The 53,273-nt window shown below is 32.2% G+C and carries 56 protein-coding genes, 1 tRNA gene, 1 rRNA gene and 3 pseudogenes; 19 read left to right on the top strand and 42 right to left on the bottom strand.

What is annotated here, in order from left to right; translation table 11 throughout:
* Positions 1–748 precede the first annotated feature (748 nt).
* Positions 749–913: a hypothetical protein gene (locus tag JCM14822_RS20210; protein ID WP_157047699.1), complete on the top strand. Its 165-nt coding sequence runs from the start codon at positions 749–751 to the stop codon at positions 911–913.
* Positions 914–979: 66 nt separating this feature from the next.
* On the opposite strand, the gene JCM14822_RS09075 is transcribed toward JCM14822_RS20210, so the two are convergent.
* Positions 980–1,052: transfer RNA gene (locus tag JCM14822_RS09075), tRNA-Gly, on the bottom strand.
* 4 nt (positions 1,053–1,056) lie between these two features.
* Positions 1,057–1,174 (bottom strand): 5S ribosomal RNA (rrf, locus tag JCM14822_RS09080).
* A gap of 189 nt (positions 1,175–1,363) precedes the next feature.
* Between rrf and JCM14822_RS09085 the strand changes: the two genes are divergently transcribed.
* Positions 1,364–1,708 carry a phenylpyruvate tautomerase MIF-related protein gene (locus JCM14822_RS09085; RefSeq protein ID WP_054741684.1) on the top strand — a complete coding sequence of 115 codons (345 nt, stop codon included), beginning with the start codon at positions 1,364–1,366 and terminating at the stop codon, positions 1,706–1,708.
* A 79-nt stretch (positions 1,709–1,787) separates the two neighbouring features.
* On the opposite strand, the gene JCM14822_RS09090 is transcribed toward JCM14822_RS09085, so the two are convergent.
* From JCM14822_RS09090 to JCM14822_RS20215, 3 genes are all read right to left on the bottom strand, one after another.
* Positions 1,788–2,606, bottom strand: coding sequence for an Mrp/NBP35 family ATP-binding protein (locus tag JCM14822_RS09090; RefSeq protein WP_054741686.1), 819 nt, complete (start codon positions 2,604–2,606; stop codon positions 1,788–1,790).
* Positions 2,607–2,890: 284 nt separating this feature from the next.
* Positions 2,891–3,229, bottom strand: a complete 339-nt coding sequence (locus JCM14822_RS09095) for a DUF134 domain-containing protein (RefSeq protein ID WP_054741687.1) — start codon at positions 3,227–3,229, stop codon at positions 2,891–2,893.
* A gap of 86 nt (positions 3,230–3,315) precedes the next feature.
* Positions 3,316–3,477: a hypothetical protein gene (locus JCM14822_RS20215; RefSeq protein WP_157047700.1), complete on the bottom strand. Its 162-nt coding sequence runs from the start codon at positions 3,475–3,477 to the stop codon at positions 3,316–3,318.
* A 224-nt stretch (positions 3,478–3,701) separates the two neighbouring features.
* Here JCM14822_RS20215 and JCM14822_RS09100 point away from each other — a divergent pair, with 224 nt between their 5' ends.
* From JCM14822_RS09100 to JCM14822_RS09115, 4 genes are all read left to right on the top strand, one after another.
* Positions 3,702–4,151, top strand: coding sequence for a MarR family winged helix-turn-helix transcriptional regulator (locus tag JCM14822_RS09100; RefSeq protein ID WP_054741688.1), 450 nt, complete (start codon positions 3,702–3,704; stop codon positions 4,149–4,151).
* Positions 4,152–4,239: 88 nt separating this feature from the next.
* Positions 4,240–5,493: an efflux RND transporter periplasmic adaptor subunit gene (locus JCM14822_RS09105; RefSeq protein ID WP_054741689.1), complete on the top strand. Its 1,254-nt coding sequence runs from the start codon at positions 4,240–4,242 to the stop codon at positions 5,491–5,493.
* Between the two features lie 3 nt (positions 5,494–5,496).
* The gene (locus JCM14822_RS09110; protein WP_083461354.1) at positions 5,497–8,535 is read left to right on the top strand and encodes an efflux RND transporter permease subunit; all 3,039 of its coding nucleotides are present in this window, start codon (positions 5,497–5,499) and stop codon (positions 8,533–8,535) included.
* A gap of 74 nt (positions 8,536–8,609) precedes the next feature.
* Positions 8,610–9,716: a TolC family protein gene (locus JCM14822_RS09115; RefSeq protein WP_054741691.1), complete on the top strand. Its 1,107-nt coding sequence runs from the start codon at positions 8,610–8,612 to the stop codon at positions 9,714–9,716.
* 227 nt (positions 9,717–9,943) lie between these two features.
* Here JCM14822_RS09115 and JCM14822_RS09120 read toward each other — a convergent pair whose 3' ends face one another.
* On the bottom strand, positions 9,944–10,654 hold the full coding sequence (locus JCM14822_RS09120) for a PTS sugar transporter subunit IIA (RefSeq protein ID WP_054741693.1): 711 nt from the start codon (positions 10,652–10,654) through the stop codon (positions 9,944–9,946).
* A 142-nt stretch (positions 10,655–10,796) separates the two neighbouring features.
* On the opposite strand from JCM14822_RS09120, the gene JCM14822_RS09125 reads away from it, so the two are divergent.
* On the top strand, positions 10,797–11,420 hold the full coding sequence (locus JCM14822_RS09125; protein ID WP_054741695.1) for a hypothetical protein: 624 nt from the start codon (positions 10,797–10,799) through the stop codon (positions 11,418–11,420).
* Between the two features lie 70 nt (positions 11,421–11,490).
* On the opposite strand, the gene JCM14822_RS09130 is transcribed toward JCM14822_RS09125, so the two are convergent.
* Together JCM14822_RS09130 and JCM14822_RS09135 are read right to left on the bottom strand one after the other, a co-directional pair.
* The gene (locus JCM14822_RS09130; protein ID WP_054741697.1) at positions 11,491–13,287 is read right to left on the bottom strand and encodes a YhgE/Pip domain-containing protein; all 1,797 of its coding nucleotides are present in this window, start codon (positions 13,285–13,287) and stop codon (positions 11,491–11,493) included.
* A gap of 80 nt (positions 13,288–13,367) precedes the next feature.
* On the bottom strand, positions 13,368–13,928 hold the full coding sequence (locus JCM14822_RS09135; protein WP_054741699.1) for a VanZ family protein: 561 nt from the start codon (positions 13,926–13,928) through the stop codon (positions 13,368–13,370).
* Between the two features lie 828 nt (positions 13,929–14,756).
* On the opposite strand from JCM14822_RS09135, the gene JCM14822_RS09140 reads away from it, so the two are divergent.
* Positions 14,757–15,794 (top strand): CshA/CshB family fibrillar adhesin-related protein, encoded by a 1,038-nt coding sequence (locus tag JCM14822_RS09140; RefSeq protein WP_054741701.1) that lies wholly within the window; start codon positions 14,757–14,759, stop codon positions 15,792–15,794.
* A gap of 85 nt (positions 15,795–15,879) precedes the next feature.
* Here the strand turns inward: JCM14822_RS09140 and JCM14822_RS09145 are convergent, their stop codons facing one another.
* A complete protein-coding gene (locus tag JCM14822_RS09145) occupies positions 15,880–16,275 on the bottom strand; it encodes a PaaI family thioesterase (protein ID WP_054741703.1) in 396 nt (131 codons plus the stop codon).
* A gap of 199 nt (positions 16,276–16,474) precedes the next feature.
* On the opposite strand from JCM14822_RS09145, the gene JCM14822_RS09150 reads away from it, so the two are divergent.
* Together JCM14822_RS09150 and JCM14822_RS09155 are read left to right on the top strand one after the other, a co-directional pair.
* On the top strand, positions 16,475–16,966 hold the full coding sequence (locus JCM14822_RS09150) for a hypothetical protein (RefSeq protein WP_054741705.1): 492 nt from the start codon (positions 16,475–16,477) through the stop codon (positions 16,964–16,966).
* 5 nt (positions 16,967–16,971) lie between these two features.
* Entirely contained in the window at positions 16,972–17,469 is a 498-nt protein-coding gene (locus tag JCM14822_RS09155) for a hypothetical protein (RefSeq protein ID WP_054741707.1), read from the top strand.
* Positions 17,470–17,524: 55 nt separating this feature from the next.
* On the opposite strand, the gene JCM14822_RS09160 is transcribed toward JCM14822_RS09155, so the two are convergent.
* The 3 genes from JCM14822_RS09160 to JCM14822_RS09170 all read right to left on the bottom strand — a co-directional run bounded on the left by JCM14822_RS09160 (position 17,525) and on the right by JCM14822_RS09170 (position 20,157).
* Positions 17,525–18,100 carry a class I SAM-dependent methyltransferase gene (locus JCM14822_RS09160; protein ID WP_054741709.1) on the bottom strand — a complete coding sequence of 192 codons (576 nt, stop codon included), beginning with the start codon at positions 18,098–18,100 and terminating at the stop codon, positions 17,525–17,527.
* A gap of 195 nt (positions 18,101–18,295) precedes the next feature.
* Positions 18,296–19,528, bottom strand: a complete 1,233-nt coding sequence (locus tag JCM14822_RS09165; protein ID WP_054741711.1) for a ComEC/Rec2 family competence protein — start codon at positions 19,526–19,528, stop codon at positions 18,296–18,298.
* Positions 19,529–19,656: 128 nt separating this feature from the next.
* The gene (locus tag JCM14822_RS09170) at positions 19,657–20,157 is read right to left on the bottom strand and encodes a hypothetical protein (RefSeq protein WP_054741714.1); all 501 of its coding nucleotides are present in this window, start codon (positions 20,155–20,157) and stop codon (positions 19,657–19,659) included.
* Between the two features lie 89 nt (positions 20,158–20,246).
* Between JCM14822_RS09170 and JCM14822_RS09175 the strand changes: the two genes are divergently transcribed.
* Entirely contained in the window at positions 20,247–20,447 is a 201-nt protein-coding gene (locus tag JCM14822_RS09175) for a hypothetical protein (RefSeq protein WP_054741716.1), read from the top strand.
* A gap of 114 nt (positions 20,448–20,561) precedes the next feature.
* On the opposite strand, the gene JCM14822_RS09180 is transcribed toward JCM14822_RS09175, so the two are convergent.
* The 13 genes and pseudogenes from JCM14822_RS09180 to JCM14822_RS09235 form a co-directional block, all read right to left on the bottom strand.
* Entirely contained in the window at positions 20,562–21,806 is a 1,245-nt protein-coding gene (locus JCM14822_RS09180; RefSeq protein ID WP_054741718.1) for a hypothetical protein, read from the bottom strand.
* On the bottom strand, positions 21,748–22,029 hold the full coding sequence (locus tag JCM14822_RS09185; protein ID WP_054741720.1) for a nuclease domain-containing protein: 282 nt from the start codon (positions 22,027–22,029) through the stop codon (positions 21,748–21,750). Before JCM14822_RS09185 ends, JCM14822_RS09180 begins: the two co-directional genes overlap by 59 nt.
* Positions 22,013–22,356: pseudogene (locus JCM14822_RS24970) on the bottom strand (nuclease domain-containing protein). Before JCM14822_RS24970 ends, JCM14822_RS09185 begins: the two are co-directional and overlap by 17 nt.
* 368 nt (positions 22,357–22,724) lie before the next feature.
* A complete protein-coding gene (locus JCM14822_RS09195; RefSeq protein ID WP_054741724.1) occupies positions 22,725–23,060 on the bottom strand; it encodes a hypothetical protein in 336 nt (111 codons plus the stop codon).
* A gap of 33 nt (positions 23,061–23,093) precedes the next feature.
* A complete protein-coding gene (locus JCM14822_RS09200; RefSeq protein ID WP_054741726.1) occupies positions 23,094–23,339 on the bottom strand; it encodes a hypothetical protein in 246 nt (81 codons plus the stop codon).
* A gap of 107 nt (positions 23,340–23,446) precedes the next feature.
* A complete protein-coding gene (locus JCM14822_RS09205; protein ID WP_054741728.1) occupies positions 23,447–23,767 on the bottom strand; it encodes a hypothetical protein in 321 nt (106 codons plus the stop codon).
* Positions 23,768–24,187: 420 nt separating this feature from the next.
* Positions 24,188–24,760 (bottom strand): class I SAM-dependent methyltransferase, encoded by a 573-nt coding sequence (locus tag JCM14822_RS09210; RefSeq protein ID WP_054741730.1) that lies wholly within the window; start codon positions 24,758–24,760, stop codon positions 24,188–24,190.
* Positions 24,761–25,987, bottom strand: coding sequence for an HNH endonuclease domain-containing protein (locus JCM14822_RS09215; protein WP_054741732.1), 1,227 nt, complete (start codon positions 25,985–25,987; stop codon positions 24,761–24,763).
* Between the two features lie 55 nt (positions 25,988–26,042).
* Positions 26,043–26,669 carry a transposase gene (locus JCM14822_RS09220; protein WP_054741734.1) on the bottom strand — a complete coding sequence of 209 codons (627 nt, stop codon included), beginning with the start codon at positions 26,667–26,669 and terminating at the stop codon, positions 26,043–26,045.
* Positions 26,650–27,063, bottom strand: coding sequence for a transposase (locus JCM14822_RS09225; protein ID WP_054741736.1), 414 nt, complete (start codon positions 27,061–27,063; stop codon positions 26,650–26,652). Before JCM14822_RS09225 ends, JCM14822_RS09220 begins: the two co-directional genes overlap by 20 nt.
* A 457-nt stretch (positions 27,064–27,520) precedes the next feature.
* The gene (locus tag JCM14822_RS22535; RefSeq protein ID WP_278287196.1) at positions 27,521–27,655 is read right to left on the bottom strand and encodes a hypothetical protein; all 135 of its coding nucleotides are present in this window, start codon (positions 27,653–27,655) and stop codon (positions 27,521–27,523) included.
* 188 nt (positions 27,656–27,843) lie between these two features.
* On the bottom strand, positions 27,844–29,064 hold the full coding sequence (locus JCM14822_RS09230; RefSeq protein ID WP_054741738.1) for a DNA cytosine methyltransferase: 1,221 nt from the start codon (positions 29,062–29,064) through the stop codon (positions 27,844–27,846).
* 165 nt (positions 29,065–29,229) lie between these two features.
* A pseudogene (locus tag JCM14822_RS09235) lies at positions 29,230–30,776 on the bottom strand (Sau3AI family type II restriction endonuclease).
* Positions 30,777–31,153: 377 nt separating this feature from the next.
* Here JCM14822_RS09235 and JCM14822_RS09240 point away from each other — a divergent pair.
* Together JCM14822_RS09240 and JCM14822_RS09245 are read left to right on the top strand one after the other, a co-directional pair.
* Positions 31,154–31,351 (top strand): DUF4372 domain-containing protein, encoded by a 198-nt coding sequence (locus JCM14822_RS09240; protein ID WP_054741740.1) that lies wholly within the window; start codon positions 31,154–31,156, stop codon positions 31,349–31,351.
* A 122-nt stretch (positions 31,352–31,473) separates the two neighbouring features.
* The gene (locus tag JCM14822_RS09245; RefSeq protein ID WP_054741741.1) at positions 31,474–31,683 is read left to right on the top strand and encodes a hypothetical protein; all 210 of its coding nucleotides are present in this window, start codon (positions 31,474–31,476) and stop codon (positions 31,681–31,683) included.
* Between the two features lie 181 nt (positions 31,684–31,864).
* On the opposite strand, the gene JCM14822_RS09250 is transcribed toward JCM14822_RS09245, so the two are convergent.
* The 9 genes from JCM14822_RS09250 to JCM14822_RS09280 all read right to left on the bottom strand — a co-directional run bounded on the left by JCM14822_RS09250 (position 31,865) and on the right by JCM14822_RS09280 (position 39,964).
* Entirely contained in the window at positions 31,865–33,217 is a 1,353-nt protein-coding gene (locus tag JCM14822_RS09250) for a hypothetical protein (protein WP_054741743.1), read from the bottom strand.
* A 142-nt stretch (positions 33,218–33,359) separates the two neighbouring features.
* Positions 33,360–34,178, bottom strand: coding sequence for a DUF5050 domain-containing protein (locus JCM14822_RS09255; RefSeq protein ID WP_054741745.1), 819 nt, complete (start codon positions 34,176–34,178; stop codon positions 33,360–33,362).
* Between the two features lie 2 nt (positions 34,179–34,180).
* On the bottom strand, positions 34,181–35,155 hold the full coding sequence (locus JCM14822_RS09260; protein ID WP_054741747.1) for a stalk domain-containing protein: 975 nt from the start codon (positions 35,153–35,155) through the stop codon (positions 34,181–34,183).
* A gap of 206 nt (positions 35,156–35,361) precedes the next feature.
* On the bottom strand, positions 35,362–35,484 hold the full coding sequence (locus JCM14822_RS24975) for a sigma factor-like helix-turn-helix DNA-binding protein (RefSeq protein ID WP_083461357.1): 123 nt from the start codon (positions 35,482–35,484) through the stop codon (positions 35,362–35,364).
* 20 nt (positions 35,485–35,504) lie between these two features.
* On the bottom strand, positions 35,505–35,855 hold the full coding sequence (locus JCM14822_RS09265) for a hypothetical protein (protein ID WP_054741749.1): 351 nt from the start codon (positions 35,853–35,855) through the stop codon (positions 35,505–35,507).
* A 215-nt stretch (positions 35,856–36,070) separates the two neighbouring features.
* Positions 36,071–36,322 (bottom strand): glycosyl hydrolase 53 family protein, encoded by a 252-nt coding sequence (locus JCM14822_RS21815; protein ID WP_242861466.1) that lies wholly within the window; start codon positions 36,320–36,322, stop codon positions 36,071–36,073.
* Positions 36,255–36,728 carry a glycosyl hydrolase 53 family protein gene (locus tag JCM14822_RS21820; protein WP_054741752.1) on the bottom strand — a complete coding sequence of 158 codons (474 nt, stop codon included), beginning with the start codon at positions 36,726–36,728 and terminating at the stop codon, positions 36,255–36,257. The genes JCM14822_RS21815 and JCM14822_RS21820 overlap by 68 nt, the downstream gene beginning before the upstream one ends.
* Before the next feature lie 118 nt (positions 36,729–36,846).
* Positions 36,847–37,449, bottom strand: a complete 603-nt coding sequence (locus JCM14822_RS09275) for a hypothetical protein (protein WP_054741753.1) — start codon at positions 37,447–37,449, stop codon at positions 36,847–36,849.
* Positions 37,442–39,964 carry a UvrD-helicase domain-containing protein gene (locus JCM14822_RS09280; RefSeq protein WP_054741755.1) on the bottom strand — a complete coding sequence of 841 codons (2,523 nt, stop codon included), beginning with the start codon at positions 39,962–39,964 and terminating at the stop codon, positions 37,442–37,444. The genes JCM14822_RS09275 and JCM14822_RS09280 overlap by 8 nt, the downstream gene beginning before the upstream one ends.
* A gap of 285 nt (positions 39,965–40,249) precedes the next feature.
* Here JCM14822_RS09280 and JCM14822_RS21825 point away from each other — a divergent pair, with 285 nt between their 5' ends.
* Together JCM14822_RS21825 and JCM14822_RS19295 are read left to right on the top strand one after the other, a co-directional pair.
* Positions 40,250–40,582: a hypothetical protein gene (locus tag JCM14822_RS21825; protein WP_242861467.1), complete on the top strand. Its 333-nt coding sequence runs from the start codon at positions 40,250–40,252 to the stop codon at positions 40,580–40,582.
* A 13-nt stretch (positions 40,583–40,595) separates the two neighbouring features.
* The gene (locus JCM14822_RS19295; RefSeq protein WP_242861468.1) at positions 40,596–42,002 is read left to right on the top strand and encodes a glycoside hydrolase family 2 TIM barrel-domain containing protein; all 1,407 of its coding nucleotides are present in this window, start codon (positions 40,596–40,598) and stop codon (positions 42,000–42,002) included.
* A 181-nt stretch (positions 42,003–42,183) separates the two neighbouring features.
* Here JCM14822_RS19295 and JCM14822_RS09295 read toward each other — a convergent pair whose 3' ends face one another.
* The 5 genes from JCM14822_RS09295 to JCM14822_RS09310 form a co-directional block, all read right to left on the bottom strand.
* Positions 42,184–42,492: a NifB/NifX family molybdenum-iron cluster-binding protein gene (locus JCM14822_RS09295; protein WP_054741760.1), complete on the bottom strand. Its 309-nt coding sequence runs from the start codon at positions 42,490–42,492 to the stop codon at positions 42,184–42,186.
* Positions 42,493–42,554: 62 nt separating this feature from the next.
* On the bottom strand, positions 42,555–43,157 hold the full coding sequence (locus JCM14822_RS09300) for a nucleotidyltransferase family protein (RefSeq protein ID WP_330377444.1): 603 nt from the start codon (positions 43,155–43,157) through the stop codon (positions 42,555–42,557).
* Positions 43,097–43,360: a hypothetical protein gene (locus tag JCM14822_RS23845; protein WP_330377440.1), complete on the bottom strand. Its 264-nt coding sequence runs from the start codon at positions 43,358–43,360 to the stop codon at positions 43,097–43,099. The genes JCM14822_RS09300 and JCM14822_RS23845 overlap by 61 nt, the downstream gene beginning before the upstream one ends.
* Positions 43,361–43,571: 211 nt before the next feature.
* Positions 43,572–45,296 carry a hypothetical protein gene (locus JCM14822_RS09305; RefSeq protein WP_054741763.1) on the bottom strand — a complete coding sequence of 575 codons (1,725 nt, stop codon included), beginning with the start codon at positions 45,294–45,296 and terminating at the stop codon, positions 43,572–43,574.
* Between the two features lie 132 nt (positions 45,297–45,428).
* Entirely contained in the window at positions 45,429–47,792 is a 2,364-nt protein-coding gene (locus tag JCM14822_RS09310) for an RNA polymerase sigma factor sigma-70 region 4 domain-containing protein (protein ID WP_054741765.1), read from the bottom strand.
* A 156-nt stretch (positions 47,793–47,948) separates the two neighbouring features.
* Here JCM14822_RS09310 and JCM14822_RS09315 point away from each other — a divergent pair, with 156 nt between their 5' ends.
* Positions 47,949–48,410 carry a metal-dependent hydrolase gene (locus JCM14822_RS09315; protein ID WP_054741767.1) on the top strand — a complete coding sequence of 154 codons (462 nt, stop codon included), beginning with the start codon at positions 47,949–47,951 and terminating at the stop codon, positions 48,408–48,410.
* Positions 48,411–48,417: 7 nt separating this feature from the next.
* On the opposite strand, the gene JCM14822_RS09320 is transcribed toward JCM14822_RS09315, so the two are convergent.
* Both JCM14822_RS09320 and JCM14822_RS09325 read right to left on the bottom strand, forming a co-directional pair.
* Positions 48,418–49,299, bottom strand: a complete 882-nt coding sequence (locus JCM14822_RS09320) for an SPL family radical SAM protein (protein ID WP_054741769.1) — start codon at positions 49,297–49,299, stop codon at positions 48,418–48,420.
* A 164-nt stretch (positions 49,300–49,463) separates the two neighbouring features.
* Positions 49,464–50,651 (bottom strand): hypothetical protein, encoded by a 1,188-nt coding sequence (locus JCM14822_RS09325; RefSeq protein ID WP_054741772.1) that lies wholly within the window; start codon positions 50,649–50,651, stop codon positions 49,464–49,466.
* A gap of 731 nt (positions 50,652–51,382) precedes the next feature.
* Between JCM14822_RS09325 and JCM14822_RS23850 the strand changes: the two genes are divergently transcribed.
* The 3 genes and pseudogenes from JCM14822_RS23850 (at position 51,383) to JCM14822_RS23855 (ending at position 52,341) form a co-directional block, all read left to right on the top strand.
* Entirely contained in the window at positions 51,383–51,688 is a 306-nt protein-coding gene (locus JCM14822_RS23850; RefSeq protein ID WP_330377441.1) for a hypothetical protein, read from the top strand.
* Positions 51,640–51,786, top strand: a pseudogene (locus tag JCM14822_RS24510) (EamA/RhaT family transporter); the annotation flags it as partial. The gene JCM14822_RS23850 and the pseudogene JCM14822_RS24510, both read left to right, overlap by 49 nt.
* Before the next feature lie 39 nt (positions 51,787–51,825).
* Positions 51,826–52,341 (top strand): DMT family transporter, encoded by a 516-nt coding sequence (locus JCM14822_RS23855; RefSeq protein WP_330377442.1) that lies wholly within the window; start codon positions 51,826–51,828, stop codon positions 52,339–52,341.
* Positions 52,342–52,754: 413 nt separating this feature from the next.
* Here JCM14822_RS23855 and JCM14822_RS09335 read toward each other — a convergent pair whose 3' ends face one another.
* Positions 52,755–53,129 carry a PH domain-containing protein gene (locus tag JCM14822_RS09335; protein WP_054741774.1) on the bottom strand — a complete coding sequence of 125 codons (375 nt, stop codon included), beginning with the start codon at positions 53,127–53,129 and terminating at the stop codon, positions 52,755–52,757.
* Positions 53,130–53,273 lie beyond the last annotated feature (144 nt).

Genomic DNA, 53,273 nt, shown 5'->3' on the forward strand with positions numbered 1-53,273 from the left:
CTTATCACTTAAAGTGATTTAATGAATCGACTGGTTTATATGATTACTATTTTGTTTTCAAAGTTCATTTATTTTTGTTAGCTACGTTGTCCGCCGCTGACTTGTATAATATTACACCATTCTCTTACACTCGTCAACACTTTTTATCGACTTTTTTCATTTTATTCTTCCATTATATACTACTTATAGCTTACACCCCTTCTCCTACTTACCTTTCAGCTTATTATGTTAATTATTTTATAGATACATATTTAAGATAATATAAGTCATTATCATACTAAATATGCCTTTTCCATTCAAAAGAGCATAGTAATACATACTTTTCAACGCATTACATCTACTATACTCCTCTATCTTTCTTATTACTTTTTATTTTCTTGTACCTTAATTACTTTCTTCTTATATTAAAATGTTATACTTCTCTATTATTTCTTTTCCTTTTTAGTAGAATTAGATTTACTATTACCTTTATCTGGCATACTACTTCCCCTATTCATAAAATAGATTAGCCATTTATGGCTAATCTATTTTATGAATCATTTTATTTTTTTATGCTTTCCTTAATCACTTCATTTTTCATATGTGCAAGAAAACACATTTATTTTTCTAGAATGTGTAAAATGGTGCTACAACTTATTCGGCTGCTCACTTAGAAAATGAAAGTTTAGAAGTTATTAAACCTTTTAGCAAAAAAGGCTTAAACGTCAAATATATTTACTCCTTCTTATCTCATGTTCCTCTAAATAAAATGGCTCAGCCAAAAGATATTGCAAATGCTGTATTATACTTTGCCAGCGATGAATCTTTTTTTGCAACAGGTCTTATTCATAACATGGCAGGTGGTCACGGTTTTGGAACACCTCAATACAGTGACTTCATAAGAGCTAATGCTGATAAAACTAAAATCGAATAATAATAAATAATATATGCAAAAAACCTCAAGTTCTAAATAAAGAACTTAAGGTTTTCTAAATAAAAGAGCGCGAGACGGGACTCGAACCCGCGACCCTCTCCTTGGCAAGGAGATGCTCTACCAACTGAGCCACTCGCGCATAAATCTGGCAACCACTTACTTTCCCAGGCCGTCTCCAGCCAAGTATCATCAGCCGCTTAGGTCTTAACCGACGTGTTCGGGATGGGAACGGGTGTGTCCCCTAAGCGCATCATCACCAGAAAATATTCCGTTGTTTTAACGACATGTTTTATTTTACACTAGCTTCTTACCTATGTCAACATATTTTTAAATTTCAATATTAAATCAAGAACTTCATTACTAACTTATTCTACTTACTGATTAATATCGTTTACTTTGTGTTATACTAAAATTGTATTAATATTCTATTAGAAGAAAGGGGTATTACATATGCCATTTATTAATTCAAAAATCAGTTGTCAGGTTACTCCTGAAAAACAAGAAGTATTAAAAACCGCTTTAGGTCAAATCATCTCTACTATTCCTGGGAAGTCTGAAACTTTTCTTATGGTAGGTTTTGAGGATAATTATGATTTATTCTTCGGTGGTAACAAACTTGACAAAGGTGCTTTTGTAGAAGTCAAGATCTTCGGTTCTACTACTGATGACGTCCTTAGCAAACTTACTCAACAAATCTGTAGTTTATATGAAAAAGAATTAGGACTTGCACCAAATAAAGTTTATATAACTTATGACTTCCTAAATCACTGGGGTTGGAATGGAGCTAATTTTTAGTTTCTTCTATATAAATATAAAAATAAAAAGAACCATTGGTGTATTGATTGTACTCACTAATGGTTCTTTTATATATACTCTATAATTTTAAGGTTACCTGTTCCATTATGTCTGTATTGACATCTTCAACCATTCCACTGTCACAAGCTTTAGCAATGGCTGGATCAATTGGTAATTTGGCTAGTACTTCGAGGCCATATTGTTTAGCAGTCTCTTCAATATGACTCTCACCAAAAATCTTATGTTCTTTATCACAGTCTGGACATTTAAAGTAGCTATAGTTTTCAATCAATCCAAGAATAGGTACATTTAACATGTTCGCCATCTTAACGGCTTTTCCAACAATCATTGAAACTAAATCTTGAGGTGAAGTTACAATTACAATGCCATCCAATGGGATAGATTGAAATACAGTAAGTGGTACATCTCCTGTACCTGGAGGCATATCTACAAACATGTAGTCTACATCTTTCCAAATAACCTCTTGCCAAAATTGTTTAACAGTACCCGCAATAACAGGTCCACGCCACACAACTGGGTCTGTTGGATTTTCTAAAAGAAGGTTAATAGACATAATATCAATACCCGTCTTTGTTGTAACTGGTAATAAGCCTTGTTCATTGGCATAAGCCTTTTCTGTAATTCCAAATGCTTTTGGAATAGATGGCCCTGTAATATCTGCATCTAATACTGCTGTATGATAACCCTTTTTATTCATTACTACTGCAAGTATTGATGTAACACTTGATTTACCAACGCCACCTTTTCCACTTACGACACCTATTACCTTTTTAATAGAACTAAGTGCATGTGGTTGTATTAAAAGACTTTTTGGATCCTTTCTTGAAGAACAATCTTTACTACAACTCCCACAACTGCTTTGACAATTTTCACTCATCTCTTTCTCTCCTCTGACGAATATTTTATTCGTACCGTTTATTTGTAATGAAGTATAAATCTAAGATTTTAAAATTACGTGCTGTATATTCTTATCATCAGGGGGTCTTTCTACTAAGATCTGTAGTATTTAAAACTCTTCTTTAAAATAATCATCTGTCTAAGCTCTGAACTGATATAGATTTGTTATAGTGTAATCGTTAATTGGTTGGGCTTTTAATAGTGCTCTTATCTTAAACTATGTTTATCTTTACTAAGTTCTTAAACAACATCTCTTAGTTGGTTTTAATTATCCTTAAATTTACACTCACTACAAACTTTGTCCTGGCCACATCTTGTATGAGAAATCTCGTAGTTTCCACCCTCTATGACCAAACATTTGCCTTGAACTAATGCTTCTGCCACCTTATGTCTTGCTGCATATAAGATACGCTGAAATGTACCTCTAGATACTGACATACGTTTTGCAGCTGCATCTTGATCTAAACTTTCAAAATCAATAAGCCTTAGACTCTCTAATTCTTCCACTTGTAAAATAATGCGCTCATCAGAAGAACATTCCGGATTAAACACTTTATTGATTGGTTCAACACAAACTCTTCTATTTTTAGTTATGCGAGGCATTTACTGCCACCTCCTACACCCACGAAACAGGCATATGCACATTACATTTAGCAGTATAATGTGCATATGCCCATTTGTCAACTATGTTATTTACACTCTATTATATCTCTTTTCTCCTCCTTTAATACACCGATTTTCACTTTATGGTCAATCACATTTCCTATTCCCTGTAATTGATTCTGCACTGTAAATTCATCTTTAATCTCTTCATAAATTAATATAATGAATGCTATCTTCTTACCTAGCATTTTTTCACCTCTCAAAAATATATACTAGATTTTTATAAAGTACCCTATATTGTTGAAGATAAGTTTAAAATAGCTTGATACTATTTGAAGGCGTAACTAATTTAGCAATTCTCACTAAATATGGAGAGATAACGGAAAATATTGACTTGTTTATTTCTTCGTGATAAAATACCTAACAGTATTAGATATAAACACTATTACATATTTAGGAAAGGAGATTACGAATGGATTATGAAAAATATTTCGATGAAATTTTAAAACTCCTATATGACCTTCATTCGCATCATCAAGCTAATGATATACCTATAAGTGCAAAAGGAGAGGTCTTTTTACTTTTAACCTTAGCGCATCGTGGAGGTTATGCTCTTCCTGGAGAATTAGCTAAAGATATTAATGTAAGCACAGCGCGAATCGCTGCTATCTTAAAAAGTATAGAGAAAAAGGGATTAATCAAACGTGAAATAGATGCAAATGATCGTCGTAAAATTCTTGTAACAATTACTCCAGCGGGGCAATCCTTTGCTGATGCAAGAAAAGAGGATATCTTCATCTTTTGGAAAAAGTTTATGGATTTTATAGGTGAAGAAGATGTTTTACATAGTATCCGTATCTTAAAAAAAGTCCATTCTTTCGTTCATACTACAGATATTTGTCCTATTAAATTTAATGCATAGGCCTTATAACTTCGTAAAATAAGCTATTAATTAAGCTTTTGCTTATTAACTTTTTATATACAGATTATTGATTACATAGGAGGAAACAATGAAAAAATTAGCACCAGCCTTATTTATATGCATGGCAATTATTTTAAGTAGTTGTGGCGCTAGCAATACGGAGACTTCTTCAAATACTGAAACAGTTGCCACAACAGAAGATAGACCTATTGCTGTAAGTGTACAAAACGTAAAATCAGGAAATATCGTTAAAGCAAATACCTTTAGTGGCCGTACTAAATCTTCTGGAGATACCTCTGTTACTGCAGAAACTGTAGGTAAAATCCAAAAGGTTCATGTCTCTACTGGACAAAGAGTTCAAAAAGGTGATGTCCTACTCACAATTGATGCTACAGATTTAAACAAAAGCATCGAACAAGCTAAAGTGTCTTTAGAAACTGCACAGCGTTCTTATGAAAGTGCTATCGGTGGTAGTGTTTCAAGTCAAATTAATCAACTTGAAAACGCTGTAACAAATGCACAGATTGGTTATGATGAAGCAAAACGTAATTATGATATGTACAAAGAATTATATGATGCTGAAACAATTACAGAAGATCAGTTCAAAAAAATCGAACTTGCACTCCTTCAATCTGAACAAGGTTTACAAGCAGCACAAAGTACTTTAGACATTACAAAAAATCAAGTAATTCCAGAATCACAAAAGCTTGCAAAACAAAATGTCTCTCAAGCACAAGTAGCTTATGATACAGCCAAAAGCAACTTAAGCAAACTTATAATCACTGCTCCTGTAAGTGGAACAATTACAACTTCTAACTTTAAAGACGGAGAAATGATTGCTCAAAGTGCACCTGCCTTCGTTATTTCTAACTTAGGAACTTTAAAAGTTGAATTACAAGTTACAGAAACTGATGTCATTAAATTCAAAGTAGGCAACTCATTAGCTGTCACAATCTCAGATACAGATGTTAAAGGAACTGTAGCTGAGGTAAGCAAAGTTCCAAATACTCAAACAGGACTTTATACTGTTGATATTACTGTTGATAATAGCAACAATAAATTTTTAGCAGGTATGGCTGCTGAAGCTAAACTTATAGATAAACAAAGTAATGAAACTTTAATTATTGCTAGAAATGCAATCTTCGAAGAAGATGGTCAAAAATACGTTTATGTATGTAAAGATAATCACGCTGTAAAAACAGCTGTAGAAACTGGACTTACTAATGTTGATACAGTAGAAATCACAAGTGGTATTAATTCTGGTGACAGTGTTGTTATTGAAGGGCTCTCTCTTATTGAAGATGGTACTTTCTTATATCCTGTAGAAAAAAAGGAGGCTTAATTTATGAATTTAACTAAAGTCTCTGTAAAACGCCCACTTACAATGATTATGGTATTTTGTATTATCGTTGTATTTGGGACTCTGGGATATCTTAAAATGCCAGTTAACCTCATGCCAGATATTGATATGCCAGTAGCCACAATTATGACTACTTGGAGTGGTGCTGGACCTTCAGATATCGAAGAGCAAGTAACTGATGTCATTGCTGAATCCGTATCTGCTATCGGTGGGGTGGATACCGTTATTTCTATTTCAACGGAAAGTATGTCGGCAGTTATGATGCAATTTGATTTCGGTACAGAAATGTCTGAAATCATGAGTACAATTCGTGACAAAGTAGACAGCGTACAAAGCAGATTACCAGACGACGCGAAACGCCCTACTATTTCTCAAGTAGATATTAACGCTGCTGCTATCGGTACTTTAGTACTTACAAGTAAATTAGATAGCAATAGTACTATGACTTATGCTGAAGACACTGTACAAGCTCGCCTAGAACAAATTTCAGGGGTAACATCTGCTGATATTCGTGGGGGACAGGTTTATAAAGTGACTGTAGATGTAGACCCTACATTATTAACTCGTTACGGAGTGACAATGGATACAGTGGCAACTGTTCTTAGTAGTGCCAATATGACTTATCCATTTGGTACATTATCTGAAGGGCAAGATCAATTTACAATTCGTAGCTTCGAAGAGTTAACTTCTGTAGATGAAATCGAAACACTTCAAATCGTTACAAACACAGGTAAAACAATTAACTTAAGCGAAGTTGCCAAAGTTACATATGACGTAGCCAAATCAGAATCCCTTTATCGTTACAATGGCGAAAGCAGTTTACTTATTGATATTAATAAACAACAATCATCAAATACTGTACAACTTATGAAAAAGGTTTATAAAGTAATTGATGAATTAAACGAACAAAATCCTGAATACCAATTAGTCCTTTCTTATGATGAAAGTGATTATATTAATGAATCTATGAATAGTGTATGGTCAACTTTATTCTTAAGTGCTGGCATCGCTTTCTTAGTTATATTAGTATTTCTTAGAAGTTTCAAAGCTTCTTTCATCGTTGCTTTAGCTATTCCACTTTCAATCATTGGTGCTATTGCAGCTATGTATTTCTCTGGTCAAACATTAAACCTTATCTCTGTAAGTGGCTTAATGCTGGGGGTAGGGATGGTAGTAGATAACTCCATTGTAGTTATTGAAAACATCTTTAAGAAACGTGAAGAAAATATTGATCTTGAAACAGCTTCTATTATAGGAACAACAAGTGTATCAGGAGCGATTATCGCTTCTACACTTACAACAGTGGCTGTATTCTTACCTATGATTTTCACAGATGGTATGATTCGTATGATGTTCACATCACTTTCACTATCTATCATCTACTCGCTCCTCTTCTCTGTATTTGTAGCAATCACACTTGTACCAGCTATCTTTAATAAAATGAAAGTAGGTGGCAGTGGAATTTCTAAGCCTTCATTTATCTTTAGTAAATTCCAAAATGCTTATGAAAGACTTTTAAGACTAGCTCTTAATCATAGATTTATAACTATTTTATTAGCTATCGTTCTTTTAGCTTCTTCATTTGGTTTGGTAGGACAAATCGGAACAGATCTTATGCCAAGTGCAGATAAAGGGGTTATGACTGTAAGCATCGAACTTCCTAAAGGCTTAGATGTGCAATCCAGTGATTACTACATCGCCATGGCTGAAGAGAAATTATTAGATATAAAAGAAATCACTTCTATGACAACATCATTTACAAAAGAAGTGTCTCTTATGGGTAATCCAAACACAGCAACTATTGCTTTAAAACTTACTTCAAAAAAGGAACGTGAAGAAGGCATTAAACAAATCGCTGATAGAGTTCGTGACATTCTTGCTACTGTACCTGACTGCACAATCTCTATTTCTATCGATGATAGTATGATGATGTCTAGTAGTGGATTCTCTGTAGAAGTTTCTGGTCCTGACCTTGATGTATTAGAGACCATTTCTATAGATGTAGCCAATGCACTTAAACCTATTGAAAGCTTCTTGGATGTTACAACAAGTATTGCTGATACATCTGAAGAAATCAGATTACATATTGATCAAAAACGTGCTACTGAATGGGGCGTAAGTGTAGCAAGCGTTAATTCTCTTGTACGTATGGCTCTTGAAGGAAGTGATGTTACAACTGCCCGAATCGACAGTTCTACAGTTGACGTTCATTTACAACTTAAAGATGGCACAGTAAATGGGTTAGATGATTTAGAAAGACTTACAGTGAAATCTTCTAAAACAGGCCAAGAGATTCCTCTTAGCGCGTTTACAACATTTGAAAAACATATTGCAGCTAAGACACTTAGAAAAACTGATGGACAGTACATCGTAACAGTTTCTGCCACTCTCGCTGATGGTGTAGATTCTGGTACTGCTCAAAAACTTGCAAATGAAGCCATTGCAAAACTTACACTTCCTAGAGATTATGAAGTAGGTCAAGGTGCACAAACAGAAATGATGATGGAATCATTCCAAAGTTTAGCCCTCGCTCTCGTTATGGCGATTTTACTTGTTTACATGGTTATGGTTGCTCAATTTGAATCATTCAAGAAACCATTTATCATCATGTTCTCTCTACCATTTGGATTTGTAGGGGTTGTGGTTTCATTATTAGCATTTGGCTGTTCACTTAGTATCCCTTCATTCATCGGTGTAATCTTACTTGTAGGTATTGTAGTAAATAATGGTATCGTACTTATTGACTACATTGAACAACTTCGCAAAGAAACAGATATGTCACTTATGGAATGTATCGCAAAAGGTGCTGCCAGCCGTTTAAGACCAGTACTTATGACAACACTCACTACAGTACTTGCTATGCTTCCTATGGCCCTTGGTATCGGAGAAGGTGCTGAAACAATGCAGCCTATGGGAGTTGTAGTAGCTGGTGGTTTAACAATCAGTACACTCGTTACATTAGTTTTAATTCCTACAATCTACTTAATATTTGAAAGACGTGGGGATTTAAAAGCTCAAAAATAATCTATACTATAAACAAAAATAACTTAGGTAATATATTCTCCATATGTATTGCTTAAATCTAATCGAGGTGACTTATGAAACTCCTAACTAAATTAATAACTGCAATCAGTTTAAGTACATTAGTATGTACGCCTTTATTCGCAAGTACAAATATTACTATAACGCCAGCTCCTAACACTTCTGTTGCCACTAGTGTTGCTACTATAGATGAAACAACTGGATTACCTATCTTAACTTTAGAAGAATCTATTAAAGGTGCACTTTCTAAAAACAATAGCTTAGCTCTTAATTCACAACAACATACACTTCTCCAAGAACAAATGAATTCTATGGATGATATTGGAGCTTATAAATACCAACAAATTTATATCTCTTATAATCAAAACGTTCAACAACGTGAATTCTTAAAAGATAAAGTTACTGCAGATATTACAAAACGCTATAATTCTATCATTTTAATTGGTGAAGAAATCAAAAACATTGAAGCTAATATTGCTCTAAAAAAAGAAGCAATTAAAGTTTTAGAAATACAAAAGAAAGCAGGAATGGCAATATCACTTCAAATCGATGCAGCCAACCTAGAGCTCAAAAATTTAGAAGCTAATAAACTAGCTAAAGAAGAAACACTTAAAAGTGAAAAAGAAGCCTTCTTAATGCTTACAAATAAAGATTTAAATAAATATGCTTTAGAAAACAGCATAAGTTTCGAACCTTTTAGACTTGAAAATCCAAAAGCTTACTTCCAAACAAATGCAGACAAATATCTTAAGTATCAAAATGAATTAGCTGTTCTTCAAAGCGATAATATCTTTGAAAACTTCATAAACCCAGTGACAGGTTCAGCTTATGCTCCAACTTATGCAGAATACTTAAGCGCAAAATACTCTGCAAGCTCTGCTACACTTAATGTAAAAGACAGCAAAGATACATTAGTGCAAAATCTATTATCAAGCTATGCTAGTCTTCTTAATATGGAAGAACAAATCAATACACTTGAATCACAAAAAGCTTTAATAGAAAAACAATTAGCCACTGCTGCTGTTCAACGTAAAGTTGGTATGATGACTAAACTTGAGTATGAACAACAAGCCATTAAACTTGATGACCTGTCCTTCAACTTGGTTTCGCTTATAAATAGTTATAACTTATTGGTTCAAACTTTACAGAAACCTTGGAGCTAGTCGGTATATAAGGTGAAAGTGCTATCACTCACTTTTTCAAAACATTACTTATATAAAAAAGGAAGGTTTACAACACTTTTGTAAATCTTCCTTTTTCTCTTTATCTAAAGAATCCGCTACTCCTCTAAGTATGCTTTTCGGCCCCTTGTAATACTTTTTAAAATAAATGAATTTTTTATTATTTTATATACCTACTAAGTTAGTAGTAAACAAGGTTTTTATAACTTTCAACATTTTTCTTCAATAGCAACAAGTCCTACTTCTCCTGCTTTGACATATCCTGTGTCTTTAACAATAACCTTTTCATAATCTTTAAGGTTGGTAAATACTACAGAAGTCACTACAGAGGGAATTTTAGTTTTAACCTTTGGTAAGTCTATAGTAAATAAGGCTTCTCCTATTTCTACGATTTGATCAACTTGTACATTACATATGAAACCTTCTCCTTTTAAAGTCGCCGCTTCTACACCAATGTGCACGAGAACTTTTCTTTGAGCGGGTGTTTCAATGGTTAAGGCATGCCTTGTAGGGGCAATTTCCATAATTCGCCCTTTAACAGGTGAATTTATGTTACCTTCATTAGGTTCTACGGCGAAGCCTTCTCCTTTGAGCTGTTCTGCATAAATAGGATCTGGTACATCTGATAAGTACATAAGTGTTCCTGAAACAGGCATAGCAATGACTTCATCCGCTTCTCTCTCTTCTTCTTTTGGCCCTAATGGTGTAATGCCCTCAGCAACCTCATCTTTTTTAATAGGTTCTGTCATTACTCTTGTAACATGTTTATCCTCTATCTTACCACTTCTTATAACTTTATAAATAAATATAATAGCTATAATCGCTATAATTGCTATAAATACTATAGTAATCCAACTTGTAGACGATACTATATCACTTGATGCCGCACCCATAACTATACTAGCACTTTTATTTAGCATCTCTTTTCTCCTTTCATACTTATATCCTAGTATTTTTTATTATCCTTACATATTTAAAATATTCTAATTTTCATTGTGCATCTTTTATTTTTAATATAAAATAATCTTAAGTTTATGCATTTTTTTTAGAAGGAGTCCTCAAATGAAAAAATTTAAGACATTATTATTTAGCTTACTTATAGGAACATTTGCAATTTCTATAATAGGATGCAGTCAACCATCTTCTAATCTAGCTACTTCCACTGAAAACACTACTGCTAAAAATACATTGGCAAACCTTCAAAAACTTGAATTGCCTACAGATGTTAACTTAAAAACCTTTACGATTAAAAACGGTTTATATTCTATAGATTTACCAGAAACCTGGGTCCAAGATACTGAAAACACGGATTTATTAATTGTAGATGATGCATCTGGACATTTAACTGCTATGGTAGATTACTATCCTATTTCTACTGTATCCAAAGAAATGCAAGGCAACAATCTAGATGCTTTCATTAAACTTTATGAAAAGAAAGGGATTCCAAAACTCCTTTCAATGGCAGATGCTAGTGAACTTATTACACTAGAAACTGATAACCTTCTAGAGGCTAAAGCCTATGAATTAACTGTGAATGTGGATGAAAATACAACCAATAAAGCTTACTTTGTTTATGCACAGACAAACGATTTCTTCTACTCTATTAGTATTAGTGGAGACGAATCAACTTATACAGAAAATATTGAAGCTCTTAAATATATTCCACTTACCTTAAAAGAATATTAATAAATTCAACAAAAAAGTATGGTAAAAATGACATTTTCACCATACTTTTTTAGTTTTATTATATTCATTTTTATCTATTCCATGATACAAATAAATCACTTTTTTGCAATAACTCATAGAACTTTTTGATATAAGGTGTTAAGTAGATTTTGCCTATAATCCCAAATACAATAGTATAAATTGTAAATATTAAAAGTATAATTACACTCTTATAAAGATTTACTGATACAAAATCTACCTGCAGCTCTCTAAAACTTCCTACCACATAAATAAATGGCATCACTGTATTAATTCTAAAAAATATATCTGGGATAATCTGCAATGGAAATACCCCACCTAATAAAAATAGCTGCAAAATAGATATAAAGTAAATACCCAATTTACCTATATATCTAAAAACACTCACTGCCGTATAAATCATTACTGAGAAAGTAATGCTTCCCACAAGCCCTATTCCTAAAAATAAAAAAGGATGAGTAGTCCCTACATTAAATACTAACCTAACTACACATATCATTAGGAAGTCTTGTATAATGCCTAATACAATAAAGAATAATCCTTTAGAAATATACTCCTGAATTAATATAAATTCTTCTTCCATTTGATTTTCTTTCTTACCGCTAGATAATTTACCTCTGAAATTAATAGATAGCAATGTTACAAGTATTACCTTACCAATCCACATAGCAACTCCTATATCAAATGGCGCTACAGTTATATTTTCATTAAATATATCTTCATTTTCAACTCTTTGAATAAACATTGGTGCCTCTAAATATTCACCCACTAACTCTGGATTATTTTTAAGGTTATAAATAAGCTTCTCAACATTATTACCCTGTGCTAAAAAGCCTAATTTAGATTCTGCACCATTTGTATGTTTTACTAGCTCTATAATAGCATCATATATTTGATCTACTATATTATAAAATCTTGCAGCTACTCGTCTTAATGTTTTTATATTATCTTGAAACTGTAGTCCTTCATCTTTAACATAGTCTAGGTTTTGTATTATATTTTCTAAAGTAACCGTTAATTTCTTATATCCTGCACCTAATTCATTTCCAGTTGTTCCTTCATATTCGTTTTCTAGTTCAATTGTATTATCTAGAAGTGATTGCAATTCCACTCGAAAACGCTCTATTTGCATTCTATCTATCTTAGAATTTATAATGCTATTATCAACATTAGAAAGTAAAACTATTATTTCTCCTGATAATTCCTTATATTCTTCAAGTCGCTTTAAATATAAATTCTTGTTCTCATTCAATAGTAGCATTGCTTCAGCTACTTGTCTCAACTTTAAATTATTATCTTCTATGCCTTCTAGCTTAACATCTCCTATAACACTCTTTATCACCTTATTAGTTTCATTAATAATACTTCGTTGAATACTTGCTTGCAAGCTAGCATTATTAACTGTGTTAAAAGTTGGTGCATAAATGTTTTCTTGAAAATTCATATCATATTGCACCTTAGGAAGTTCTTGCTGTGCTGTATCTAGTGTAGCAACTTTATTAGTAAAATCCTCTGGAATAATTATCTGTCCATAGTAACGTCCAATTAAGGTTTCCCTGAGTGCAGTTTCATAAGTAACTATCTGCCAGCTTATACCCTCAGCATTTTTAATATTTTCTACTATTTCCTGCCCTATATTTACTTCTATCCCATTAATAATGCCACCTTGATCTTTATTAACTAATGCCACTTTAATCTTCTCCAAATCACCCATTGGCTGTTGATTCGCTCCGATTATAAAACTTACAAATATAGTGGGCAAAATAAGTGTTAAAAGAATAAGAAGAAACACTCCTTCATTTACAAAAATACTTTTTAAATCATGCCTAAACATTTGCCGAATATTCATTATATTACCTACCTTATTTAACATCCATTGATTTATGATTTCCAAAAAAATAAGACTCATGCAATATATACACATGAGCCCTATTTTTTCTTAAACATATTATAAATTCTCTTCCAAATCCAATATCCTATAATTGTTCCTAATGTATTAAATATGACGTCATCTATATCAGTTACTCCCGTGCATAATACATACTGTAGTACTTCAATAGATATTGAAGTAATCATCCCTATTATCGTAACCTTCCAAAGGCTTCTTGTCTCTTTCCACAAAGTCGGTACCATAATCCCCAATGGCACAAACCATACACAGTTACCTACTACGTTATAAAAAAGATGCCACCAAATGCCTAAATGAAACCATTTTATCAAAACCTTCATTAGCTCTAGATTAACCCTCGTTTCGCGCATTATCATACTCTCCATACTTAATCCAAGTCCAAATCTAATGGCTGTGATTTCATAAAGACTAATTATATACATTATAAAAAAATGTACACCTAGCTCTCTGCTCCAAGTTAAATGATATGTTCTCTTCTTCTTTTCTAAACGAATTACACGTAAAATAGCCACACCTATAAATACTGGTAAAGCCACCATAAGTGTTGTATACATATATTGCATAATCATCTCAATTGACATGATGGCACCCCCTTGATTTTATGTTCCAACAAATCTACTTTATTAATGATACCATGTTCTCTCTGTTATGCAACTAAAACCATATTATTTTATAGTTAAGATTTAAACCAAAATAATTTATACCTATTTCTACTATTTATTTAAATTTTTACTTGTATATTCATTTTCTATACATTATAATTACAAATTTGGACACAATTAAAAGGGGAATTATATTCCACCTTTATTCGAGAGTATTTTTAACATTATCCACAACTAATAAAGTAACAAAACAAACTTATCCACAGTATACACAGTTATTCCACAAGAATATGTGTATAACTTTTGTGTGCATTTATTTTATATTTTATAGGTTATTCACATTTTTAAACAATTTTCGCAGAAGTTATCCATAGGCTGTGATTGTTAGTTTCTGTGTTTTCCACAGAAATCACAGAACTTATCCCAAGATTGTGTATAACTTTGAGGAAAATCCCAAAATTTAAAAGCCATTTGCGAAAATCCACAGATGGCTTTTAAATTTTGTGAGTTATTCTCTTTTTATCTTTTTACATTTAATATCATTCCTTTTAAAAAATCTAAGTTTTTCCACCATTTTCTCTTATCTTTCTCTCTTTGCACTAATCTTCTCTATACCTTGAAATTCATGACATAATATTAAATATGTACATGTTGTATATTATGTAAGTACTTCTTAAAATATACCTCATTAATACCTTTTATTTTATTAAAATTTTTTCCTTATCTAGTAATTCTTAAAAATCAAGGGACTGTTACACTAGCATTGAATATTATATAGTAGGTAACTTATATTCAAGGAGGTTCCTTATGTTACAAGTTCAATATGCTGCTTCTAATAGTAAAGGTATACTGGCATCTAACATTGGTTGGATTGATTTTGGTACCCTACTTTCCTTATCGCAACATTCCCCGACAGCAACTGTAACAAATGCTATTACAGGCGGCTATCTTATTTCTTTTGATTTATGCTTATCTACTCAAGGGAATACCACTTCTCTTAATCAAATAAAATTCGAAGGGACTACCATTCCAACTTCTACAGCATCCCCTTTTGGAAATACTGCATATACAGGTATTCCAGGTCATGTGGCACTTTATATGACTAACGCCTCTGTAAATGGCGATGAACTCAACGTCACACTTGCACTTCGCAATATTACCGTTACAGATACTTATGGTGATATTATAAATGATTATTTCATCATTGCAGCTGATGCCGCCATTACAAGACAACACTCTAACTTCTCCCCTGAAGTTTGGTCAGTCACAACAGATGGCTCACCTTGGGAATTAGTTGAAGAAATACCCTCTTTAAGTGGCTTCACTTCTGGCACACCTAGTATCAGCGGTTTAAATACGCGTACTGTTACAGAAGTAGGTAACACCTCTTCCAGAGAAAGCACTTCTGCTGGTGTTTTTATTACCCAATCTCCTTGCCAAGTCACTGCAAAGACTACCATTGTAGATAGCAGGCAAGGCTTCGCTTTCGGCGTTATTATTCCCCAGTGCAAAAACTGTACACCATTAGCAGCTATGCGATCAAATCATATTAACTATATTAATCCAACTCACTATGTCACTTCCGTACTTCCACTTAAATCCTGTGATAAATTAACATCAATTGATTACAATGGTAAAAACCATTCTTTCAATGGGACACCACTTTTAATCGCTGGCCAATTAGGTAATTATCTTTTCTTTGATAACTGCGTTTTATTTAGTGGTAGCTCTCGCACAGCCCGAATGAATTTCGATATCTTCCATCTTACCATTGCCCGTGGTAATGAGTGCATTCAAAAATTCATTGTCTTTTCTACTAAGCCTCGTAATAATCGTGATCACTAATTTTCCCCTTATGTTGACAAATTTAAAAAGCACAACCTCCTATTCTAGAAGTTGTGCTTATTTTATTGTCTTTAAATACATCTTTTTAATTTAAATGCATACCTGTAATAGCTACTTGAGCAACTTTAGTCCCTAATTCATCTGTAATATGTATGGTATAAGATGAAGTACGTTTACCAGCTTTTTCACAATTCGTTTCAGCAATTAATACTCTGCCTTTTGCAGTATTTAAATATGTAATTTGACTTGTCATAGACACCGTTAAACGTCCCATACTATTAGACGCTACTGCAAAAGCAAAGTCAGCTAATGTAAATATAGCACCACCCATGACTGCATGGGCTGCATTCATATGTTTATCTTCTATTACAAGCTGGCATTTCGCATAGTTTTCTGCCACAGCTTCAATTGTAATTCCTGTTACTTCTGTAGCAAAACGGTCTGCACTGAACTGAACTCTTGCTCTTTCTAATAATTCCATATCTCATAACCTCCTATTATATTTTTTTCCATTTTACTGCCCTATAACTTACATTTTTCATTGTACCATGGGGCAGTATTAAATATTATATTTTTTTATATAATTTTCAATTAATTGTATTGTAATCTTCTGTAAATTGCTATATACTTAGTTTATTAAATCGAACACGTGTTCTATTTTGTTATAAGGAGATGATATTATGAAATATTTTGAGATTGAAGCTTTCTTTCCTTGTCATAAGGATGATAGCAGTGCAAAAACATGTATTTTATTAAGTAATGGCACAAAACAATATTCGCCATATAATATGAGACAATTTGTGTCTCATTTATTATGTGATGTAGGCCTTGATTATCGGTCTATTCGTTTGTGGAGTTCGAAAGTAACTGGCATTAAACATCATATGCCTCTTATTATTGATAATCTCAACATCTTTTTACCTATTAAGTTTCAGACAGAAGATGCCGTTCATGAAATCAGCTACGGTTATGTTCATTTAGGTTCTATTGCAAGTTATACAGATTCGAAAATTGTTCTAAGAAGCCAAAATATATTACCGACACTTTCTTCATGTTCCTACATTGATAAAAAAATAGTAAGTGCCAAATTACTTACATATGCCTACTTAGATAATAAAAAAAATATGAATTTATGTGGAAAGAATAATATTTACACAACAATAAGGAGTTGATACAAGTGAATTATTTAGATATTGATGCATTCTTTCCTCACTATGATATGGACCAAAATTGTCGTACCTGCATTATCTATTCTGACACCACGAAAGAATTTGTACCTCTAAATGTTTCTCAATATGCACGCAGGCTTTACTTCCTTGCTAAACTTAACAAAGATGCCTTACATAATTGGAGCAAGCAAATCTTAAATACTGCTACTAACTTGCCACTTCTCATCACAGACAAGCTTATCTTCATACCAGTTAAATTCAAACCACATCCTTACACCCCTGGTCATGCTTTTACCTTCGGCTATATTAACTACAATGCAATTTCTTTTTACTCATCACACGAGGTCATCTTAAAAAATCAAATAATTTTAAATACTATTTCACCACATCCATTCATTGACAAGAAAATTCGAGATGCAACCTTACTTTCCTACGCGTATCGTGAAACGACTTCACAGACTCCCTCTAGATCTCCACTATCTCAGCTTAGTATTTGGACACCTTAGAGGAGATAGAAGGACTGTCTTAGAAAATGTTATTTTGTGACAGTCCTTTTATATTTTATTGATTTTGTATAAGTATATTGAGCCAGCTTTCAGCTGCATGTTTCTCTCGGAGATCCCCTGTTATCCATATTTTTAGGATTTTGAAACCTAGATTTGAAAATAATTCTTTTGCGCTTACCTTACTTAAATCATGATAATAACGACCATTTCTTTTTCCTTCAAAGTCACCATATTTAAATGAAGCATATAAAATACCTTGTGACGTTAGGGCTTTTTTTAGCTTCTTTAATATTTCTTCTAGCTCATAACTAGGGACATGCAATAATGAAGCTGATGCCCAAATCCCATCAAATATAGGGGTAAAATCTATTTCGCTAAACTGCATATGCACCACTTCTTGTCCAATGTACTGTCCTGCTAATTGGCACATTTCTATGGCACCATCTAAAGCTACTACTTCATATCCTCTATTCATGAAGATTAAACTATCTCGTCCTGAACCACAGCCCGCATCTAATATTTTGCTGCCTACTGGAAGCAAGTTTAAAAAATCCTCATACTGCTTACTCATATCCGCATTTACAGTATCATTAAAAAATGCCTGAGCATTCATATTATAATAATTCATCATTACTTTCCTATTCCCTCCATTGTTTTATTCTTATTCATATACCTCCTATTATATCCATCCCCACTACTTTTTCCCGTTATTTATAGAAAAATATTACGCTTATCTCATAGGTGCATGCCTATTTATAGCATGACAAAAGGCTATGTACTACTTTCTAGTACATAGCCTTTTGAGCGTATTTATTTTTAATAGTTTCTATTTGTAACACTGATCACAAGGGTCTATCTTTCCACTTTCACTAATTGTACCACTTAAAATCGTTTTACTTCTAGAAAGTGTAGAACACTCATCTGTTTTATGATAACTTTTGCCATTAGGTGTCCAGTATACTATTTCGCCTTTATCTGAAACGTTATCTTTAACCTCTGCTGATTCTTTTTTAGTTGCAGCTTCTTTTTTAGGTGCAACTTCTTCTTTAGGTGCAGTTTCTTCTCCATTGTTACTATCTTGTGAAGCTGGCTTTTCTACTGCTTCTTGCTTTTCACTCATATTAATCTCTGATTTCTTCTTTGTTCCTTCTGTACCTTGTTCACAGTCTGTTGTAATACCGTATCCTGTAGACTTAAACACAATACTACCACATTTATCTGTTCTATGTACTTCTATTCCTTGGAGCTTATCTAATGTTTCTTGATGTGGATGGCCATATTTATTCCCCTCTCCACAAGTAATAACGGCATATATTGGATTAACCTTTTCTAAAAACGCTTGTGAAGTACTTGTTCTAGAACCATGATGTCCTACTTTTAATAAATCTACTTGTTCTACTTTCGGTAAGATTTCTTTTTCTACTTCTTCTTCAGCATCCCCCATAAGAATGACTTTGTCCTCACCGTTAATATATTCAACAACAAGAGATTCATTGTTTGTATCGCTACCACCATCCGTATTCATTACCTTGAAATAACCTCCCCCTAATGGGAACTGACTATCCTCTAATGGTACACTTGGTGTTAACCCTTTATCCATAACTGCATTGATAAAATCTCTATATACCTTTGTATCCGCATCGCCGTTTGCTACAAATACCGTATTGATATGTATATTTTGTACGACAGTATCTAATCCCCCTACGTGATCCGCATGTGGATGGGTCGAAATAATGTATTCAAGTTCTGTAATACCATGACTTTTTAAGTAACTTACAATGAATTCGCCATCTTCATTATCTGCCCCATCTATTAACATGGCTTCACCATTGTTTTCGATAAGAATGGCATCTGAATTCCCTGTATCAATAAAGTGAATCTCACTTTCTCCCTGACTTACTATCTTGTCTTCAGTTACATTTTGACTTACTTGTACTGTATTATTGGATATTGTCTGTTCTTTGAAAGCTTGCGCCTCACCAGTACACCCTGGAAGAAAAGTTAAAGCTACTACTAAACCTAGTACACCTAATTTATTAAAAAACTTACTTATTTTCATTTTTCGCTCCCTTATTATATGGTTGTCTATTTTAAGTCGTATTATATGTTTTATATATCTTTATTATAAATGAATTTAATATAAACTTCCACTCATCATAAAAAACCATACAATAAGGTACTTATATACTATATATTATTATTACAATATTGGTTCATTAGCTGGTCGATTTCAAATTGAGCTATATTAGTATGTCGAATATTGGCATTCATTTGTTCTAGGTTCAACTTTCCTTTTTTATATTCATCTTCTGTAATCTTTTGGGTAGCTTCTACGGCGCAGCTTACCCATATAAATAAATTGTTCAGCATCTCATCTCTTGGCATAAGGCTACAGAAACTAGGTCTATATACAATGACCATCCATTCGTGATCTGTAAACATATTATAGGCTGTAGTACAATATTCTCCGCTCTTATAAGTTATAAACGTCTTAACACCATTGGCAAGCTTCCTTGCAAAGATTCCACGCCTTAGTTCATACTCCTCTTCATAAGGAGCATTTAAATCACATACTCCAAAATGGACAAAAGGCTCTTTCTTATAATCAATCTGGCAAATATAAACTTGATGATTTTGCTCAAAAAAGTATCTTAAACGCTTTTTAAGCGAAGTCATATAGTTCTTCATATGGCATTTTCTCCTATATCTATTAATCTCTATTTACACACTCTTATCTTTAAATTCTACTTGTCCTTATCTTTAAATATACCCAAAATATGTTATTTAAAATCACAAATAAATACAAAAGAGGTACTAAATTCGATACACTTCCTATAGAAACAATTGAATACAAGCTTTCAGAAAAAGAAAATGTATATGCTACTTGTGGCTCACCTTTAACAGAGATGAAAAAAGAAATCAGAAAAGAACTAGTAATCATCTGCGGAGGTAAAAATCCAGCTACGCCACAAAGCTAGTTAAAGTATACTAACAGTGGCGTATTTTTTGTAGGCGTGTTTGAATTGACGCTTACATATAAATAAATAGAGGGAATAGCTGTGACTCATCACACTAGCTACTCCCTCTATCTTTTAATAATTGCTCATATCAATACCAAACCATGGACTTTGGATTCCATTACCTTCCCCATAGTTTTGACTCTGTTCAGTATAATTAACATCTAAAAATTTATAATGATTTGAAAAATAAGCAATACAACTTTTTGTATCATATACCATTCTATCCATGCCATGTAAGGTATATTCTAAAAATCTATTTGGATTATTATCTCCATGAACAGCATCATTAGTTTGTATATTGTGGCTCCATATTTCCCAACTTCCTCCCCCTAAAATATGTACATTATTAGTATTTACTGGTAATACTTCTAATATATTTTGATGAATTGAACGCAGTGCGCCAAACTGATTCTCACTTTGGTCACCTTTTTGTTTCCTTGATGGCAATCTAGTATCTATTTCACGACCACCATATTTTACCCAACAAGTTACATCCTCTGCTAATGCAATTAAACTTTTTAATCTTTCATTTACATCCGGCATTTGAGCATATTGCTTAATACTCGCATAATCAAATATATTTGTACCTATTTGTCCCACAGAAGCACCTGTTGAATTTGTAGTTTTTGGATTTGTAATACTTTGATGTGCAATAAGTTGTGGATTTATATTGGCTACTCCATTTACTCTTTCATCTAACTGCCTACGAATTTTTGTTACTGCCTCTCCATCATAAATTCCATTAATAACGTTATATACTTTATTAGCTAATTTACGTTCTAAGGTACTTTCTACATAGTCGTTAAGCGTACTTTTATCCTTTCCTTTATATGTTCCTGCCGCCTTAAGAATTGCTATCCTATCTTCCTCTTTCGTTATTTTATACACCCGTTTTTTTACACTTTTTAATAAATCCAGTACTTTTGATATCTCTAATTTCTCATCCCTATTTAATTTGGAAATTTCACCTCTAATAGCTTCTATATCTTTGCTTAACACTCTATATCGAGCAACCTCACTATTTGTTGCCTCATTAGCTATTTTCCATATGGTTCCAATTCTATTTCTTTCAATATACGCCTTTATCTTAGGTATCATTGTGTCCTTATCTTCTCTATTAGGAATAGCTTCTAAATCAACAAGTCGTTGAATAGGATATTTTTGCATATTCCCTTTTGAATATGATAATGGATTGAATGTTTTTGGTACTTCATTTTCTGCATTAACTTTATAGCATTTATGACTGCTTAAATTAGAATTAGTTTGTGCTTCTTGTTTGGTCTTTGACTCTTGTAATTGCGTTGTATACATTCTCATAATGATTTCCCCTTGGTATATCTTTTTGATTTTGTATTTCTACGATTTGACCTATACTATCTACTAAGCTTTCTAAAAAATCTTCTACTAAACTTGTATTCGAAGGCAAAAACGGTACACCTACTACACTACGTTCATATTCGCCTAAGCTATTTTCATAAACTCTGGCATCTCGATAACAATGCATGGTGTTAATATCTTCTTCTCTAGGTACTTCTATCATTGTCTGCACTTTGTCTTTTTAAGCTCAATATATTATCCGGCTTTTGAGGTAATGTAGGTGTTTTATTCGCTTTGTTATAAGCTAGTGTAAATATTTCACCTGTTACACGATGTTTAAAACTTATAGTAGATTGTGCCCCTTTTTTAAGGGGGCGCTTAATCCATCTCTGTAATAACCACTTGCCTTAGTGTTAATGAGTTCATGCTTTTCTTTTAATATAGCACCTAACTTAATAAAGCACCAGTACTCATAAAACTCTGTAATATCTTTATTAGAGATTTGAGGATAAATTTCTAATGTCAACCTTAAATACACCTGATTATTCACTAAAACACGTAACTCCGTTAACCCAATCTCATTGTGAAAATTAATAATACCTGTTAGTAATTTCGCCCTACTGATCCTACCTTTTCACGTATACGTAAATTATCATAATCAAAGCTTATTGCCTCTAATTTTTTTGCTTCTATAATCACTTGATAATTCGTTTGCTCAAAAAATTGCGGCGCATATTCTTTATAAAATTGACGGGTTACACTATGATTTACATTTGCAATATTAATCTCAACTTCATCTTTACAGCTTACATTATAAACAGCTAAATCTTCCCTAGTTACTTTAGTATTGGCAAAATTTCTTAACTCTCCCTTTAGATAGAAATCAAAATAAGGCGTAATAATTTCGATAAGCTCTCTCTACCAGAAAGAAGTAAAGCCATCTTCACACCTCCTCAACATTTGAAGCAGCTTTTTCACTGATTTTGGATAAATCGCACTTTCTCTAATTTGCACTTCATCTCTCTCTTCTGCAATAACCTTTTCTTTTAGCTCTGTCACAGTGCAGAAATCTAATAACTTAATTAATAAATCTTCCACCTGTCTACTGGTCCCACTAATACGTGGTAAAACCTTTTGTAAAACCTGATAATCAAAGGCATCCTCTTCACTTAAAAGTTCATATTGTTGGTTATAAACCATATAAAATACAATCTCATCTCTTATACGATAAGCAAACTCTAAACCACAAGGCATTAAGATTTCATTAATCTTAATTAACTTCTCAACCTAATACTCACCTTCCAAGTCCTTATAACCCAAAAGCTCGGTAGCATCCGACCAATCCGGTTTAACAGGAATCAAAGTAAAATTAGCACTTATTACTTCCGAGAAAAGGCGGACAAGTTTAGATTTACCAGTGCCTGAGATACCGGCTAGGATGGTGAAAGGTTTGGATTTGAGGGAGAGGTAAAAATTATAAATAGTTTCCTTAGAATAAGTAAGGCCTTGATTTGTGATATATTCGTAAATCATGTCAATGTCTTCTTGATTATATAAACCAACACGTTCAACTTCTGGCGATACAATACTTTTTCCATCACCAAATACTTCTTCAATCCTATCTTCATTTAAACAACGGCTTAACGTACCCCAATAGCCCCCTCTTGTTTTAAGCTTATCAATTTTAGTCCACTTCGCAGGAATAGTATGTCTATAACCGGGCTATATTTATAACTCATTCTCACATTACCCAGAACCTCACCTATAGCATTAATCTCTAAAACCGATTTAGAATGCCCCTCACCTTCAGTGTAAACTTTCTTCAGGACAATTTTATCACCCTTTTGGATTAGCATTAAATTATCAAAAGCTGTAGTCCCACTATTATTAAGTTCTTCATCTTCATACATTTGCTTCATTTTTTCAGGGTCACCGATAATATTCTTTAAACTATGCCCCACCCATCCAATGGCATAAATATTGTTGTCTATAAAGTCTTGCGTTAAATCTTCACCATCATAATTAGCTCCAGCAAACCAATAGGTGATATCTTCATTGGCTCCCTCATTCGAACTCTTACCTCTATCTACAAGGAACTTTTATACCATCCTAATGCTGCAGTATACATATTTCCTTTATCTTTTGCTTTTAAAACATCTCTAGTTTTATATAATGTGATAATATTACAAATATGATTACTATCATCAATAGTGTAGATATCGATATCATGATTAACACATTCCTTTAAATGCTTAGATACTGTTTTAAGTGCTGCACAATATTTAGTTACACTTTGTTGAGCTGTTGTTGCATTAATTTCTAACCATGCTTTAAATTCATTGCTTAAATCTAAGCATATTTCATACTCCTAATTTCTAGATTTACTTTCTTACGAGTATATTAACCCATTTTTCATCTCCACGCCCTGCACGTACATCACCTGTAATCCACATCTTTTCTACTTTAAAGCCTACTTTTGTAAACAACGCTCTTGCCTTATCTTCTGTCAGGTCTAAGAAATAACGCCCATTTCTTTCTCCTTCAAATTCGCTGTTTTTAAATGAAGCATAAAACACACCCTCATCTTTTAAACATACTTTTAGTTTACCAAGTACCATTTCTATTTCACTGCTTGGTACATGAAGTAACGAAGAAGCAGCCCAAATACCATCAAATATACAAGGGAAATCTATCTCTTGAAATTGCATATGCACTACCTCTTGTCCAATATGTTCACTAGCAAGCTTACACATTTCAATAGAGCCATCCATAGCAACTACTTCATAGCCTAATTTCTTAAAGCTAAGACTGTCTCTTCCTGATCCACAGCCAATATCTAATATTTTTGCACCTTGAGGTAAGTTAGCTAAAAAGTCTTTGTAGTTTGCAGTCATATCTACATAAGCTGTTCCTTCAAAAAAGTCTTTAGCGCTTTCGTTGTAATAATTTTCCATCTATTTCTTTACTCCTTTCATATAACTAGATTCTATCTGCTCAGCTATATATCCTTCTGTATTTTGAGTATGTATTAAATCATTATATATAATCCTATCTTTACATTCCCATATATCATAACCTTGATTATATGCTATTTGATATAATGGTATGATTGTATTCTTTAGACAATCTTTAAACTTATCTGAGCTTATTTGATACCAAGCTTTGGTACTATCCCAATTAGAAGGCATAATATGCACATAATCCTCTAACAATTTATTCAGCATAGCTTTTTGTTTGCCTTCATGCTCTTCACTTCTTACAAAATCAAATAGTTCATATTGTAAGTTACAAAAGTTTTTCATATATACATCTAAGTTAGGTAATGCATTACTCTTAGAACTATTAATATTTTTAAAGCTTGGTACTAGATTCCATATCTCATCATGAAGCACAAAACTCCATGGAATGAAATGATCTATACTTAAACCACCATATTCTGCGATATTTTTTTCCGTAAAAGGTCTATTAACATAGATATCGTTTAATCCTTTTTGAGCACCAAAATACTTCCATAATTTCGTTGCATCTCCTAAATCTCTCTTATCTGGTGGTGATATTTTAAGTGGAATAGCTGGTACATTAGGATTTTTCTTTTGTAAAAAATAGATAAGACTATATTCTATCCAAGCACTAATAATGACTTGATTATCATTTAAATATTTATGCCATGCCTCACCTAGACAAATACACTTTCTACCTTGTTTATCTTCAAAAGTATAAAAGGCATTTTCATCTTCACTAGTTAGTTCTTTCATTCTCTTATTAAAGTTTTCTTTAGAACCTATTTCATAAAACGGCGATAACAAACGATAAGGTACCATATTATAAAGCACATTTATTTGTTTAATAATCTCTTTATCTTGTATGTTATAAATAGCTCTGTATATTGTATCAATCTTTTCATCTGGTTTAATATCATACTTTTCTCGTATGCAACTTACAATCCTTGGCAAACTATCTTGCGTTCCAAAACTTAGTTTACAATGGGTAATAGGATACCAAGCTTTACTAATCATATGACAAGCAATTTCTTTAAACGTTATTTCTTTCTTACCTTTTATAGCTTCCGCTAAAATTCCACCCAACCATAAAGGCTTATAACTAGCACTCTGTGTACTATAATCCAATACATTGGCGAATAATCTCGTATCTACTTCTCTACTATGTGGCAATGAAAACATTATTTACTCCCCTTTTATCTAACCTACATTTATTCATCTAAGAAATAATCTGTATCTATTCTTTTAACTTCATATATAAGGATATTTCATAATTCAAAAGTTGCCTTAGGTGTTTAATCTTGACGCAAGCAGAGCAATACAACAATGGTGAACTTATAAATCGTGGATCATCTTTTATCTTTACTTTTCCTATATAACCACTTGATGTACTTGTACACCAATTAGAACCCATTTCACATAAACATTTGCCACAAGTATGTGGACATAGAATGCGTATTATACCATTATCATTTCCGCCGTAAACGTATGGATGATTTATAGCACATACTTGCTGTTCTTCAAAGTTTATACCTTCTGGTGGTGTTTTTGTGTTTCTCCAATTGATAGGAATAATGCCTTGACCATTATATTTTTCATAGAGGACCTGATAAAGTTCAGGTTTATCATAGCCTGCATCCATTAAGTAGTATGAAGGTTTAAATAGTTCTTCACAATCTTCCTTTAATTTTTGTACAAGTGGCTCTGCCATATCTATATCGGCTACATTAGCTGAAGTAATCATGTACGATAATGTAATACCACTAGCAGTATTAACTAATGCATGCATTTTCCAACCAAACCATTTAATAAAGTTACCATTAGTGTCAAGTTTACCTCCCCAGTTAGGAAAAGTTATATGCATCAATAAGTCCTAGAGAGTTAGCTTTATAAATCATTCTTCTATAAGTTCTTTCTAAAATATCTGTCTCAGAAAGCTTTTTAATAAAACGCGTAAAAGTTGCTGCACTAGAAGTTTTAGAAATATATTCAAAACCCAAAGAACGCTTAAATATAGGATCAGATTTCAAACAATGAACGAGAGCTTTAATGGTTGAAATATGTTTTACTTGTATAGCAATAAGCACCATAAGAAGTTGCTTTTTAGAATAGCCTTTAGGACCTCGTCTTGAAAAAGATTCAGGGTATATTTCAAGAAAAAATGTAAAATCAATAAAAGTCAATATAGCCTCAAGTTTAGTAAGAGGTTTCAATTCGTAAAATTCGTCTAAAGTAATTAAAGATTGTTGTCGATACATATTTAACAGTTTACTCCTTTCGATGTGGATTATTTGCTTAAAATGTATATTGAATCGGGGTAGGCTGTTTTTTATATGCAATATAAACATTGTAAAATCAAGGGATAAAAATTATAAAATTATCTCAGTTATAAATCTGGTCAATATTCAATATCAAATTTATTTGTATCTATCATACTATACTTTACAGGGATTTGTAAATTTTTGTCATTGCGTTAAAATCATTTCAGATATAATTGTCATAATCGTTAACTTAAGACTAAGTTTTTCCAGCAACAATAAGTTGTTCTAAATAACCTTCTATTTTAAAATAGGTAGTTTGTCTTAAGCTTTTTTCATGCAAAGCCAACTTTTCTATTCTTTGAACTAAGTTAGAAAACGTCTCGTAAGTATGTAGTGTGATTCTTTTTAGTGTATAGAATTGATATAAGTCTACAAGCAGTAATGTATAAAATCTTTACATACTTACGCCTCTCCCATGACTATTAAGTATGCTTTGATCTACACTATCATAAAGTGGCATTGTAAGTAATGCTCCTAGAAATTTCCCATAAAGAATTGCTTCTACATATTTAGTTTTACCTACATGCATTAATTTGTGTTGCGTAGCTAGTCATTAATATACCTCCTTGAAGTTATATATCATCAAGGAGCTTCGCCGCAAATTTTATAGATTTTGTCAAGCTTTTTTACATAAAAAATACCCAAATACCGTTTTAAGTACTTGGGTATTTAAGAAGTATTCTAAGTTCAATGTCTTAACTAAATGACATTGGTCTTTTAAGACTTCTTTTCCATTTCTATTATTTGTTTTAATTCTCTTCCCATTTTCTCAATTAAATCAACAACTAAAGCATTTCCCATACAAAAATATCTAAATTTCTGTGGCATACCTGAATTTGTCCAATTATCTGGAAATCCATTTATTCTCTCACACTCTACTGGTGTTAATACTCTTAATCTACCTGTCTCAGGATCTTTTACAACATGTGTACTTCTATTTTTACTAGATTCACTTGTAAGCATCGTACGAGCTGGTCTATCAATAGGATCAGGGAATGCAATAGCTCCTTCTGAAAATATATAGCTATGTCCAGTTTTACTAGTTCTATTGATTCTTTTAGCACCTTTCATGTAATCCCAATCTGCTAGATTTTCACCTAAGTAAAAGCTTTCATCTACATTGGTTTCTAGAATATTAGCTAATAATACTGGTGCTTTTTCTTCTGGTTTATATCTTTGAGATATAATTTGTGTTCCAAATAAGGCACCACATTCTCCAAAGCTAAAGCTAAATTCATCAGAAATACTTAACAAGTCACCATCTAATACACAAGAACTAAACTCACTTGTCTCTTTGATAGGAAATTCTATTGCAAAAAATCCTCTTTCTTTCAAATATTCTTGATCTCCTGTAAGCATTTTTACACTTATTACTTGTTTATAATATTGTGTACTTTCATGAGCAGCAAAAATAAATATTCTTCTTCTTCTTTGCCCTGCTCCATATTCTGCTGCATTAATAACACGCCATTCTACCATATAACCTAAGTCTCTTAAGCAACCTAACATAACTGCAAAGTCTCTACCTCTTTGATTTGTTGGTGATTTTAATAATCTATCTACATTTTCTAGTAAAATAAATGGTGGGCGATGTCTATCTACAATTTTTTGAATTTCCCACCAAAGTACACCTTTTTTACCTTCAATTCCTTTAGCTCCTGTACTCGCTACAGAATAATCTTGGCAAGGAAATCCACCTACAAGTAATGTATGTTGTGGAATTGGATGTTTTTCTGGATTATTATTTACTTCCGCTATATCTATATTAATACTTTCTGTCTCTGGGAAATGACTTGCATAACACTCAAATGCATGTTGTGATTTTTTGCTTGGTTCCCATTGGTTAGCCCAAACAACTTTAAAATCTTCACTTGCACGTGAGAGTCCTACATGAAAGCCACCTACTCCCGCAAACAATTCAACTACTGGTATTGGCATATATGTTCTCCTAAATCTTTAACGTTACGAAATTTTATTTTATATTTATAAAAGTTATTTTCATTCATTTATTTTTATCGTAACTGTTATTATAACATATTTAATTATCTTTTTGAACGACCTTAGCCTTGAGTTTATATGTAAGGCACTATTTTTACAGCAATATTATTTTAGGAATTCTTCATTTAACTGACTTAATATATAACTATTATTTAACCAAAAACATTGTTTTGGATACATTCTACCATCAGGCAATTGGTCTACATCAGATGAATTTTTGCCATGTGGTCTTACATGACTTACTGGATTGTGTGATGAACCAGGAAAATTATTATACCTTTTATTATTTTTAACTGTAATTTCAAGTCCATTTATAAGAACCTGTTTCGTTTCTTCCCAAACGTTACGTACTTCTTCATTTAAATCTCTATATGGTATATTCCAGAATTGACATCCTTCTAATCTTAATACACCATCCTTATCAAATTTATAAACTACAAAGAAAAATCTTGTTTCACTTAAATATGTTCCGAACGTAGATTCTTCCCAAGTCTCCTCAATAAGTTCTTTAAACTTAAATGCTGGAAATGACATATGTTGCTTGATTTTATTACTATTTTCAATACGAATAGTTTTAACAACTATATTAGCTTTTTCAAATTCTGCTACTCTATTACCTTTTATCCCAAGTATTCTATAGGCTAATAAAGCACCCAAATTTTTAGTATCTTTATTGTAATTTAATTTAAACTCATCTATTATCCCCTGAATGCTATATCCTTTATATTCATTGATTCTATTTGTTATGTACTCTTCAAATGAATCTACTACTCTATTTTTAATAATAGGTTCATATGTCACTTTATTCGGAACGACATAATTATTTAAAACATATGTCATATAAGAATTTTTAAATGCAAATGCTCTTGGTTTAGCAAGTTCTTCACTATTAGGTTGTTTTCTTCTATCCTTAGAAGTTGCTGCTTTTGGTGCTGCTCCTAAATATAAAGTATCTCCTTCTGATAATTCATGTGCTTTACCTTCTTTGATTTTTTGTTTAATAAGCTCAAAATCTCGCTTAATAATCTGAATATCTTGTTCTGGTGGTGTAAATAAAGCTACGTAATCTATACTATAATCTAATCTATCTTCGATTTCTTTCTCATATAAATAATAGACTAATAATATTAGTTGTGCTTTAGCCCATAAATGACTTTCTTCAAATGATTCATTTATAACATTCATATAATCAATCATTGTAATTATTAATCTTTCTTTAGCTGATAGCTTACCATCTTTGTTTTTTTATATGGTGTAACTTTAAGTTCCACTCCTGCTTTATCAAAATCAGGTTTTGAATCATTATTAGGCTTATAATGAAAATGGTACTCTTCTATAAGCTCTCCTAGACCACCTTTACGTTTCTTATTTGCGTATTCTTCTTCATGAACTTCAGACTTTTGAGCATTATATATTTTAACTACATCACTAAATGTTTTTCCTATAAGTCTCTTTCCATAATGCTCTATACTTAAAGCATTTGTTTCATCATATCCTTTTAAATAGTTTTCCATAATATATTTTCTCCAGTTAATTTTATTACTATAAATGTGCAAAATTAGTTCCAATAATTTTCCAGTACGATTTTGAGCAAAATAAAAAACATTTATGACATCTCTTGATATAATTAAGTCGACAAAAACCATAATCATAAAGAAATGAAGTGAAACGCCTTGAAATAACTTGAATTTATGAACAAGCGATAAAAGGGATTTCAATTTAAAATATTTTTAAACAATGAGGTGTTGCATAGGGGAAGGTATCCCCTTTTATATTGGAATATTATCCCTTTAATCTATTGGTAATTAATTGGGTGCATTTATGCACGTTTATAGTTTATTATATTAGTACAGGCACTTCTTTAATTATAATACTTGTGCTCATTGTTATTTAGTTACTAACTTTTATTTCCATTAACATGAAAACAGTTACTATGTTAAAGGCTAAATTTCCATAATTTTAGACATGAAAATAGCCAGCATCCTGAGGTTTAATATATTAGACCATACCAAACACAAAGGAGCTGACTATGGACAATTATATTACTTTATTCGAAAAATTTATAGGCCTTATCAATTGGAAATTACTTCAAAAATATACTGTTAAACTAAATACCGATTTTAAAAAGAATAAATTTTTTACACATAAACACCTTACAAGTATGATTTATTTTCATATTTGTGAACATGATGGACTTCGTGATTTAAAACAAAGTATGACTGAGTAAAGTTCCAAAAGAAAAAAGCTGGTATAAAAATGCATACAAGTATGGATGGTCCAACAGGTTTACCTGACCGTATTATTTTTTCTACTGTAACATGTCATGATTGAACAAAAATGGATGAACTAATGACAGATAAAAGAACAGTTTACATTTGTGATAAAAGCTACATTGACTATAAAAAATTTGACAGCTATACTTCAAAAAAAATTTACTTCGTAAGTCGTCTTAAGGATAATGCCAAATTTAAAGAAGCCATAGATCTATCTATCACACAATGTACCAAAGCTCAGCCGTTATTACCAGCAGGTTCAACTATCATAGGTACGCCTTGGTAAAGAGCTTACATTTGTAACTCATCTCATGTGTTATAGTTCAGAAGAAATAGCATGGCTTTATAAAAAACGTTAGGACATATTGAAAATGCTGCAAGGATTCAAATGATAACAGGTATAATAACTTATTTATTACTTCGATTAACCCTTGAAAAGGTTGAAATAAAGATAAGCTTAATCATTGCTATTTCACTTTAAATAAATTATCTAAAGTGGTATTTTCATCTACACCTTTAATTGTTCTTGAAGCTGCCCATTTATCTTGAAAACTAGTATGTTGAGCATTACCATATATACTAAAATACCATGATTTAGCAAATTCTACATTCATTTCTCTACTCTTTGCTCCTATTTGAGCATCTATCCCTCGCCACTCCTCTAATATAGCATTTCTTTCTTCTCCTCCTTTAGGATAAAAAGGAGTGTATTTACCTTCCTCTTTATTCCACTTCTTTTTATCTAATTTCTCTTGTAGCTTTTCCTTTTGTTTATTAAGTTTATATAAGTCATCTATACATCTACTTTTTTCTTTAGATCTCGCATAATTTTCTAAGGTTATATCATTTTGGCGTGAGTGTGCCACAATGGCTGCAAAGTGATATATAAAACGTCCCTTTCCTTCTTTCCCTTGTATCTCGTATATATCTCCTTGTTGCCTTGTAGCTGGATTTTTTCCTTCCATGTTACTTGCTTTGTTAGATGCAGTAATTACCCCTGAAAGCTCCTTACAATCATGTTGTCTTAAATTAAGCTTATCAGGTCTTACCATCACTAAATTATATGTTTGTCCATCCTTTTGAATATGAATCTTATTCCCTTCTTCTGATCTTAAACTCACTTTATATTGCAGATCTAATGTTGCCTGATTTGCTGCTAATGTTTGATTTGCTGCTGTTAATGCTTCTGCAGTCATATAGCATTCTTTAGGCTGTGTTGTCTCTGCATTTATAGCAAATTGATAATCTTCGTCCATAAATAAATTTACTTTGTTACCATAAAACTTCATATCTACTACAGGTGAATAATCCATTCTTCCTTCTTTTGGTATGTGCCTTGGAAGCTTATAATCGGGATTTGAAGCTCCATGATATGCCTCTGTTACATCGAATAAATGTTTAAAGGTTTTAGAACCACCTTTATCCAATATTTTCTTTATTTTTTTACGCTCCTTATGACCAATTTCTCTAGCTGCCTGCCCCTGTACTTGTCCAGTTGGTTGTCTACCCATATATTCTTGTTCCATATAGGCCTTAATTACCTCTGCTTCCTCATTAGGTACTAATCTTATATGATTGGTTGTAAACATCTTTTTGTCTGTCGTATTAGTAACTTCATACTCCTCAGGCTTTACTCTAAAATATCCCTGTATAACAGCTTTCTCCTGATTTAAATGATTAGTCCTTAATGGATTATATCTGGGTAATCTATCATTTTGTTCTAAATGAGATACTTTGAATTGATTCGTTTGATTATTTTTTCCTGCTTTTTGGTGTGGACCTAATTGTTTCTCATATTGCCCCAATTGTCTAGTTGGCATACGTATCCCCTCTCTTTATCCTTTGATAAATTAAACCCGGCAACAAGTATTTCAAATATTCTAACTCTATTATAACAACTTCATACAAAAATCGCCAATCACATATTGTGATTGGCGACCTCTAAATCCTTATAAATTTCTACTAATACTTTACAAAGCTATTTTCTTTTTCCCCTTCTAATCTATATCCTATGCTGCCTTCTCCTATATCAATGCTCCTAATAATGCCTTCTACTAACATTGTATTTTTGCCATCCATCCATTTATAAATGCTAGGTGCATAACCGGCTACTTCGTAGCCAATGCGTTTACCTGATACTTTAAACTGTTTAATTGGTTTCTCACTAACTGTAGTTGTTTGGCCTGTTGTTAAACCATAAATGTAAAGTCCTTCTCCAATAAGAGAATTAGTGCCTTTCTTTGTATAGTAGAGACAGTTATTTTTTAGTTCTACATTATGAACAGGTACATTTACTAATATTTTTTCTCCATTTCCATCTAAATCAACGACTTTTACAAAGCCTGTTGCTTCTTCAATATAATAAATGTGATTGTTATTCATCCAAAAATGTGTTGCTGGTGTTGTAAGTTTCTTTTGTTCATTTGTATTTAAGTCAATACTGCATACTGCTTGTTTTTCATTGCTGCCAACTTTATATGCTAGTATATATAATTTGTCATTGTTAATATGTATATTCCCTTGAATGCCATAGCTACCTATGCCTACTTCTTCGCTAGGGCTTACATCTACTTCTAAATCATATGCATATCCCTCTGTGCCTATAGGAACTGCTTTTTTTGTTTTTTGATTATAGGCCCCTATATTATAAAACTCAATTATATTTTCCAGGCTTGTGTAATAAATCATATCACCGCTTATTTCAAGCCCACCAAATTGATGACATGAAATAAGTTCTGAGCTCTTACCATTTTCAATCTTATATAATGTCTCTCCCCCCATTGTTAAATCCCCCTTATGAGTGCTATATAAAGGGTATCTCCCATAGGTATGAATTTGGAAATCCAGCTCATATCTACATTATTAGGAATCTGCCAAACAACTTGTGCCTGCATAGTTGTTAAATCAAATTTTTCTAAAACACGTCCTTTACCCTTTTCCACAATATAATAAAACGCATAATCTACTATACCTTCACATCCATTTGTATTTTTAATGGTCTTTATAACCTGAGGCTTTCCTTGATCTTTTTGACTATAAATAGTTATTGTATGACTTTCATTTTTTTCATCATACTTAGTTACTTCATAATAATTGATACCATTAAAATTAACTGATGCATCCATCCCCACATAATTGTCTCTATCCTCTTTTGATGCACCTAAATTTTTCTTGATGATTTGAAGTGCTTTAGCATCTTCATCTCCTTCTATTTGAATGCCCTTATCGCTTACTAATACTAGACCATCTTTATATTGTACTTGTCTTCCTATTACTTCTCCTATAGCACGAAGTGGCAAGTTGACATTGCCATTAAACTTTTTAGGTGCTTGAGAAAGCTCACCACTTTCTTTAGTCTTTGTACCATCTGCATCTACAAATGTCTTTTCAAATGCTTGGCTGCCTACTTTTAATTTAATGATTTGAGATTTGCCATTATACCATCTTGCACTTCCAAATGTATTCATATACATACATTCTAAAACCACTTCATCTGGTTTGCTTTTATCCCATTTCACATTCCACAATTCTTCATCATTCTCAATAAACTTTGCTACTAATCTTAAAGGCAGATAAACTGTGTTTCCTTCATTATTTACTTTATACGCTCTATGCCCTAGATCTACATATTCTTTATTTGTAAAAATTTTATTTTGATAATTCATAGGCACAATGCTGACTTCATCTAAGGGTGCTGCCCATATACTCGTGCCTATTCCCATTATTAAAAGACTCATTAATAACCAATTTCTTTTCATTCACTCATCCCCCATTTTCTATCTATCTTCAGCACCTTTTTCCTTCTAATGCCTTTTATCTTTAACTATATTTATTTGACTTTAGCTTTATTGTCTATTCTTATCCTACCATATCATTTATGTATTATCTTCCTCTATCATGACTTTGCCTTATAATCTTAATGTCTTCGTCTTATAACCGTAATCAAATAGTAATACTCTCCTTTTTACAAACTTTTCCGAAGCTTTTCGAGTGCCTTCCTCTTTCTATTTTCGGCAGTTTTATAATTTAGTTCCAAACGCTTTGCAATATTTTTAAGTGTTTCTCCTCTTATATAGTATGCAAAAATGAGTTCATGCTCCGTCTCATCTAAAAATCTAGTCCTTTTTCACACAATATCTTCCCGATAGTTTGATTTTCTATATCAATACTTTCATCTTCATAACCCGTCTCATCTTCTAATAACACGGTCTGCCTTTGATTAACCTTCCGATTCATATTCGCCCGCCAACCATGGAGCTTAACTTTATAATAACTGCCAAAAGTAACACCATAACTTTCATCAAAGCTTTCCCATGCTTGTCTAAATAAAAAGTAACATTCCTGCTGCAAATCATCTTGGTCATAGCCAACTAAATGAGTTTCTCTACAAAATTTATTCCGTAGATTCTTAAGCTTCTCCCACCATATTTCAAAAGTCTTTTCAAAACTCTCTTTCATCCTCAGCTTCTTTCCGCTGCAGCTTATTTATTTGCGCAACACAAAGATAGCACACTGTAAACTTTATCTAAAATATAACAAAAAGTCCTAACTCACACTTTCTATGTAAGTTAGTACTTCTTATACCTTTTATACCTTTTATTTGATTTTAAATAGAACTACTTCTACTTAATCGTGTTTATTTTTTAAATCTCACTTAATTTTATTTAAAACCTTCAAGTGCTGCTGTAAATCATTACTTCTTTACCATATCTAGAAACCATGTTTTGCATATTACTATATGTGTTGTTTGCAAGTGTTTGCCAGTTAGATGTTGATGGATATAATGACATACCAATGACATCATATCTTGCACCATTATTTTTAAGCCCATCAAACATCCATTTATAAAGACTATTATTATCTCCATGCTGCTGGAATCTTTTGATTGGCTGGATCTGCCCCTGTATCACTGTAATGGAAATCAATCATAACATCCCTACCCAATGCTTTGGCACGTTTAGCCATATTAAGTGTATTTGCTTTGTCACACCAACCGTTTCCTATATCCCCAGATGGATTAATATTAATCGACATCTCTGGATTTTCAGGATCACCTTCCATTAATAAATCTACATTTTGTTTAAGGGCACTATACTTTTTATTTTGCTCACGCTGATATGCATAGATTTCTACTATACGATTATTAAGTCCATAAATTGTATCGCTTTTTATACCCTTTTTTAGTCTATCTTGTAATACCGCATAAGCAGTCGAATTTTTAATATTATTAATTAGCTCATCTTGCCATCCCAATTCCCTATAAGTCTCTCCATTTTGACCATAACATTCTAGAAGTCTAATATAATATTCTTCTATAGTTAATTTATTCACCTTTTTATCTAAAGCTTTCTTTTCCTCCTGCAATTATTTATTGGTATTTTCATTTCTATTTTATCATATCCCTAGAATCTAGGGCATTAGGTCTAGATATTTAAATATTAGTATACTTTTATATCATGTGCACTTCCCCATTTTCCAAATAAACAAGTACTCTGCTTTGCTCCTTTTCATCATATCCCTTTAATATGCCACGGATTTTTATTGTATTTTCATAAATTATTGTATTTTCTCCGATACTATATATTCTATCTTTTTCTTTATTTAGTAAATGCTGGTAAATCAATCGACGTGTCTCATCAATCTTATATTTTCTATTTTCAATAATAAGGCTGTTTGCTTCATAAGCTATAAACTTTCTTTCTATAATATGATCTACGCCTTGTAAAATTTCTGTTTTTAACTCATGTTTCAACTGGTCTTTAAAGTCATTCGTTAGTTTATTTTCTAACTTTCTACCTAATTCATCTATTCTATCCAACTGTGCTGTATTAATGAGTTCTATATCCTCTTTAATTTCTGATAGCGTTGCTTCTAAATTTACAATCTTTTCATGACTTATTTTAAATTCCTTCAGTCTACCTACATCCTCTATTTGCGCCATTAGTCTTGTAAAGGACTCACTAAATTGCATAAGGATTTCACTTAAACTTTGACTCTGACTTTCATTTTGACGAATTCCTGCAATAAGTTCTTCCATTTGCTTCTCATCCATATTTCTTTGCCTCCAATGCTGCTACTACTTTTTCTACTTGTATACTTATTTCTTCTGCCCATAAAATCTGATTTTCTTGTTCCTCATGATATTCAGGTAATTTATCTATATAATATTGCATGCATAATACAGTAATCTTTTCTTTTAAATAAGGTGTTAAATATGGCTTAATTTTTTGATTATAATCAATCGCATTATTATATATAACTTCTTTCATAAAACGTTTATCATCCCATTTAATGAAACACTCATAATACTTCGTATATGATTTGGCCTTATAATAAGCCTTAGCTGCAGCTTGCCATTCTTTAGCCTTTTCATAATGCTGTGCAGCTTCTTGAAATCTTCCTGTCTCTTCTGCCAGCTTGCCTTTGCAAAAATGCTCTCTAAATCTAGCCTTTGGCATACGTAATCTTTCATATTGTGCTAAAGCTCTTTTATAATCTTCTGCTACTTCAAACTTTAGCGCCTCTATATAAAAGTCTTCTGCACTAGAAACTTCGCTTAAATCAAATGTTCCTTCATCAAATGTAGTCTCATGCTGCATTTCTATATTTAAAAGCTTTGTCATAAAATCAGCTGTTACTTCATCTTCTATAAAGCATAAGCTTTCTTGTGACCTTGTTAAAGTCACATAGAGCAAATTCAGCATATAACGATAAAAGTATGGATGATCCAAACGAATATTCCCTGTTTCTCGCCCTTGTCCATAAGCTTTATAAAGCTTTTCCCAATGTTTTTTTAAACTGCTAATTAAATTTACACCAATAATATATTTATTCTCAAGTCCTTTAACTTCATAAATTGTAAAAATACGAATTTTATTATTAAGCTGCTGTTCTAATTCTTCTTTTTCACGTAAGGTTGCTACTACTATATATACATAGGCCTTTTCAACCGCTGTTTTCAATAACTTGATCTTTTCCTGACGACTTTGACACAACGTATATAGATTACCTATTTGCTCACACCTAGCTACTTCTTCACTATAGTCATTACGTTTATCTCTCCCAAAGATTTGCTTTCTTATAGCTGCTAATTGATTAGCTAATTCTACAATCTGTTTAGGATTTCTATAGTTGTAGGTTAAGACAAAACGATTTTTATCTTCTTCATAACGATAATTATAGTATTCCAAAAGAGTCATAATGCGCTTTGTATCAAAATAAGTAGGTGCTATGGTTTGATGATAGTCTCCACTTAAAAGGAAATTACCAGCTTCACTTACCCTTGTTTGTAAAAGGTAAATCTCAAGTTCCGTTAAATCTTGTACTTCATCTACTACTATCCAATCATACTTTTCCTCGTAAGCTGTATTCGTTTCAGCTCTATAATCACTACTCATATATATATCTTGTTCCTGTAAAAATAGTTTCTTACATAAATCATTTTCATCTAAGAGGCCCTTTTCTTTTTGCCATGTAATATATTTAAGGGCCAAGGCATAAATAACTTTACTCTGCTCAGGTGTATAAAATCCATATTGTCTACTAAGTCTCATATATTCCTTTTCTGACAAAAGTCCATATACTTCAAGCTGCGGTTTCCAATTATCTCCTGCATACCCTTTAATAAGCCCTCTTATTTCCCTCCATGCTTCATAAGCTGTAAGATTTAAAATCACATTTTTGTACTCTGGATTCATAGACCAATTTTGACGTAATGGCACGAAGAATTCTTCATTAAACTGATCATATTGAACTATATAATCTACTGAAGTTTGCGCCTTCAGCCAGTCTCTTAAAGACAAAAATTCTACCTGTTTTTTATAGGCTTCTACTTCATCAGGCTCAAGTTCATTTTTGAGTACTGTCTCAAATATCTTTTCAGCAGTTTCCTTTAATCTATTAGAGTACGTATAGTAACCTACTTTAATATGAGGATTCTGTCTTATTAAATCCACTAATTTATAAACACCTATAGTGGTTTTACCACTTCCTGCACTACCAAATAATATAAGTGGCCTATAATCATTATTTACACATTCCCTCTGATTTCTATTAAGGTAATATATCCCTTGTAAACTTTCTAAGTCCATGAGGGATTCAATACGCATATGTTTAAATACCCTTGTAATAGACGTTTCTGGATTATAATCTATAGCCTCTGCCACTTTGTCTGCCTCTAAATCTGCCTCTAAATCTATCTGCTCAGCTAATTCTTCAGAGTCTTCTACCTTAGGCATTACTTTACTAATTTGTCTCGCTTTTGTAATCTGTTCATCATGATTACAATATCTAAGTAATATCAAAGCATCTTCATAGCCTTCTATTGCTATATTTAAATCTTTAGCCTTTGTAAAAAGAATGCGACAGCCATCACTCACCTTAAACTTCCAAACCTCTTTTAAGATTGTATCACCACGAACCTTCTTCATACTAAATTGTGTATTTAAATCATTGGGACTTGCATTACTCTCCCAAGCTTGTATAAATTGATCAACCTTAGCTAAGATTTGTTCTCTGTTTTCTCTTGGTAAACTTCTTTCAAATCGAATATCTTCTAGTATGCTCAAGTTGCCACCTCATTTCTTTTACTTCTACTTTTATTTTACTAGCTATTTATGTTTTTATTATGGTATTTATCATATCTACTGCTGATTTTTGGTAAAATAAATTAAAAATCACAGTAAATGTCATTTTAAAAATGCTAGAGAATTAATGTCTATTTATTAGAGTAGTTATTATAGTTGTTAACGCTTATTACTGCCTAATACAACTTCTCATGCCAAGAAGGGTCCTATTAATGAGGAGGTTAACATCCATTATCTCACGGATGAATATGCTTTTGCTGGATGGGCATGGTTTCGAAAAGAAGTGGAAATATTAGACGCCGTTACACATCAGCGTATTTTTTATATTTAGAACGTACTCGTGTTACGAAACTTTGGATTGATGACTTACTTATTGGCACACAAAACAGTTTATGTACACCTTATATTTATGAGGTAAGTTCTGCCCTTACGCCTGGCAAACACACCCTTACCATTTGCGTTGATAATACCAATTATCCTACAAAGGGTGGGCATCTTACTTCTGAAAATACACAGACTAATTGGAACGGTATTACAGGTAAGATAGAACTTCGTTTCTTTAATAAACAGCTTTTTAAAAACATTATGCTTTTTTTGTGATACATCTTTTGAAATTACTTATACCTTAGGCGATGATGCCCTTCTTTGGGACGAGCATTCTCCTAATCTCTATAGACTCACTTTAACATGTACCCAGGATAATGTTCTTTTAGACCAACATGAACTCACCTTCGGGCTTCGTGACTTTAAAAGAACGCCGGATTATTTTACGATTAATGACCGTCCTATCTTCTTACGTGGTAAACATGATGGGCTCATTTTCCCTCTCACAGGTTTTGCACCTACTGACTTAGAGTCTTGGCTCCATACATTAGAAACTGCTAAATCTTATGGCATCAATCATTATCGTTTTCATACTTGTTGTCCTCCAGAAGCAACCTTCGAAGCTGCAGATAGATTAGGAATTTATATGCAGCCCGAGTTACCCTTTTGGGGAACCATTACTGTACCTGGTGAAGAAAATCATAATCAAGCTGAGCAAGATTATCTCATTGAAGAGGGCTTTAGGATTCTACGTCATTTTGGGAATCATCCTTCTTTTGTCATGATGTCTTTAGGCAATGAGTTATGGGACAGTCAGTTTATTCTAAATAAAATCCTAGGCGATTATAAAGCCTTTGATTCTCATCATCTCTATGTACAAGGTTCAAATAACTTTCAATTTTCACCTTATATCTTAGAAAACGATGACTTTTTTAGCGGTGTCCGCTTCAGTCATGACCGTCTCTTTAGAAGTTCTTATGCTATGTGTGATGCCCCTCAAGGCATTATTCAAACTATGGCTCCTGGTACCCATTATAATTTTGATGAATCTATTCATCCTACTGAAATCATGGCTTATCAAACTAAACTAGCTCATTCTTCGAATGATTCCTCACCTACTAAACAAACAATAGAAATTCAATACGGGACAGATGTTAAAACTGTTTCTCTCTCTGAAATCAATGATGCCCTCATCCCACAAATTCCTGTAGTCTCTCATGAGGTAGGCCAATATGAAACCTTCCCTAACTTTGATGAGATTCAAAAGTACACAGGCTCTATTAAAGCCAAGAACCTAGAAGTTTTCCGTGATAGACTGGAAGAAAAAGGTCTCTTAGGTGATTTTGGTGGTTACATCTATGAGGCCGGTGATCAGTTTACAAGCAAAGTATTGCTGGCAAATTATAGTGAGCACTTTACAGCTCCTACGTCAGTCTGCGTTCATGTTTCTACACACGCCTCTTGTATTCACTGGCAATTGGCATCTTCTGCAAAAATTTTAAACGAAGGTATCTTCTCTGTTTCTCCAAATGCTTATGGACTTGTTAATATTGGTGAAGTTCATATTACTTTGCCGGAAGTTACTTCACCAACACCACTTACCTTCACCCTCACACTATCCACAGCATCAAAAAAAGAACCTATTACAAACAGTTATAAACTTATGATTACGAATCTTGGCATTTATTGCTGCTGACAATCCGGCTGATCCAGTTCCTATTATATATATATAACATAAACTCATGCGACTTGCTCCTTAGTTTTCCTACTAAAAGGGAAGTTATACTTTTATTTAAATAACCCCAAAAATAACAAGTATTAAAATAGGTACTACAAAATTAAATTTTGCAGTACCTTTCTAAAATCTATTATGTGACCTAACTTTTCATACTTCTAATATATGCTGTTAAAATATTCTTAGTCATACCTTTAGCACCTGTAATCACCTTTATTTTATAGTTCTCTAATTCTCTTTGATGTTCAGATGTAATAGAACCACATATTAATATTTCTACACCTTCATTTTGTAAAATATATGACAAATCATTTTCCGATATACCCGCAGAAGTATCTATTAGCATCCGCTTGCCTGCTCTACCTCCTTGTATATCAAATACCTCAAAAGCTTTGGTTTTTGCAAATTCTTTTGAAACACTTTTTCCATCTGAAGTGATTGCTAGTACCATACAATACCTCCTACAAGGTTTTCTCTTCAATTATATGTATAGTACTAATCTTTTATATCTTATTATTCTTGCTTATTTTGTTCTCTTAATTTATCAATTTCAGCTTGTTGCTGTGCAATGATTTTTTGATAATTTACTTCTTTCTCACACCATTCTTTACTTAATGTATTAATAAGTGAGGCCATCTCATCTGCACTTCCAATGATACGATTAAAAAGTAGTAAATTCGATTTAAGAATCTCAGGAATCTCTATGTGTGAATATCTTAATCTATGGTCAATTTCACCATATCCCTCTTCAAAGATTGTTCTTACCTGAATCTCTGCAATGACACGACGATTTGTAGGATAGAACTCTACTAAATAGTGTACAGAGCGGTAACCTGAAGCTCTTGATCTAACCTCAATATTGAGATTATTAAACACCTCTACATTATCCCCTTCTCTGACATTAGCAGTAATCTCTATGACCTTCCATGTATTCATAATACACTCATGAATTTCACGCCATTGTTCCTTAAAAATATGAATAACCCTGATTCCAATCAAGTCATTAATTTCGTCTTTATAATTATCTACATTAAATTGAAAATCATCACCATATTTTAATCTGCGATCTTCTGTTTTTCGAATAACTTTTTCAATAAGCCATCTGGGTCTTTTAATCTAGACTTCACCGTATGAATGCTGTTTTGTGAACGTAAAATATTCGCTATGAAATCTCCATGATTTTGATAAGCATCCATATGCTTAATATAGTCCTTATAAATCAATTTTAAATTCGCTATATTAATATTATTCTCCTCTATCATCTTCATAGCATATGGATATTTCATTAAAAACTGTTCAATATTAAATTCTGTCATCATACTCATCTTCCTTATTTCTACTTCTTATATCAATATCCTGTATAATTTCTAATCTCATTTAATCAATTCACTATTAGCTCATACAGATGTTCTCTCTACCTTTCCCATTATATATTAACCATATTAAGTTATATAATATCTATGCTTTTTTTCTGTTAAATTATTTAAAAAGGAGTGCTTGATATTACCCCCATCACTCACTCCTTTTTACTTACATATTTATTTTTTTAGATACTGGCACAATACTAATAGGTCTTTCTTGAATACTCATAAATGTATCGATAAACTCATCACTATTGCCGTCAGTTCTTTTTTGCCAGTTCATTTCAATAGCTTTAGCCTGTACCTTAGAAATCTTGATATTCTTGTTTTTACAAAGCTGCAATGCATCATTACGTATGTAAAATGGTCCATCACCTAAACGTTCTACAATCTTCTCTACAAGCCCTTCTTGCTGCTTAATCTCTTCTTCACTTCTCCCATTAAGAGCATTTATTGCTCTACTTCTCACTTGTGGATTATAATCTCCTAATAATTGCATATTAAACTCCGCTACGTCCTTAAAAGGTAATTTCTCTAGTACTTTAATTGTATTAATAATGCTACTTTCTCCTTTAAAGACATCTTTCACTAGATTAATATATGAATAAGCTATATTTACTCTTGCCTTATCATTCACATTTTTCTTTAGTAGTTGATAAATATGATACTGTGTCACCATATCTCCCATATCAATTAAAATATCTTCTATTAGCCAGTTAATCATGCTCTTCTCATCATATAACGCTCTACAATCTTCTACTAATTCACTAATATGATATTTTTTAATAAATCTGCACCATGCATAGCAACTGACACCTTCTTTTAATGACTTTCGAACAAGTTCAAGCGTATAAGTCTCTTTCCATAATGTAAGTGCATGAGCCTTTAAATGTTCATAAGTTTCTCCATCATAAGTTTCAATGATAAGCTCCTTGTTTTCACTATTTTTTATGAACTCAAGCACATCTTTAATTCCTAATAATTTTAAAATGTCAAATGGTATTATCTCTAGATACTCTAGATACCGTTCAATAAACACTAAACTATTTTCTAATGCTTCACAAATTCCACCATCTGGAATGGTATCATACAACAATGAATTATAAAGCATGATTAAATATCTGCAAAGCTCATAATCTTCCAAGCTCATTTTAAATAGTTGAGGTAAATCTAAAGTTGTAGCCAACTCTATACTAATCTCCATTTGTATACTATTATGTCTTAAGCCACCTATTAGAATTTCTCGTTGGTACTGTTTATTTTTTAATAATTCCTTCTGCTGTAATAATGCTTCTGTGAAATAAACAGCACCCCAATCTACGCTCAAATCTAATACCCTAAAGGCTGCTTCTCTAAAAGGTTTTTGGGCAATCCATTTATTAAAAGCATAAGCTATATAACGTGAAAATTCCTCTCCTTGTCCAATAATTTCATAGTTTGGAAGCAATTCTTCACACCATTTACCTAAGCAAGTAACTTGAATAGCTAATTTAAAGAGTTCTTTATCTGTAGTATCAAATAAGATTTTTTTAAACAGCTCATAAATCTCTTTAGTCATACATTCTTTAGATAAATGCTTTTCTAAGATACCAATAAGACCTAGTGCTCTTATTTTGATCTGCTTTAGCTTTTTTATAATTAGTCTATATTCTATCAGCTGACCTTCATTAATCTGTTCAATTAAGTTACAAATAGCTTTAGCCTGACATTCATTTTGCTCCATTCCTTCATTATTGTAAAGGATGTCTACTAAAGCTGCTGAAATGCGTATTTCGCCTTCTTCTATTGGATTTAATATTTCTTCTACCTTTGGCTGATTTAGTATACCTTCTGTTGTACATTCGTCAATTACTTCCCATATGCTTTTGGGTCTATTAAACGGTACTACTTTCATCGGTTTCCCCACCTTTTACGAAATCTCTCTCTTATCTGCATCATCTTTATCTTTCTATATAAATCCATTATACGCCCATACAAAACTTATACCTACTATAATTTTATACTCACTATAATTTTTATTGTACCTCTATACAACTTCTGCCGCCATAAGTTCTTCTAAACTTTTATAAGGACTACTTGTACGATATAAGAATACTTCATCGCCTAATAAAGTATCATCTACATGCATTAATACTTTTCCAATCTCTTTGCTATCTACTAACTTATTGTCATGTAAAAATGTACTTAATCTCTCTTCTTTTTGTATTTCCTCAAAGAATTCTTGTATTTTAATATATCCTTGATCCATATGTTTATTAATAAGTTGCTGTAATCTTGGTACTACCTCTGTAAATCCAATGAACTCACCATAGGACTTTTTATCTTCTCTTAAAATAATATTTAAACCACCGTTATTATCCTTTTTAAACTGATCTTTAAAATAATAGAAGATAATATGATATAAGCCATACTGGTCTTTAATACTCGTACCTTTGAGCTTTGTTTTAAGAGTCTCATATAAAACATTAGCATTTATTTCATTTGTCGTTTCACTTAACTCTACTAAATATGTTTGAATCTCATTTAAAACTTCTTTTTTACATTTTATACGACTACTATGTAAATAAGTATTACTTCCAACACATAAAACATCTTCTACCTGCTTAATAATTTGTTCTATTGCTATTAAACTATTTCCTAGGACATAATTATACATTTTTTGTGCTTCTTCGTTTAAAATTTCTACTGCATCTTCATCTAAATATAGCGGCTTTTTAACTTTAGATTTAAAGATCATTTCCAAAATATATGTGCCTGTCATTTCCTTCTTACTATATAACTTACCACTTGCATGATATCCCATAGCTTCAAGTAAGTTAGGAATGACATCTTTTCCAAATTTCTTTATACCTATGTTTACGATAGCTTCTTCCATTTTCGCTTTATACTCATTTAATAAAAATACTTCTGGAAGCACTTCTTTTAAGTTTTCCATTAATTCATCTTCCCCCACTACTTCATGAAGGAATACCATGTTGAAAATAGGATGATATCCTAAGTCTTGGAAAGCATTATGTTTAATGAGTTCCACAATGTGACTATTCTGCTCACCTAACACATTTTCTATTATATTAAAGGCTATGTGATCATCACCTTTATTGATAAAGCTTAAAATTTCTACTAATTTGCTACTACGTATCAGTTCTGTAAGTTGATCCACTGTACCTATTTGCAATTTACTTGTTTCCTCTAATGAAAGTCCTAACTGCTGTGCTGCTTCTTCTAATGTAACTCTTTCTACATAACGGAGCCTTAATAATTCTAATCCCTTCTCATCTTTAAACGATTTAAAGGCCAAGTTCGGTGTGACTACTTTATTTAACTTCTGGATTGCTTCTTCTAATACAGGTCTATAAACTAAACCACTTACTATATTCATGCTCTTGCCTTGAAGGTTTTTAAGCTTCATTTTTTTAATCCCATTGGCTACAATATCACCATAAATCATACTAACTTGAGCTAAATTATAATTTTGGAATATATTATAAAGATGCTCTTCAATATGAATCTTATAATCGCCATCTGCTATCTTTTCTTTTTGCACAATGCCTAAGCATTCAAAACTATTGTCTTTCATAGTATACCCAGCAAGTACTTCTAATGTTTTCTTATACTTTTTCTCACCTACACCTGTATAGTTTTTATAACTTACTAAAAAGGCAGTTGTAAGCTCTCTTAACTCACTAATTCCCTTAATCTTAGCAAGTTTCCATAATGGTTCATAATAATGCTCTTTAAATGCATCTTTAATTTTAATAGACGCATATTCTGGCTGCATGCTCATGTGAATATGCCAATCTAGTGTATTTTTAAGTTTATCCCATTCTTCTTGTGTAAAAAGCTTTTCTACAGCCTTAAAATAAACATAGCCTTTGAACTTCTTAAGTAAGTTTTTAATCTTACTTTCATTCATGCTCGCATAATCTAACATAAAGGCTACTACACCACTTGTAATTTGGCTTGTTTTCATAACGCCTTGTTTTTGTAATTCACTTATAAGCTTTTCTTCATAAACTTTAGCTGGAATATATTCTGCTAATAGTCTTTCTACTAAGCCTCCTTCTGCTTCAAATGCTGCTCTTGCATCTTCTTCCACTATATAATCAGCTATTTTTAAGCTTCTATCTTCTTCCACCTCTTGCTGGTGAACACTCTCTATAGCATTTTCCTCTACACTTATAGCCTTCTCTTCTTGAGTTGAATCTTTTACTTCTATACTTACAGCTTTTGTGTCTATCTCTATAACTGTCTCTTGTTGTATTGAAATTTCTGCTTCTGATTGTGTAAAGCTTTCTACCTTTTGCTCTTCTTTATTTTCTTCTGCACTTTCTGCTTTCTTTGGTGCACCTGTAAATATCTTCTTAAAAAATCTTTGTAATGGATTACCCATGTAGCTTTCTCCTTCTTCCCCCATTAATAATCACTACCTTTATAGTATATGATTTTAAAGATTCTTTCAACAAACACTAAAACGACATTTTTCTTGCTTTATCTGTTTTTTTATTTCATAATAAACTATATTTTCATATTAAAGGAGTATCTCATTATGGCAGGTTATAAAGGTCATTTACGTGGGGGCGGAGTTACTGGACTTATTTTAATTATCTTCCTAGCGCCTTCGCTTACAATTCCACGTACACCACTTAATATTCTAATATTAAGCGTAAGTATTTTATTAGGAAGCTTATTGCCTGATATTGACCATCCACAAAGCATATTAGGACGCCATGTTCTTTTCATTAGCAAACCACTTTATCGTAGTTGTGGACATCGTAGTTTAACACATTCGGTGTTCTTCGTTATTCTCCTTGTCCTTCTTTTATCTTTAGCAAAACTCAAGCTCTTTGGTTTTGGTTTAGGTGTTGGTATGCTTAGTCATATCGTATTAGATTTATGTTGGCCAGGAAGCAGCGGTGTTGCCATCTTATATCCTTTTTATAGACGTCGTATAGACCTAATTCCTAACAACGTACATAAGAAAAAGAAAAAATATTATAAAAAGAGATAATATCTTTCTAAAACAATGATAACTGTTCGACTTTATAAGATGATTGATACATATTAATGATATCTTTCATTTTATAAACGAGACCGTACTTTTGACATTCTGTGGTAAATATTTGCCACAATTTTTTTACTTCTAAGCTTACACATTCATAACTATTTCCGAAACTCTCTATATATTTCTTTTGAAGCCCAGGAAAGTGTTTATCTAGTGCCTCAAAATAATGTTCCCTTTGATTTTCTCTAAGTGTCATACCTATAGCAGGGTATATAAATTTTGCCCCATTTAAAGCAGCCTGACGTACAATTTCTTTTATATTTCTTTCATTATCCTCAATAAAAGGTAATACTGGCATTAATAATAAGCCACAGTTAATCCCTGCATCTGATAAAGCCTTGATAGCTTTAAACCTTTCAGAAGTTGGGGCTACATGAGGTTCTACGATTTTACTAAGTGTATCATCACAAGTTGTAATGGTCATCTTTACAAGTACTGGATTATACTTTTTAATCTGCTTTAATAAATCTATATCTCTGGTAATAAGAGGGCTTTTCGTAGCTATAGCTACGCCGAAACCATATTGTGCTAAAAGTTCTAATCCCCCTCTTGTTAATCCATACTTAGCTTCCATGGGATTATACGGATCTGACATAGACCCTGTTCCTACTACACCTGTTTTAATCTTGCTCCTTAATTCACCTCTTATAATTTGTAGTGCATTTTTTTTAGCTTTAATTACATCAAAATCATCAATGCCATAACAGCTACTCCTGCTATCACAATAAATGCAGCCATGGGTGCAACCTTTGTAAATATTCATTTTATAATCTATGCCGAACCACTCATTTCCCTTACACCTTGTTACAATGGTTTTAGCCGGTATAAACTCCATTTCTTTTCCTCCTTTGTATATGACTACTATATATATTACTACTTCATTCCCCTTCATGTTACTAAACTGCTTATCTTACTACTTTAATTGCTTTATATTTTTATCTTGATTAACAAAAGAGCGCCTTTTCTTGTGTTTTAGGCGCTCTTATATTTTTCTATCCTCTAGTATATTAAAACTGTATTATCTTGTACATAATATTGCCCTTCATAAATAGTCATTTCTCCGCCATTAGGCTCTTTCTGGTCTTGTATCCCTACAAATTCTTTATACATATATATACCATTAGATTCATTTTCCCACCACCAAGATGTCACCACATATTGTGACTCTATATATGCACCAAAGGTTAAATACTTATTAGCTGGAATCTCAACCTCTCCATCTAAGCCATAATGTCCTTTAATAATCCTTTTCCCATTTACTTTTACGTCTTCATAAATCTGATTGACATCATATCTTAATACGCCTTGTAATACCTTATGATCAATCTCACATACACTCTTTTCTTCTAACTTATTGATATCTATGGCATAAACGGTTTCTATCTGAGTCTTAAAATCTTTTTCTCTATAATAAATATGTCCATCTTTAATGCCTAAATAACGTACCCAACCATCACACCAATGTTTTTTTATTTCTTTAAATGGTATAATCTCTGCTTTTTGCTTGACTCCTTCTACTAATTGATTCAATGAAATGACATATAATCCTTCTGTTTCTTGAACCTTATTAGCATTTAGCTTCTTAGCCTCTACAATATCATATATTTCTTCATACTCGTAATCTTCCATATAGCATTCATTAAATACTACCCAGTCTTCTCCTCCATGTGTAAAGCAAGGAATACATCTCGTCAAACCATGAATGACCACTAATCCATGAGCAAGTCTTGTATTTGTTACTTCATAGCTTATCCCTTCCTCCACATCACATAAATAAAAAACATCTTCTTCTTTCTTATTTTCCCCGCTCACAAAGAAGTATCTTTCATTAATTGCAATGATTTGCTCTGCTTCTATTTCACCTATTTGAATATTAATTGCCTTAATCAATTTACCCGTTGCTTTTTCTAATGTCACAACCCCTAACTGTCCACGTAAATTTAGTTTAAAGAGAATTAGTTCATTGCCATAAATATAAGAACGTTGCATATAAAATGTATCTTCATCTAATTTATATCTCCATATAATTTTATTCTCCTTTTCACTTATGTCCCTTTTTCTTACCTCATAGAAATATTTCTTTTTCTCCTTCACTTGTACAGCATAAAATATAGATTCACCTTCTACTTTGATAAGCTCAATGTCTGAATACCATGATCTACTAGGGGTTAAATTAACTATTCTCATATTCTCTTCTCCTTAATTTGCAAACTATGCCTTTTTACATTTTTATGCTTCTCATTTTACTTTATGCTTTTATAAATTTTGTCCTCATTATATCCTAAAAAATAGAGAAACATTATCTAATGTTCCTCTTGATATACTTCTTCTAATATGTCATCTTGTTCTATTAAAATAAATCTGTCTCTAATATATATGTTCATATGTAATTTACCTACTTATTTTTAGTGAATTACAAACCCTAATCCTGTTATTATATCTCTTTCTCAATTATTATTTTATAAGTTTATTTATCAAAAGTAAACCTTATTCCTATTCCTTCTGTACAATCTCTCAGAAAATTTGTCTTTATATTTCAAATAATATAATTTTTTATATTGACAAGCACCTATATTACCTTTTATAATTCTAGTTAGACAAAGGCGTCCTAACAACAATATATGATTGTTGTAGGGCGTCTTTTGTGCATTTTTTAATCATCTTAAATTGCGTGCAAGCTATTGGTACATCACGGGTTCACAATACCTTGCACCTATCATAAATCTCTGTGATTTAATACACTTTTCCTATCCCATTAAATATAGAAAAAAGAGATACTTGACTGCACAAGCATCTCTTTTTTCTATTTCAAACAATATTTTCCTGTTCTATTTCATATCTTCTTATAGAATATTGGAATTATATCCTTTATACTATATAAGGCATTTTAAACTTATAATTAGAAAGGAGATTTAATCTTGGAAAACAAAAAGTTTATTACACAGACTTGGTTCGTAGCTTTAGCTGCCTTTATATGTTGTTTACTTTGGGGTAGCGCTTACCCATGTATTAAAATAGGCTATGAACTTTTTAATATTGAAGCCAGTGATTTAGCCGGTAAATTTCTTTTCGCAGGTTACCGTTTCACTTTAGCTGGTCTTCTCGTTTTACTTCTCTGCCTCATTACAAAAAAAGCCTCACAAGCTTCTCACCTAAAACATGGGGACAGGTCTTCATTTTTGGTGTTTCACAAACTACATTACAATATATATTCTTTTATTTAGGACTTGCTTACTCTTCAGGTGTACGTAGCTCTATTTTAAATGGTACAGGAGCTTTCTTTAGTATCCTATTAGCCCATTTCATTTATAAAAATGAAAAACTTGGTTTCTCAAAAGCACTAGGCTGTATCATTGGTTTCATGGGTATTGTCCTTATTAATTTAGATGGCACTAGTAGTGGCGCGCTCTTCTCTGGTTTTAACCTTAAAGGGGACGGTTCTGTAATTCTTGCAGCGTTTATTCTTTCTGCTGCCTCAATCTATGGTAAAAGAATTACACAACATCAAGATACATTTATAGTAACAGGCTTCCAGCTTACAATTGGTGGATTTATTCTCATATTAGCTGGTTACCTACTTGGCGGTTCAATAGGACCATTCACACTTAGTTCAATCGCACTATTACTTTATATGGCATTCCTTTCAGCTGTGGCCTTCTCACTTTGGGCGGTTTTACTGAAATATAACAGTGTAGGAAAAGTAGCAATCTACAATTGCCTCATTCCAGTATTCGGTGCTTTCTTATCTGCTATATTCCTAGGAGAAAATATCTTTGAGCTTAAAAATATTATTGCATTAATTTTAGTTTGCTTAGGTATTTACATCGTAAATCGTACTTTTACTCCAGCCAAGTTTTCTGTAACACAAAACTCTTAAGGATTATTCATCTTGTATATAAATACATTTTCTTGTATGTATACTTATAAATATAAAAGCTCTTATAAGATAAACATTTCTTATCTTATAAGAGGCTTTTATATTTATTTTACTTTTTTATATGTTCGCTATTAAATTTTCCATTCACTCTATCATAATTATCTATAAAGGCTACTTGATATTTATCTTCATATATAATCTTACCTATATAATTCGTGTATACCACATCATACTCATATTGGTACTTATCTAAAACTTCCATTAATAGTGTCACCCCAGTTTTAAGAGCTTAACTTGATCCTCTTTTGACAAAATCCCTTCATTATGAATCTTCCAACACACACCTATGACACCTATTGGCTTCCCTGTATTTCCTTTATCATGTACTTGAATTCATACATAATTTTGCTTAATCATAATACATATTCACTGAGTAGTCTATTAATGTTCTGTACGTCATATCTACCAGATATTTCAAAGTGGAGCTTTCCTACACTACTAATCCAGATATTAAGTTCGCTTTCTAAGTCAAATGTACCACTTGTCTGGACAGAAAAGGCTTGTATTCTACCATATGGAATCGTTGTATAATCCTTTCTTTTTCCTGATACCCCCTGAATATTTACAGTAATAATCCTTTTGGATGTGAAAATAACTTTGTCTCGTACAGTTCTAAAGGCTACTTCTATCTTCTCATTGGGAACTAATATTGGTTTGATTACTTCTTCTGCCTCATTGGAATTCATCATACTTAACTTAATATACTCCGGATTAATAAAATCGATCATTCATATGCCTCCTTTATATGTATAGCCATAATTCCTTACTTTCACATTGTATGCAAAAAACACTTATTTAAATCACTTAATTAAATTTTTATACAACAAAAAACCTCATGACTAAAATATACTTAATCACAAGGTTTTCTGACT

The sequence above is a fragment of the Cellulosilyticum ruminicola JCM 14822 genome (assembly GCF_001311925.1).
Taxonomy (GTDB): Bacteria; Bacillota; Clostridia; order Lachnospirales; family Cellulosilyticaceae; genus Cellulosilyticum; species Cellulosilyticum ruminicola.

What these genes read in the sequence shown, in the direction of transcription:
- JCM14822_RS09085 (WP_054741684.1), top strand. Translation starts at nt 1,364, where the DNA reads ATGCCATTTATTAATTCAAAAATCAGTTGTCAGGTTACTCCTGAAAAA.
- JCM14822_RS09125 (WP_054741695.1), top strand. Translation starts at nt 10,797, where the DNA reads ATGAAAAAATTTAAGACATTATTATTTAGCTTACTTATAGGAACATTT.
- JCM14822_RS09135 (WP_054741699.1), bottom strand. Translation starts at nt 13,928, where the DNA reads ATGTCAATTGAGATGATTATGCAATATATGTATACAACACTTATGGTG.
- JCM14822_RS20210 (WP_157047699.1), top strand. Translation starts at nt 749, where the DNA reads ATGGCTCAGCCAAAAGATATTGCAAATGCTGTATTATACTTTGCCAGC.
- JCM14822_RS09105 (WP_054741689.1), top strand. Translation starts at nt 4,240, where the DNA reads ATGAAAAAATTAGCACCAGCCTTATTTATATGCATGGCAATTATTTTA.
- JCM14822_RS09310 (WP_054741765.1), bottom strand. Translation starts at nt 47,792, where the DNA reads ATGGGTAATCCATTACAAAGATTTTTTAAGAAGATATTTACAGGTGCA.
- JCM14822_RS09260 (WP_054741747.1), bottom strand. Translation starts at nt 35,155, where the DNA reads ATGAAAAGAAATTGGTTATTAATGAGTCTTTTAATAATGGGAATAGGC.
- JCM14822_RS09320 (WP_054741769.1), bottom strand. Translation starts at nt 49,299, where the DNA reads ATGGAGTTTATACCGGCTAAAACCATTGTAACAAGGTGTAAGGGAAAT.
- JCM14822_RS09250 (WP_054741743.1), bottom strand. Translation starts at nt 33,217, where the DNA reads ATGCCAACTAGACAATTGGGGCAATATGAGAAACAATTAGGTCCACAC.
- JCM14822_RS21825 (WP_242861467.1), top strand. Translation starts at nt 40,250, where the DNA reads ATGGTTTCGAAAAGAAGTGGAAATATTAGACGCCGTTACACATCAGCG.
- JCM14822_RS09210 (WP_054741730.1), bottom strand. Translation starts at nt 24,760, where the DNA reads ATGGAAAATTATTACAACGAAAGCGCTAAAGACTTTTTTGAAGGAACA.
- JCM14822_RS09240 (WP_054741740.1), top strand. Translation starts at nt 31,154, where the DNA reads ATGGACAATTATATTACTTTATTCGAAAAATTTATAGGCCTTATCAAT.
- JCM14822_RS09295 (WP_054741760.1), bottom strand. Translation starts at nt 42,492, where the DNA reads ATGGTACTAGCAATCACTTCAGATGGAAAAAGTGTTTCAAAAGAATTT.
- JCM14822_RS09120 (WP_054741693.1), bottom strand. Translation starts at nt 10,654, where the DNA reads ATGCTAAATAAAAGTGCTAGTATAGTTATGGGTGCGGCATCAAGTGAT.
- JCM14822_RS09185 (WP_054741720.1), bottom strand. Translation starts at nt 22,029, where the DNA reads ATGATAGAAGTACCTAGAGAAGAAGATATTAACACCATGCATTGTTAT.
- JCM14822_RS09200 (WP_054741726.1), bottom strand. Translation starts at nt 23,339, where the DNA reads ATGATTTACGAATATATCACAAATCAAGGCCTTACTTATTCTAAGGAA.
- JCM14822_RS09220 (WP_054741734.1), bottom strand. Translation starts at nt 26,669, where the DNA reads ATGCATATAACTTTTCCTAACTGGGGAGGTAAACTTGACACTAATGGT.
- JCM14822_RS09165 (WP_054741711.1), bottom strand. Translation starts at nt 19,528, where the DNA reads ATGAAAATAAGTAAGTTTTTTAATAAATTAGGTGTACTAGGTTTAGTA.
- JCM14822_RS09245 (WP_054741741.1), top strand. Translation starts at nt 31,474, where the DNA reads ATGACAGATAAAAGAACAGTTTACATTTGTGATAAAAGCTACATTGAC.
- JCM14822_RS09195 (WP_054741724.1), bottom strand. Translation starts at nt 23,060, where the DNA reads ATGCCTTGTGGTTTAGAGTTTGCTTATCGTATAAGAGATGAGATTGTA.
- JCM14822_RS23845 (WP_330377440.1), bottom strand. Translation starts at nt 43,360, where the DNA reads ATGATGACAGAATTTAATATTGAACAGTTTTTAATGAAATATCCATAT.
- JCM14822_RS09305 (WP_054741763.1), bottom strand. Translation starts at nt 45,296, where the DNA reads ATGAAAGTAGTACCGTTTAATAGACCCAAAAGCATATGGGAAGTAATT.
- JCM14822_RS09140 (WP_054741701.1), top strand. Translation starts at nt 14,757, where the DNA reads ATGTTACAAGTTCAATATGCTGCTTCTAATAGTAAAGGTATACTGGCA.
- JCM14822_RS09095 (WP_054741687.1), bottom strand. Translation starts at nt 3,229, where the DNA reads ATGCCTCGCATAACTAAAAATAGAAGAGTTTGTGTTGAACCAATCAAT.
- JCM14822_RS09115 (WP_054741691.1), top strand. Translation starts at nt 8,610, where the DNA reads ATGAAACTCCTAACTAAATTAATAACTGCAATCAGTTTAAGTACATTA.
- JCM14822_RS09230 (WP_054741738.1), bottom strand. Translation starts at nt 29,064, where the DNA reads ATGCCAATACCAGTAGTTGAATTGTTTGCGGGAGTAGGTGGCTTTCAT.
- JCM14822_RS09100 (WP_054741688.1), top strand. Translation starts at nt 3,702, where the DNA reads ATGGATTATGAAAAATATTTCGATGAAATTTTAAAACTCCTATATGAC.
- JCM14822_RS09325 (WP_054741772.1), bottom strand. Translation starts at nt 50,651, where the DNA reads ATGAGAATAGTTAATTTAACCCCTAGTAGATCATGGTATTCAGACATT.
- JCM14822_RS09145 (WP_054741703.1), bottom strand. Translation starts at nt 16,275, where the DNA reads ATGGAATTATTAGAAAGAGCAAGAGTTCAGTTCAGTGCAGACCGTTTT.
- JCM14822_RS09150 (WP_054741705.1), top strand. Translation starts at nt 16,475, where the DNA reads ATGAAATATTTTGAGATTGAAGCTTTCTTTCCTTGTCATAAGGATGAT.
- JCM14822_RS09215 (WP_054741732.1), bottom strand. Translation starts at nt 25,987, where the DNA reads ATGTTTTCATTGCCACATAGTAGAGAAGTAGATACGAGATTATTCGCC.
- JCM14822_RS09130 (WP_054741697.1), bottom strand. Translation starts at nt 13,287, where the DNA reads ATGAATATTCGGCAAATGTTTAGGCATGATTTAAAAAGTATTTTTGTA.
- JCM14822_RS09170 (WP_054741714.1), bottom strand. Translation starts at nt 20,157, where the DNA reads ATGAAGAACTATATGACTTCGCTTAAAAAGCGTTTAAGATACTTTTTT.
- JCM14822_RS09180 (WP_054741718.1), bottom strand. Translation starts at nt 21,806, where the DNA reads ATGAGAATGTATACAACGCAATTACAAGAGTCAAAGACCAAACAAGAA.
- JCM14822_RS09335 (WP_054741774.1), bottom strand. Translation starts at nt 53,129, where the DNA reads ATGATCGATTTTATTAATCCGGAGTATATTAAGTTAAGTATGATGAAT.
- JCM14822_RS20215 (WP_157047700.1), bottom strand. Translation starts at nt 3,477, where the DNA reads ATGCTAGGTAAGAAGATAGCATTCATTATATTAATTTATGAAGAGATT.
- JCM14822_RS09110 (WP_083461354.1), top strand. Translation starts at nt 5,497, where the DNA reads ATGAATTTAACTAAAGTCTCTGTAAAACGCCCACTTACAATGATTATG.
- JCM14822_RS22535 (WP_278287196.1), bottom strand. Translation starts at nt 27,655, where the DNA reads ATGCATGTAGGTAAAACTAAATATGTAGAAGCAATTCTTTATGGGAAA.
- JCM14822_RS09255 (WP_054741745.1), bottom strand. Translation starts at nt 34,178, where the DNA reads ATGGGGGGAGAGACATTATATAAGATTGAAAATGGTAAGAGCTCAGAA.
- JCM14822_RS09315 (WP_054741767.1), top strand. Translation starts at nt 47,949, where the DNA reads ATGGCAGGTTATAAAGGTCATTTACGTGGGGGCGGAGTTACTGGACTT.
- JCM14822_RS09160 (WP_054741709.1), bottom strand. Translation starts at nt 18,100, where the DNA reads ATGATGAATTATTATAATATGAATGCTCAGGCATTTTTTAATGATACT.
- JCM14822_RS09090 (WP_054741686.1), bottom strand. Translation starts at nt 2,606, where the DNA reads ATGAGTGAAAATTGTCAAAGCAGTTGTGGGAGTTGTAGTAAAGATTGT.
- JCM14822_RS23855 (WP_330377442.1), top strand. Translation starts at nt 51,826, where the DNA reads ATGGGTATTGTCCTTATTAATTTAGATGGCACTAGTAGTGGCGCGCTC.
- JCM14822_RS09275 (WP_054741753.1), bottom strand. Translation starts at nt 37,449, where the DNA reads ATGGATGAGAAGCAAATGGAAGAACTTATTGCAGGAATTCGTCAAAAT.
- JCM14822_RS09225 (WP_054741736.1), bottom strand. Translation starts at nt 27,063, where the DNA reads ATGTATCGACAACAATCTTTAATTACTTTAGACGAATTTTACGAATTG.
- JCM14822_RS09265 (WP_054741749.1), bottom strand. Translation starts at nt 35,855, where the DNA reads ATGAAAGAGAGTTTTGAAAAGACTTTTGAAATATGGTGGGAGAAGCTT.
- JCM14822_RS09175 (WP_054741716.1), top strand. Translation starts at nt 20,247, where the DNA reads ATGTTATTTAAAATCACAAATAAATACAAAAGAGGTACTAAATTCGAT.